Genomic DNA, 57,671 nt, shown 5'->3' with positions numbered 1-57,671 from the left:
CCCTGAACGGACAAGCGTTGTTCAGTCATGTTGCGGCTCCAGAACGTCACGTAAACCATCACCCAGTAGATTAAACGCCAGGCTGGCGATCAAAATCGCCGCACCAGGGGCCGCGGCAATCCACCACTGGTCAAATATCACCTGCATACCATCAGCGATCATGGCCCCCCACTCCGCCATTGGCGGACGAGCACCGAGCCCAAGGAACCCCAGTCCAGCGGCAGCCAGAATAATTCCTGCCAGATCCAGCGCTAAGCGCACGATGGCGGACGGCAGGCACAGCGGCAGAATATGGCCAACCAACAGCCGAAGCCCGCGAATGCCCATCATCTCGGCGGCGGCCAGATAGTCGCTGTGGCGCAAACGCTGAATTTCGCTGCGTGCCTGCCGCGCATAAGCAGGCCAGGTGGTCAGCGCCAGCGCCAGTGCGCCGTTGACCAGCCCTGGTCCCAGCATGGCGACAAAAGCAAACGCCAGAATCAACCGCGGCATCGACATCACCACGTCGGTAAAACGCATCAAAATGCGCTCGAGCCAGCCGCCGTAATAGCCGGAGAGAATCCCGACCAACAGCCCCACTGGCAGGGTAATGACCGTCACCAGCGCCACCAGCCCCAGCGCCGGACGAGTGCCATAGATCAGGCGGGAAAGCAGATCGCGCCCATAGCTATCGGTCCCCAGCCAATGCGTTGCACCCGGCATTTGCAGGCGCATTGCGGCGTCCTGCCAGTTCGGATCCATCGGCGCGAGCCAGGGCGCAAACAGCGCGGTCAGGAGCAATAAGGTGATGACAATCAGGCCGCTGCAGGCCGCCGGCGATCGGAGTAAACGACGAAAAAAGACAGACGTAGGCATCAGCTCACCCTCGGGTCGGTCAGCCGCACCAGCACGTCGGTGAGGTTATTAATCAATACAAAGCACACGCCGATAAGCAGCGTGCCTCCCATAATGGCTGACATATCGCCGGCAAATAGCGCCGTTGTCAGATAGCGGCCGATCCCCGGCCAGGAGAAGACCGTTTCGGTCAGCACCGCGCCCTCCAGCATGGAGGTGTAGGCTAGCGCGATAACCGTGAGCAGCGTACCGCGAATATTGGGCAGCACATGGCGCAGCAATATGCTCATCTCGCCAGCGCCTTTGGCACGCGCCAGCAGGATGTACTCTTTGTTCATCTCGCTCAGACAGGCGGATCTCGTCAGTCGCGTGATGCTGGCCATCGAATAATAGGCCAGCAGCAGCACGGGCAGCACCAGATGGCTGAATGCATTACGAAACGCCTCTTTATCGCCGGAAAGCCAGGTATCAATCAGCGCAAAGCCGGTTTTCGGCTCAATGGTGAACTGGTAGATATCGTCGAGCCGACCCGGCCCGGGACTCCATTGAAGCTTTGCGTAAAACAGCGCCAGCATCAGCAGCCCAAGCCAAAAAATTGGTACCGAGTTGCCCAGCAGCGTGAGAGTTCGTACGGCAAAATCCCACGGCGTCCCGGCGTAGCGAGCGCACAGCACACCGGCAATCACGCCAAGCACGGCGCCCACGATCAGCGCTAAAGTCGCCAGTTCTAAGGTAGCGGGAAATGCCGCCAGTAGATCGTGCAGTACAGGCTGTCCGGTAGCGCTGGCGGTGCCCAAATCACCGTGAGCCAGATTCAGCAGATAGTGCCAGAACTGTACCGGCAGCGAACGATCAAGGCCCAGTTGGTGACGAACCTGATCGTAGGTGGATTGGCTGGCGTGGTCGCCAACGATTTGCAGCACCCGATCAACGGGTGAGAAAGCTGAGAGCGCAAAGGTCACCAGCAGCAGCCCCAGGAGGGTTAGCGCCAGGGTGAGCAGCCCCTGAAACAGCGCGGACAGTAAACGCCGGGTTCGCTGAGCGGTTGGATTCGGTAAAGCGGCGGGCATGAGCATTCCGTATATCAACAATAAAAGAACAACAGCGGCCCGAAAGCTGACGCCTGCGGGCCGCTGCTGCGACGGCGATTACTTCGTGACGCGGTCGTACCAGACCATATCGGCGTTAAGCCCCTGCTGGTAGCCCTTCACGTTATCGCGGATAACGATTTGCGTTTTACCCTGATCAATAAATACGTACGGCGAGCTACGTTGAAGTTCTTCCTGCATTTTTTTGTACAGGTCGAGGCGCTTGGTGGCATCCGGCTCGGCAACTGCCGCCAGCGTGGCTTTATTCAGCTCGGGGATTTTCCAGCCGTTAAGGCCCGCAACGGTGCTCGATTTGCCGTCGTTAAAGGCAAAAGCGCTGGCGTTAGAGTGCGCATCGAAGTAGTCAGGGATCCACAGACGAATTGCCGCCTGATGCTGTTTAGCGCGCACGCGCGCGTACACCTGACTACCGGCTGCCGGCAGCAGATCCACCTTCACACCGCCCTGGGCAAAGCTCGCCTGCATCGACTGGGCGATAGTGATAAACGGCGGTTTGTTTTCCACGTCGAGGGTGAAGTGCGCATCTTTGATCCCGGCTTTAGCCAGAATCTCTTTCGCCTTCGCCGGATCAAATTTAAACGGCGTGTTGTCCAGCGCGCCCGGGAAACCCACCGGCAGGAAACTTTGGTGAACGAAATACTGCCCTTTTAGCAGATCTTTGGTGATGCCGTTATAGTCCACCAGCCAGCGGGCCGCTTCCCAGAATGCCGGGTTGGCCAGCAGCGGGTTAGCGCTATTGCCGGTATTGAATACCACGTAGTTTTGCTCGGCGGATGGAATGCTCAGCACCTGTAGCCCTGGTTTACCCTGCAGCGCATCAATTTGGTCGGCGCCAAGATCGCGGGCAACGTCAGCATCGCCCTGCTGGATCAGCAGGCGGCGGGAGGCCGGATCCGGCACGTTTTTGATGATCACGCTTTTCAGCTTCGGCGCGCCGGTTGGCGAGCTCTCGTTGGCTTCCAGTACGATGGCCTGGTGCGGCTGATAGACGCGCATTTTGAACGCGCCGCTGCCCGCCGAGTGCATTTTCAGCCACTCGTTGCCGAAATCGTTACCTTTGACGTTGGCCGCCACCAGTTTCTCATCGACGATAGAAGCAATTGGCGTCGAAAGAATATTCAGCGCCACCGCCGGGCTGACATCGGCAGTCCAACTCACCTGTAGCGTATGATCGTCGATTTTCTTCAACTGACTGGCTATGTTGTCAGGCTGCCAGCCAAGGACGTTAAGAATAAAGGCCGGGGATTTGTTGAGCGTGACGGCGCGGGTGTAGGAGAAAATCACATCTTCCGGACGCAGTGCGTTTCCGGAGGCGAACTTCGCGTCGCTTTTCAGTTTAATGGTCAGGGTTTTCGCTGCCGCATCGGCCTGCCAGCTCGCGGCCAGAATCGGCGTAATTTTAGCGGGATCGGTACGGTCTGGCTGCACCAGACGCTGGTAAAGGCTTGGCACCGTCTGAATGCTGGAGAGCTCGTTGGCCTCCGCAGGGTCAAGGCTGACAATGTCATCAAGGCCTTGGGCAACCACCAGCGTATTGGCCGGGGTTGCAGCATAAACGGAGGCTGACAGCGCACTCAGCACAAGTAAAGACAGCAGCTTTTTGGTCATCGGACTTCCTGAAAGTGATTATGTCGTTGAAGTTTTCGACTAAATTAGCGCTGCTAGTCACTTTCAGTAAAGTTAAGTATAGATATACGTTATGCCATTTTGGCATAACGTTATTTATTCACATTCATTTGTCCTGCGACGCTGCCGCTTTCCCCTTCTGTAACGTGGCCTTGAGTTGCCCAACCAGCTCACGGCGGAAATCGCCTAACCGCGGCTTATCGTTGTCCAGCCACGGCAGCGGACGGCAAAGCTCCATCGCTTTGATACCCAGACGCGCGGTCAGCAAACCGGCGCCAATTCCCTGCGCGGCACGCGTAGAAAGACGGGCGGCAAGATCCTGCGACATCCAGTCCATTCCGACCTCACGCACCAGCTCGCTGGCCCCGGCGAAAGCGATATTAATCAGCACCAGGCGGAACAGACGCAAACGGCTGTAATAGCCCAGTTCAATACCGTACAGATTAGCGATGCGATTAATCAACCGCAGGTTACGCCAGGCAATAAACGCCATATCCACCAGCGCCAACGGACTGACGGCGATCATCAGCGTTGACTCTGCGGCCGAGCGGCTGATTTCGCGACGAGCCTGGGCATCCAGCACTGGCTGCACCAGATGCGCATAAAGGCTCACCACTTCCCTGTCGCTTTGGGTTTCGTGGATCGCCGCATACCAGCGTTGAAGCGCCGGATGAGAGTGATCCAGCCCCGCCTGCCGCGCCAGCCCTTCACAAAACGCTCGCGCTTTGCCCACACCGTGGCTATGCATCAGCGTGCGCGCTTCATCGCGCTCCTGCGCGCGTTGGCGTAAACGCCACAGTCTGCGCCATTCGGTGGCCACAGAGCCCACGCCGGCACCGATAATCAGCGCACCGGCAACACAGCCACCCAGCGATACCCAATCCTGAGTCTGCCAGGCATTCGCCGTCCACTGCACGCCCTGGGCAACCACGCTAATACCAAACAGGCCAAGCCCCGCGCCGACCATTTTGCGCCACAGGCTGCGTTTTGGCCGCAGTGCAGCCTCAATGCTGGCCTCAGCCTGGCCTTCGTTTTCCGCCTCATCGTCCAATGCGACTGGCGCAAATTTCTGTGCAGTCTCACCGTCAAAGGCCTGAGAGGATTTAAACTGTTCGGTTTTTTCTTCCGTTAGCGGGCCAGTAAAATCAATCCGGGGTTTAAAGGAATCGCTCATCGCAGTTTATCTCCTATCAAAAACTCCAGCGCAGCATCGAGCCGAATGTGCGGCAGCGGCTGGTCAACATCCATCGTCTGCGGACGGAAATTCTCGAACTGAAAGCCCTGTTTATCCCAAAACGCCTGACCCGGTAAACGAGCCGGCACCTCGCCTGGATAGACGGTCAGCGGTTCGCCGTCGCTCAATCGATGACCGCGTAGCGCCGGGATTTTCTCACCGTTAACGTCAATTAATCCACTCTGCGTGGCCTGCACCGAGGCCAGCCCCAGGCAGTCCATGGTGATCCCTTCGAACGCGGCATTTTGCCAGGCATCCTGAATCAACTGCTGTAAGAGCGACACCATATTACCGTGCTGATCGACCGTCACGTGGTCCGCTTTGGTGGCAGCAAACAGCAGTTTGTCGATAACCGGGGAGAACAGACGGCGGAACAACGTGCGCTGGCCATAGTGGAAGCTGTGCATTAGCTGCGTCAACGCAAGGCGCATATCGTTAAACGCCTGCGGCCCGCTGTTAAGCGGCTGCAGGCAGTCCACCAGCACAATCTGGCGGTCGAAGCGCAAAAAGTGGTCTTTATAGAACCCTTTAACCACCTTTTCGCAGTAGTAGTTAAAACGCTCGCGCAGCATGCCGGCGTTGGTACTTTTGCCCGCCTGCGCCAGTTTGGCTTCACCCGCGGCGTCGACGTCAGGCCAGGGGAAAAACTGTAGCGCCGGCGCGCCGGCCAGCTCGCCCGGCAGCACAAAGCGGCCCGGCTGAATGAAATGCAGGCCCTGCTGTTTACACTGATGCAGATAATCGGTCCAGGCCTGGGCTATTTCAGCCAACCGATTTTCATCCGCAGGGGCGAGCGGATCCAGCCCTTCACAGAGCTGACGCCAGGTTGCCGACCACTCCGCCCGCTGACCGTTCAACAAGCCGGTCATTTGCCGCGACCAGCTTAAATAGTCCTGAGTCAGCATCGGTAAATCGAGCAGCCACTCGCCGGGATAATCGACGATTTCCAGGTACAGCGTGGAGGTCTCTTTAAAATGACGCAGCAGCGAATCGTGCGATTTGTAGCGCAGCGCGAGACGAATCTCGCTGACGCCGCGCGTTGGCGTAGGCCAGGTCGGAGGCTGACCGTAAAGCTGAGCCAGCCCTTCATCATAGGTAAAACGGGGAACACCGAGATCGCGCTGAGGGATGCGTTTCACCCCCAGCAGGCGTTCGTCGCGAACCGCGCCCAGCAGCGGCAGGCGTGCACCGGTGTGAATATTCAGCAGCTGATTGACCATACCGGTAATAAACGCAGTCTTGCCGCTACGGCTGAGGCCGGTTACGGCAATACGAAGATGCCGGTCAACACTTCGGTTGACCAGCGCATTGAGTTCAGTTTTGAGTCGCTTCATTGCTTAATAGACACTCCTGTCAACGCCGATAACGCTATTTTGCCATGGGGAAATACCGTTTGGCGAGGCGCGACAATAAAGGCTCCAGCGCCACCGCCAGCAGCATTTTCAATGGCCGACGGGCGACAGACTTCACCGCCCAGCCGGCAACACCCGCCGGGCCGTAGCGAAGTGCGGTCAGCAAGGCAAGCTTGCCGACAATTTTTAAACCGGGCTTCACTTTCTGACCGGCCCGCTGCCATTTACTGTTCATCATAGACCTCTTACTCAGAGCTGACGGAACCGACTACGCAAACTGAAGGTGTCGGAGGTAACGTAACGTTCCATCTCGCGCAGGCGCTGTTCGCCAGCGGAAAGCTCAGCATCCATCGCATCCAGGAGGTCGCGGCTGGTAGGCTGATGCTCGCCATAGTTTGCCCCTTCCGGCATCGGATCGAGGGCAAACGTCAAAATAATGTAGGCGACGACGACAAAGAAAAAGAGTCCAAATAACATCGCCAGTACGGTAATAATTCGCACCAGCTTCACCGGCACGTCGAGGAACTGCGCAATACCGGCGCACACCCCTTTCACCATGCCCTGCTGCGGAATGCGCCAGAGCTTTTTACTAAAATCCAGTGCGGCCATTAGCGATCTCTCCAGTTCGGATGCTCAGCATCAAGAATGGCTTCCAGCGCCTGAATACGCTCGCGCATCCGCTTAGCGTCATCGGTAAGCTGCATCAGCCGCTGCTGTTCACCCTGCGAAAGCTCGCCGGAACGAGAACGGTTGCTGTAGTGCAGCCACAGCCATATTGGCAGGACAAACAGCACAAACAGCGTCAGAGGGATGCCGAGGAAAAGCGCGCTCATAAAAACTCCTTATGATTTCTACCCTAACTCATTCAAGCTGCTGGATGTCGAGCTCGGCGGTCACTCGTTCCGCACCGGGTGAGCAAACGCCGCCAACGTATCTGCAGCTTGCAGCATGATGGGCATATGAGCAGCGGTACTGTACGTACCGCCAGATTTATTATTCGTTGTCCTGCTTCATTTTGGCTTTCAGCGCGGCCAACTGCTCGCTGATTTCATCATCCGCTTTCAGCTCAGCAAATTGCTGATCGAGAGACGGCTGTTTGCCAAAGCGATGGCTTTCGGCTTCCGCTTCCATATGGTCGATACGACGCTCAAAGGATTCGAAACGCGCCATTGCTTCATCCAGTTTACCGCTGTCAAGCTGGCGACGCACATCACGGGAGGAATTCGCCGCCTGATGGCGAAGCGCCAAAGACTGCTGGCGTGCACGGGTTTCGCTGAGTTTATTTTCCAGCTCACCGATCTCTTTTTTCATGCGCGCCAGAGTTTCATCCACCAGCGTCACTTCATGTTCCAGCGTAGCGATAACGTCGGTGAGTTTTTGTTTCTCAATCAGCGCAGCCCGCGCCAGATCCTCTTTCTCTTTGCGCAGCGCCAGTTCGGCTTTTTCCTGCCATTCATGCTGCTGTGCCAGCGCTTTCTCAACGCGACGGCTCAGCTCTTTCTTTTCCGCCAGTGCACGCGCTGAGGTGGAGCGAACTTCAACCAGCGTGTCTTCCATCTCCTGAATCATCAGACGCACCAGCTTTTGCGGGTCTTCCGCTTTCTCCAGCAGTGAGTTGATGTTGGCGTTCACGATGTCGGCAAAACGAGAAAAAATACCCATAATTCAATCCTCATAGTTCTGTGTTTCGGGCTTAGCCCTGCGCAAAGACTATTACAACTTCCGTGCCAACTTTTTATCTTATTGATTATAAACGAAGTGATTGAAATTTACACCGCAAACGCCTACAGTGAAATGGTGAATTACACTAACAAGTGGCGAATTTCATCATGGCAGAATACAAAGATAACCTTCTCGGCGAGGCCAATCGCTTTCTCGAAGTCCTGGAACAGGTGTCACGTCTGGCCCCGCTCAATAAGCCGGTACTGATTATTGGCGAACGCGGGACGGGCAAGGAACTTATCGCCAACCGTCTGCACTATCTCTCTTCCTGCTGGCAGGGGCCTTTTATCTCGCTAAACTGCGCGGCGTTAAACGAAAACCTGCTGGATTCTGAACTGTTCGGTCATGAAGCTGGGGCGTTCACCGGCGCACAGAAGCGCCATCCCGGGCGCTTTGAGCGCGCCGATGGCGGCACGCTATTCCTTGATGAATTGGCCACCGCGCCGATGTTAGTACAGGAGAAGCTGCTGCGAGTCATTGAATATGGCGAGCTTGAGCGCGTGGGCGGAAGCCAGCCGCTACAGGTTAACGTGCGGCTGGTGTGCGCGACCAATGCGGATTTACCGCAGTTGGTTGAGGAAGGCCACTTTCGCGCTGACCTGCTTGACCGGCTGGCCTTTGACGTGGTGCTGCTACCCTCCCTACGCGAACGGCGCAGCGACATTATGCTGATGGCCGATCATTTCGCCATCCAGATGTGCCGGGAACTCAAGCTACCGCTGTTCCCGGGCTTTACCGAACGCGCTCGCGATACGCTACTCAACTACCGCTGGCCGGGTAACATTCGCGAACTGAAAAACGTGGTTGAGCGTTCAGTGTATCGCCACGGCAGCAGTGAAATTCCGCTAGATGAAATTGTCATCGATCCATTCCACCGCCAGATGATTCATCAACCGCAGCCGGTCGCAGAGGGACCAACGCTCCCGCTCGATCTACGTCAGTATCAACTGACTCAAGAGAAAAACCTGTTGGAGCAAAGTCTTCAACAGGCCCGGTTTAATCAAAAACAGGCGGCTGAGCTGTTAGGCCTCACCTACCATCAGTTCAGAGCGCTATTGAAAAAGCACCAGCTTTAAATTTGCCATTGGTCTGGAATGCCCTCATTCTTTCAGTGAGGGCAACGTCAGGCAGAACGCATTCGATTCAATGAGTTGTATCCAAGTCCCCTTCTCTTATTCATTTTATAAATAAAATCTGAATTCTTACTTACCGCAATAAAGTCCACAAAGAGACAAAATCCCTGTCAATCCCCATTATCGAAGACACGAAATCAGTTAGGCCAGGGGATAACCTAAATTAATATATTAGTTGTCGTAAGACACGTATAAATATTTTCAAATATCCAATATTGCACTTATTTAAGGATTAAATGAATGACCATCAACAAACCACTCACATTTTGCGCACTGATGATTTGCGGAGTATTTGGCGCACAAGCTGCAGGGACTAATACCATTACTTTCACCGGTAAGGTAATTGAATCCGCTTGTACTATTACAGTCAATGATGGCAACGCAAGTCTGGATTTAGGTTCAACCCTGGCCACCGATATCGCCACGGCAGGTCAAACCGGCGCACCCAAAGAATTTAACATCAGCTTAACTGATTGCCCAAAAGCCGCGGTGGGAATTCCAACGAAAGCCTTCGTGAAATTTACCGGTGATACCGATGGCAACACCTCTTACTTTAAAAACAACGCAACCAGCGGCACGAAGGCCGCAAATACCGGGGTTATGCTGAAAGACAGCAAAGGTACCGCAATCGTAAATAACGACGGTAACGGTCAGATCGATCTGCCGACTGAAGGCGGCGATATCAGCCTGACCTATTCTGCCATGTTAGTCGCAACGGCAAATACCCCCACTCAGGGTGATGTATCCAGTACTCTGACATATACCGTTAGCTATGAATAATTAATCGACAAGTGCTAAACCCCCCATTTAGCACTTGTTTTTATAGGTAATTAAATGAATTTCTTTAAGCTCGGCATCATCTCTGCTGCAGTCAGTCTTTACGCTTGTAATGTTTTTGCCAGCGTGACCATCGGCGGTACGCGTATTATTTATGACGGCAACAAAAGTGAAGTCTCTTTTCCTATCGAAAATAAAGATAAGGTCACTAATCTGGTGCAATCATGGATAACGCCAGCCGACGCAACTACGCCGGGAAAAGAAGCCATTATCATTACCCCTCCGCTATTTCGTCTCGAGGTCGGTGATAAAAACGTGTTGCGTATTGTCCGTTCTGGCCTGCCGATGCCTGAAGATCATGAAAGCATGTACTGGTTAAATATTAAAGGTATCCCCGCTACCGGAGATGAACAACCCGGCAATTCGGTACAGATTGCCGTAAACTCGCGAATTAAATTAATATACCGACCAAAATCACTCTCTGGGACAACACCTGAACAATTTACGCAAAATATACGTTGGTCTATTTCTGGTGGAACGTTAACGGTAAATAACCCAACCAATTACTATATGAATTTCGCATCGGTAACAATCAATGACCATGTCATGGATACCGTTACCTGGGTATCGCCAAAATCAACCGCCAGCTTCAAAATAAGCCCAAGTGTAAAAAGTGGGAAAATATCATGGCGACTCTATAACGATTTTGGTATGGCAGGAGCCGAACATACCGCAGCAATCTAACATTTATAGTATCAAATGACCATGAATCGATTATTAGCATCAACCCCGCCAATTTTTATAATTATTATTTTATCATCGTGCGGTGATGCTTTCGCTCGTGAGCACTTTAATGCATCATTGCTAGAGACCGAACAAGGATTACCCTCCACCGTTGATCTTTCCGTTTTCGAAAAAGGGATGCAGGCACCAGGAAAATATCGCGTCGATATCTTCCTCAATAACAAAGAAGTTGATGTGCTAGAGGTTGATTTTGTTGAAGATACCGCATCAACTGATAAAACACACCTTATTCCCTGCCTGTCACCTGAACAACTATTAGAATGGGGCGTGAAAATTGATGATTATCCCGACGTCTATTCTGGTAAAGGAAACTGTGCCAATCTTTCCGCAATTCCGGCTTCATCGACTGATTTCAAATTTTCACGCCAACAATTAAACATCAGTATCCCGCAGGCCGCGATGTTATTCCGGCCACAGGACTATGTTTCACCCGATAAGTGGGATGAAGGGATCCCCGCTCTTTTGCTCAGCTATAATCTGAGCGGTATTACCACGCGTCAACGCAATAACAGCGGCCAGGATGGAAGCAGCCAATACGGTAGTTTTCAACCGGGGATAAATGTAGGTCCCTGGCGTTTTAGAAACTTTACCACCTGGAATCATGATAATGACGGAAACAATAATGTTGATTCCGTTTATACCTATGTTTCCCGCGACATTAAAGTCCTGAAAAGTCAGCTCACCATGGGCGACAACAACACAAAAAATGATGTTTTTGATAGCTTTGCTTTTCGCGGCGCAGAGCTGGCATCGGATGACGACATGACGCCCGACAGCATGAGAAATTATGCGCCGGTGATTCACGGTATTGCGAAAAGCAACGCCGTGGTGACCGTCATGCAAAATGGACACAACATTTACCAAACCGCCGTAGCGCCCGGCGCATTTGAAATCAACGATATTTACTCTACGGGCAGCGCCGGGGATCTGCAGGTCGAAATCAAAGAGTCAGATGGCAGCATCCAAACGCTTGTCGTGCCCTACGCTTCCCTGCCGGTGTTGCACCGAGAAGGTCACTATGACTACACCCTCGTGACCGGGAGAACGGATCTTGGCAGTGGCAAAGAGGCCAATTTCGCACAATCTACGCTGATTTACGGGCTACCCTTTGGTCTAACGCTTTACGGCGGCGTTCAGTATGCCGACATTGATTACAGCGCACTCTCCTCTGGGCTCGGTATTAATTTAGGTGATATCGGTGCATTTTCTCTGGACGTTACGCAAGCCTGGTCAAAACCTTATACGCAGGATGCAAGTTCGAATTCGATCCAATCGGGTGACCGCGATAGCGGCCAGTCAGTGCGCCTGCGTTACAGTAAGGATGTCCTGGCGACGGGAACAAACGTCAGTATCGCTGGCTATCGCTATTCAACGCAGAGCTATATGACGCTCCCTGATGTTCTGCAAAGCTATAACAGCGATGATCATATTGGACGCAGTAAAGACCGTACGGAATTTACCCTTTCGCAAGATATTGTCTATGGTTCAATTTCTGCAAGCTACATCAAAGAACACTATTGGGACCAAAGCGCACTATCTTCCATTAGCGTCGGCTATAACAATAGTTGGCAGGGGATCACCTACGGTTTGAACTATACCTACAGCCTGAACCAGGATGACGATGAAAGTGATAACAACAGCGGCCATAATGAAAGTCAGTTCTCGCTTAACGTTAGCATTCCCTTCGATAAGTTCTTACCGGGTAGCTACGTCAATTACAGTCTGAACAACACGCATCATGGTGCGACAACGCATAACGTTGGTATATCTGGCACGGCGCTCGAAGACAACCGATTGAATTGGGGGATACAGGAAGGGTATTCCAACGATGATAACCAAACCAACGGCAGCGTATACGGCAACTATAAAGGCCGTAACTCCGTGTTCAACGGTGGTTATTCCTATGACGCCAACAGCCATCAATTCAACTATGGCATTCAAGGCGGCATCGTTGCGCACAGCCATGGCATCACGCTGGCACAGAAGCTTAACGAGACCATTGTCCTGGTTAACGCGCAGGGCGCAGAGGGTGTTGCCGTCAGTAACCAGACAGGTGTGATGACTGATGGTCGTGGCTTTGCCGTCGTTCCTTACGCTAATCCCTATCATAAAAACAGCATCTCTTTGGATACTGAGACAATCTCCAACCATTCTGTTGATCTGCAAGAAACAACGAAGTACGTCTACCCTACCCGTGGAGCCGTCGTTGAAGCGGGATACCGCGCCACCATCGGCTATCGCGCTCTGTTAACCCTGGTTCAAGCCAATGGCAAACCCGTACCTTTCGGTGCCACGGTTAGCGTGAACGAAACACCAGAAAATGAAAATAACAGCAGTATTGTCGGTGATGACGGACAAGTTTATTTGTCTGGTTTAAAAGACGCGGGTTCAGTGCAGGTTAAATGGGGAATGAAGGGGGCGTCACAATGCACTGCCACCTACTCACTGCCTGAGAAAAAGAGCCTATCCGGCATCGAAATTCTACATGCGAATTGTCTTTAAATAATGGCTGACTCTCCGATGATGAAAAAATACGCGCTAGCGCTGGGCCTTATATTGTCGAATTCAGCGATGGCATACAACACCAGCGATACTATCCAGGTCCAGGTCACGGGACAAATTATCACTGCCGTTTGCGAAGTCGAATTAGATAACACGGTGTCCCTTGGTCAAATAGCCAGACAGGATCTTTCCGTGCCAGGCGGTAACAGCGCGCCTGTCACATTTGCCGTGAAGTTAACTAACTGTTCACCGGAATTATCAAAGGTGACGATCGCATTTAGCGGTACGCCTTATACCGCCGACCCTGATTTTTCGTCGGCGATTTACGCTAACGAACTCGCCGACGGCGCGCAAGACGTTGGGCTGCAGCTTCTTAATCTGGACGGTAATGCCCTTATCAATTTGGCCAACGGCGTCAATTACACGATGCCGCTGATTCCCGGAAGCGGTAGCAAGGTACTGTCTTTCATCGCGCGAATGTATACCCCGCACGGTACACCAACCGCCGGCGATTTTAAGAGTGCAGTGACGCTGAACTTTACCTACGAATAATACTCACGGTGCGATACAGCATATGAAAATTAACCAACTGTTCTTCTTTATTTTATTCATCCTCTTTAGCCAACCCAGTTTCGCTAACTGTGCTCGCGGCGGCGGGATCTTTGCAGACAAAAGTATCAGCACCTCGACTATTGCCCTCCCGGCAAATGTGGTTGTCGAAAGCCGTAGCTATAGTGCAGGTGACCCTCTTTATGATTCCGGTTGGAAATCTGGCTCAAATTCAGATCTCACGATCAGCGGCTGTGGTAGAAACTATGTTGTGGGGTTTTTCTATCTCAACGGCCCGCAGGTTGATAGCCCTGGCGGTACGCAGGTTATGCCCACTAATATCCCGGGGCTAGGCGTAAGAGTGACTGCCCAAAATCAGGCTGGGCCCTATGATGGTGCCATGCCTATTGATAATAACTGGCATGATGGCGATCGTGGTAGCGACCATGAACTCCGCAATTCACAGTATAAAGTTGAACTCGTGGCACTCGGCGGACCTATTTCATCTGGACAACTGAGCTTTGGTAGCCCGCTTGCCCAGGTGGAGTTTCGCGAAAGCAGCAGCCACACCGCTAGCGGTGACGTTGCCTCAAACGTGGCGCTCACCAACACCAACGTCACCATTAAAGCCATGGGCTGCAACGCCGATGTCTCATCCATCAACTTTGCATTCGGTTCAATAAAGATGGCTGAGTTTGATTCGACAACCAAAATCGCCGCTCCGGATACTCAAACCGTGACCCTGAGCTGTGAGTCTGGCACCAACGTCTCATTGTCCCTTAACGGCACACCGGCGGCAGGTAACAATGCCAATAATACCGTTATCGCGCTAACCGGTGAGGGAAACGCAGACGTTGCCAGCGGCATTGGGGTACAGCTTGGGCTACAATCCAGCGGCTATAATAGCGGTAGTAATGGTCTGCCACTGAACCAAAGCATCACCCTGTTCTCGTCCTCAAGAAACGGCAGCACATACTCCAGCGGCGGTACAGGCTCTCAGGAACAGCTAATTTTCAGTGCCAGCTATTTCAAAACAGGGGCGGTAGTGACCGCGGGTTCAGCAAACTCGTCGGCTTCAATTACGCTGACATATAATTAATATGAATAGATTCATAGCGTAATAGGAACTTAATCTGTGAATTCACTTTCGAGCAACAGCAATTATGAATTGATAGTTTAGCTAAACTAGATTCACAGAGAAGATGAAGCGCCATATCATTCATCACCTCGATTATGTTTAATTAATATATCAATCATGAGCAATTCATTAAAAACAGCAGCCTACCAGGTGTGGGGGAAGAAGCCGATCCAGCACCACCACATCATTATGGATGCTATTTTACCATTTGTTAAAGTTATTGATTGTCATAAAAATAAGAAGCTAAACCTGGTGTATTCAGGCCAGGACGTTTGCTATTTTTTATTTGAAGGCTACGGTGCGTTTTGCCGAAACTCTGACGGATTAATGTTAAGCAATATTCGCGCACCGCACATCGCAGGTCTGAATAACGTGATACTTCCTTACGGCGAAGAGTATTACATCCGCCCGGAAAAAGAGTGCGTCGTGATGATGGCCAGTACTGATAAAGTCAAAGATGTGATAGCAGACAACAACCTATGGCAAAGCCTGGCCATCATCCTTGCCTATCAGTCGTATGAATTCAGCGGCATGATTAACCGCCTGACCGGGCGGTCAAGTTATGAATTAATCTGCAACCAAATTCTCGCATTGATGGATGAACCTGAAGATATTCGTTTGAGCATCACGCCTGCGCAATACATCATGAATAAAACGCTGCTTTCACGTAGCTATGTGATGAAAATCCTTGCCAGGCTGAAAAGCAGCCAAAAAATCATCATTGAAAACAAAACATTGGTCTGCGCCAGCTCACTGATGAGTGAATTAGCGCAGCGTTAATCCGTGGGGAGATGACCCCCCTCCCATCATTTCTCCAGCCCAATATCCACCGTTATGCAGGCCAAATACGAAGCAAAATCGCGTTTTAAGTGATATGAACTGGCTTGACTGGTGACTTTTAAGCCAGTTGAATTCAGACATTTTCCCCTGACCGCCGTAAGTGCGATACACTTTGCAGATCAATCGAAAAAATAATGAAACTATGCGCCTGAATTTGTCACCTTTCCTGGCAGCACTGGGGTTAATCTGCGGCCAGGCGATTGCCGCACCGCAACCGCTCACCCCACCCCGTGCCGACATTCGCGACAGCGGCTTTGTCTACTGCGTTAGCGGGCAGGTCAACACCTTCAATCCCCAAAAAGCGGGCAGCGGGCTGATTGTTGATACCCTCGCGGCTCAGCTCTACGACCGCCTGCTGGATGTCGACCCTTATACCTATCGTCTGGTGCCGGAGCTGGCTGAAAGCTGGGAGGTGCTGGACAACGGCGCAACTTACCGTTTCCATTTGCGTAACGACGTGCAGTTCCAGACTACCCGCTGGTTTAGCCCAACGCGGGCGCTGAATGCTGACGATGTGGTCTTCACCTTTGAGCGCATTTTCGACCGCAAGCACCCATGGCATAACGTCAACGGTAGCGCATTCCCCTACTTTGATAGTCTCCAGTTCGCCGATAGCGTGCAGAGCGTCCGCAAGCTGGATAACCATACCGTAGAATTTCGTCTGACCCGCCCAGACGCATCATTCCTCTGGCACCTTGCAACCCATTACGCATCGGTCATGTCGGCTGAATATGCCGCGAAGTTGACGAAACAGGACCACCAGGAACTGCTGGATCGTCAGCCGGTAGGTACCGGGCCGTTCCAGCTCGATGAGTATCAGGCCGGGCAGTATATTCGCCTACAGCGCCACCCGAAATTCTGGCGCGGAACGCCGCTAATGCCGCAAGTGGTGGTTGATCTGGGCTCTGGTGGTACTGGTCGATTGTCAAAACTGTTAACCGGCGAGTGCGATGTGCTGGCGTGGCCAGCCGCCAGTCAGCTCACCATTTTACGCGATGACCCTCGTCTTCGCCTGACGCTGCGCCCGGGAATGAACATCGCCTATCTGGCGTTTAATACCGACAAGCCGCCGCTGAATAATCCTGAAGTACGCCATGCGTTGTCATTGGCTATTAACAATCAGCGCCTGATGCAGTCGATTTATTACGGCACGGCAGAAACAGCAGCCTCTATTTTGCCGCGCGCCTCCTGGGCCTACGATAACGAAGCTAAAATTACGGAATACAATCCGCAAGAGGGACGTCGCCGGCTGCAAGCGCTGGGCATCGATAAGCTCACGCTGCATCTGTGGGTGCCAACCAGTTCGCAAGCGTGGAACCCTAGCCCGCTGAAAACCGCCGAACTGATTCAGGCGGATATGGCGCAGATCGGGGTAAAAGTGGTGATTGTTCCGGTTGAAGGGCGTTTCCAGGAAGCGCGTCTGATGGATATGAATCATGATCTGACGCTTTCCGGTTGGGCCACCGACAGTAACGATCCGGACAGTTTTTTCCGTCCTCTGTTAAGCTGCGCGGCCATTACCTCACAGACCAACCTTGCGCACTGGTGTAATCGCGAGTTTGATAGCGTCCTGAGAAAAGCATTGGATTCCCAGCAGCTGGCGTCACGTATTGATGCCTATGACGAAGCCCAGCAGATTCTGGCACGCGAACTGCCCATCCTGCCGCTGGCGTCTTCGCTGCGTTTGCAGGCCTATCGTTACGATATGAAAGGGCTGGTATTGAGTCCGTTTGGTAACGCCTCATTCGCCGGCGTGTCGCGGGAAAAAGAAGAGAAGGTGCAGAAACCATGATCATTTTCACCCTTCGTCGCCTGCTGCTGCTGTTGGTCACGCTGTTTTTCCTGACCGTCGTCGGCTTTTGTCTAAGCTACTTTACGCCGCACGCGCCTTTACAGGGGGCGTCACTGTGGAACGCCTGGGCCTTCTGGTTCGATAGCGTGATGCACTGGGACTTCGGCGTTTCCAGCATCAACGGCCAACCGATTTCCGAACAGCTCCGTCAGGTATTCCCGGCGACGATGGAGTTGTGCATTATGGCCTTTGGCTTTGCGCTGCTGGTCGGTATTCCGGTCGGAATGCTGGCGGGGATCACCCGCAACAAATGGCAGGATAAAGTGATTAGCTTCTTTGCCCTGCTCGGCTTTTCCATCCCAGTATTCTGGCTGGCGCTGCTACTCACGCTGTTTTTCTCGTTAACGCTCGGCTGGTTGCCGGTTTCCGGTCGCTTCGACCTGCTGTATGAAGTGAAAAACGTCACCGGTTTTGCGCTGATCGATGCGTGGCTATCCGACTCGCCGTGGCGCCATGAGATGATCATCAGCGCCCTGCGTCATATGGTGCTGCCTGTGCTGACGCTGGCCGTCGCGCCAACCACCGAAGTGGTGCGGTTGATGCGTATTAGCACCATCGCCATCTACGATTCCAACTACGTTAAGGCCGCCGCCACCCGCGGGGTTTCTCGCCTGACGATTCTGCGTCGCCACGTGCTGCATAATGCGCTGCCGCCGGTGATCCCGCGTCTGGGCCTGCAGTTTTCTACCATGCTGACCCTGGCGATGATCACCGAGATGGTTTTCAGTTGGCCAGGGCTTGGACGCTGGATGATTAACGCCATTCGCCAACAGGACTACGCCGCGATCTCTGCGGGCGTAATGGTGATTGGCGCATTGGTGATCATCATTAACGTGATCTCCGATATTTTGGGTGCTATGGCTAACCCGCTGAAACATAAGGAATGGTATGCCCTACGATAGCGTCTACCTTGAAAAGCGGCCGCCGGGCGCACTGCGCACCGTGTGGCGTAAATTCTACGGTGATACCACTGCGATGATCGGCTTTTACGGCTGTATCGGGCTGATTTTGGTCTGCGTATTCGGCGGCTGGTTTGCACCATACGGCATCGATCAACAGTTCCTCGGTTATCAACTGCTCCCGCCATCATGGTCGCGCTATGGCGAAGTCTCCTTCTTCCTGGGCACCGATGATTTAGGCCGCGACGTGCTGAGCCGTTTGCTGAGCGGTGCCGCACCGACGGTTGGCGGGGCGTTTGTGGTGACGCTCGCCGCGACGGCGTTTGGCCTGGTGCTGGGCGCGTTTGCCGGATCTACCCATGGTTTACGCTCTGCGGTGCTCAACCATATTCTCGACACCCTGCTGTCGATTCCGTCGCTGCTGCTGGCGATTATCGTGGTGGCCTTTGCTGGCCCGCATCTCTCGCATGCGATGTTTGCCGTTTGGCTGGCTCTGCTGCCGCGTATGGTGCGTTCCATTTACAGCATGGTGCACGATGAGCTGGAGCGTGATTACGTTATTGCCGCGCGTCTGGATGGTGCCACCACGCTGAATATTTTGTGGTTCGCTATTTTGCCCAATATCGCCGCCGGACTGGTCACCGAGATCACCCGCGCCCTGTCAATGGCCATCCTCGACATCGCTGCGCTCGGTTTTCTCGACCTGGGTGCCCAACTGCCGTCGCCGGAATGGGGCGCGATGCTCGGCGATGCGCTAGAGCTTATTTATGTGGCGCCGTGGACCGTGATGCTGCCAGGGGCGGCTATCATGGTCAGCGTGCTGCTGGTTAACCTGCTGGGTGATGGCATTCGTCGCGCCATTAATGCGGGGGTGGAATAATGCCATTACTTGATATTCGCAATCTCACCATTGAATTTAAAACCAACGAAGGTTGGGTAAAAGCGGTCGATCGCGTCAGCATGACGCTGGCTGAAGGTGAAATCCGCGGGCTGGTTGGTGAGTCTGGTTCCGGCAAGAGCCTTATCGCCAAAGCCATTTGCGGAGTGAATAAGGATAACTGGCGCGTGACCGCCGACCGTATGCGTTTCGATGATATCGATCTGCTACGCCTTTCTAACCGTGAGCGTCGCCGGCTGGTTGGGCATAACGTGTCGATGATTTTCCAGGAGCCGCAGTCATGTCTCGACCCTTCTGAGCGGGTCGGCAAACAGCTTACGCAGAACATTCCCGGCTGGACCTTCAAGGGCCACTGGTGGCAACGTTTCGGCTGGCGTAAACGTCGGGCGATTGAGCTGCTCCACCGCGTAGGGATTAAAGATCACAAAGATGCGATGCGCAGTTTTCCCTATGAACTGACCGAAGGGGAATGTCAGAAGGTGATGATTGCTATCGCGCTGGCCAACCAGCCGCGCCTGCTGATCGCCGATGAGCCGACCAACGCCATGGAGCCCACCACCCAGGCGCAGATCTTCCGCCTGCTGACGGGGCTCAACCAGAATAACAACACCACCATTTTGCTCATTTCACATGATTTGCAGATGCTGACCCATTGGGCGGACAAAATTAACGTCATGTACTGCGGGCAGACGGTGGAAAGTGCACCGAGCGAAGAGCTGGTGACCATTCCCCATCATCCGTATACCCAGGCGCTGATTCGCGCGATCCCCGATTTTGGCCGCTCGATGCCGCATAAAAGCCGCTTAAATACACTTTCCGGCGCGATTCCGCTGCTGGAACAGCTGCCGATGGGATGCCGTTTGGGGCCACGTTGCCCTTACGCCCAGCGTAAATGCATTGAAACCCCGCGTCTGACGGGAGCGAAGAACCATCTGTTCGCCTGTCATTTCCCGCTCAATATGGAGAAAGAGTGACATGGTTGAAACATTGCTCGAAGTGCGCAATCTGAGTAAAACCTTTCGCTACCGCACCGGTTGGTTTCACCGGCAAACGCTGCAGGCGGTTAAACCGCTGAGCTTTACCCTGCGCGAAAAGCAGACGCTGGCGATTATTGGTGAAAACGGCTCGGGTAAATCGACGTTAGCCAAAATGCTGGCGGGAATGGTGGAACCAACCACCGGCGAATTGCTGATTGACGATCATCCGCTGGAGTACGGCGATTATTCTTTCCGTAGCCAGCGCATTCGCATGATCTTTCAGGATCCGAGCACCTCGCTGAACCCGCGTCAGCGTATTTCGCAGATCCTCGATTTCCCGCTGCGGTTAAACACCGACCTTGAGCCCGAGGCACGGCGTAAGCAAATTATCGACACCCTGCGCTTGGTCGGGCTGCTGCCGGACCATGTCAGCTACTACCCGCATATGCTGGCACCGGGGCAAAAACAGCGTTTGGGGCTGGCCCGCGCGCTAATTCTGCGGCCAAAAGTCATTATCTGCGATGAAGCGCTGGCTTCGCTGGATATGTCGATGCGTTCGCAACTTGTGAACCTGATGCTGGAATTACAGGAAAAACAAGGTATCTCTTATATCTACGTCACCCAGCATCTGGGGATGATGAAGCATATTAGCGATCAGGTGCTGGTGATGCATCAGGGCGAAGTGGTCGAGCGTGGAAGCACCGCTGACGTTCTGGCCTCCCCGCTGCATGATTTAACTAAACGGTTGATTGCCGGGCATTTTGGCGAGGCACTCACCGCCGATGCCTGGCGTAAAGATCGCTAGTCAGACCGCGCTGTAGTGGTCGGAGTAACGATTTCTGGCGACTCATGCTAGAATCGCCGCGATTTAACGGCCGCCTGCGTGTTTAACAGGCCGCCATAACAATGAATATAAGGATTAATAGCTATGGGTTTTCTTTCCGGTAAGCGCATTCTGATTACTGGCGTCGCCAGCAAACTGTCCATCGCCTACGGTATTGCACAGGCAATGCGTCGCGAAGGGGCTGAACTGGCGTTCACCTATCAGAACGACAAACTGAAAGGCCGTGTAGAAGAGTTCGCCGCCTCCCTGGACTCCAGCATTGTGCTGCCGTGCGATGTGGCTGAAGATGCGAGCATCGAATCCCTGTTCACTGAACTGGCAAAAGTATGGCCAAAATTTGACGGCTTCGTTCACTCCATCGGTTTTGCACCTGCTGACCAACTGGACGGCGACTACGTGAATGCGGTAACCCGTGAAGGCTTCAAAATCGCTCACGACATCAGCGCCTACAGCTTTGTCGCCATGGCGAAAGCGTGCCGCAGCATGCTGAACCCAGACTCCGCCCTGCTGACCCTGTCCTACCTGGGCGCAGAGCGTGCTATCCCTAACTACAACGTGATGGGTCTGGCAAAAGCGTCTCTGGAAGCAAACGTGCGCTACATGGCTAATGCCATGGGCCCAGAAGGTATCCGTGTAAACGCCATCTCTGCGGGTCCTATCCGTACTCTGGCCGCTTCCGGTATCAAAGATTTCCGTAAAATGCTGGCACATTGCGAAGCGGTGACCCCAATCCGTCGCACCGTGACCATCGAAGATGTGGGTAACTCCGCAGCCTTCCTGTGTTCTAACCTATCCGCTGGCGTATCCGGCGAAGTTCTGCACGTTGACGGCGGTTTCAGCATCGCTGCAATGAACGAGCTGGAACTGAAATAAGTTTAGCGCACTAAAAACCGGAGTTGGCGCCCGACGCTGACTCCGGGATTCCCCCACTTCCCGCCTTTGTTATTCCTGTAAGTTATTAATTAGCACCGAACAATATTTTCTCCCTCGTCACGCATGCGCCAGGATAATTAACCATAACGATCCGGCAACATCATTTATTGAAGCGGCTGGCTCGCCACTTTCAATTCAAGGAACACCCATGGAGCCACGCCACGTTTCCGGCAAAAACCACTGGTATCACGAAACCCAGTCGAGAACCCAGCACAGTGATGTCATGCCGTTGGTTCCCGAAGCCGCGCACGTTGACGACCGATTTTTACTCGATTTGGCGCTGCCCGATGCCCTGTTCAACGCTAGCCAGCAGTGGCTAAACGCCGCTCGTCAACTGGCCAACACCCTATTCCCCGATGCCGTTGCCACCAGCCGTCTGCGTACCTTCAGTGCCTATGACCGTTTAAGTACAGCGTTAACCGTCGCACAGGTATCCGGCGTGCAGCGTCTTTGTAACCACTATGCCGCCCGTCTGGCGCCGTTACCCGGCCCGGATTCGTCGCGTGAAAGTAATCGTCGGTTAGCGCAGATCACCCAGTACGCTCGTCAACTGGCGAGTTCGCCATCAATTATCACCCCGCGGGCCCGTCAGCAGTTGGACGATGTTGGACTCACGCAGCACGACATTATTCTGATTAATCAGGTCGTTGGTTTTGTCTGTTTTCAGGCCCGTGTTATCGCGCTGTTTCAGGCCTATATGGGCTTTCCGGTACGGTGGATCCCCGGAATGCCTGTGCAGGAAGATGCCGATGCCGGGCCGTTTTTGGATGAGCATTCACCATGGCATACGGATATGGACGGCCTGGAGGCGCATCAGGCCAATACACCGCAGGGCGAAGCGCTTGCGCGCTGGCAGCAGGTTCCTGAGCTAGCAACGCTCGCCCCGGTCCTCGCCCTGGAAGAGAGCGTGCTCAATCGCCTGGGAGAGCTTATTAATGCACTGTCGTTTACCCATCCGCTGCAGCCGCTCTTCGCCCTCATTCCCGCGCGCATCAACGGCAGCGTGAGCTGTTTTAATCACTACAGCACCCAATGGCAAGGCGCTAGCGGCCTGCCGGACGCGGTACGTAACGGTGAACGCGCCATTCAGGCCTGGTGTCACCACTATCCCTGTGAGCGTGCCGTCGCCCAGGCGACCCAATTGTTGACGCGAGCACCGGATCGATTTAGCGCCGCCCAGTTAAGTCCTCTCATTGAACAAGGGCTTTCCACACCGGATGCGATAACGTTGCTCGCCTGGAGCGCATTAAGTGGCTGGCTGAACCGCCTGCGTATTGCCCTTGGCAGCGCGCAACAAGTTACGTAAAAGGGTGAAACAGCGCTTGCTGCGACCCATGGATTCGCGTAAAAATGTCAGCCGCTCTTTTGGCCACGAAAATAGAACATTATGCTTCAGGATAACCCGCTGCTCGCGCAGCTAAAACAGCAACTTCATTCCCAGACGCCGCGTGCGGAAGGGGTCGTTAAAGCCACGGAAAAAGGTTTCGGTTTCCTCGAGGTTGACGCGCAAAAAAGCTACTTTATTTCACCGCCGCAGATGAAAAAAGTGATGCACGGCGACCGTATTATTGCCGTCATTCATGCCGATAAAGGCAAAGAGAGCGCTGAGCCGGAAGAACTGGTTGAACCGTTCCTGACTCGCTTTGTGGGTAAAGTCCATCGTAAAGACGATCGTCTGTCTATCGTGCCAGACCACCCGCTGCTGAAAGATGCCATCCCTTGCCGCGCCGATCGCAATGTGACACACGATTTCAAAGAGGGTGACTGGGCCGTTGCAGAAATGCGCCGTCATCCGCTGAAAGGCGACCGCACCTTCTACGCCGAACTGACCAAGTTTATTACCTTTGGTGATGACCACTTCGTACCGTGGTGGGTTACCCTTGCTCGCCATAATCTGGAAAAAGAAGCGCCAGACGGTGTGGCGACGGAGATGCAGGATGAAGGCCTGGAGCGCCGCGATCTGACGGCGCTGGACTTCGTGACTATCGACAGCGCCAGCACCGAAGATATGGATGATGCGCTGTACGTCGAAGAAGGCACTGAGGGCAAACTGCTGCTGACCGTCGCCATTGCCGATCCGACCGCATGGATTGTCGAAGGCAGCAAGCTGGATGATGCAGCGAAAATTCGCGCCTTCACCAACTACCTGCCAGGCTTCAACATCCCGATGCTGCCGCGCGAGCTGTCTGACGATCTGTGTTCGCTGCGCGCCAACCTGGTGCGCCCAGTACTGGCCTGCCGCATGACGCTGGCCGCTGACGGTACCATCGAAGACAACATTGAATTCTTTGCCGCCAACATCGAATCAAAAGCCAAACTGGCCTATGACGATGTTTCCGGTTGGCTGGAAAACAGCGGTAGCTGGCAGCCACCGAGCGAGGCGATTGCCCGCCAGATCACCCTACTCGCCCGCGTGTGCCAGGTGCGTAGCGAATGGCGTAAAACCCATGCGCTGGTGTTCAAAGACCGTCCGGACTACCGTTTCGTATTGGGTGAGAAAGGCGAAGTGCTGGATATCGTTGCCGAGCCGCGTCGCATCGCTAACCGTATCGTCGAAGAGTCGATGATTGCCGCCAACATTTGCGCCGCGCGCGTGCTGCGCGACAAACTCGGTTTTGGTATCTACAACGTCCATACCGGTTTTGCCCCTGATAACACCGAAGCGCTGGCCGCCCTGCTGAAAACGCACGACGTGCATGTCGATCCGGTTGAAGTACTGACGCTGGATGGATTCTGCAAACTGCGTCGCGAACTGGATGCTCAGCCTACCGGCTTCCTTGATAGCCGCATTCGTCGCTTCCAGTCGTTTGCGGAAATTAGCACTGAACCGGGCCCGCACTTTGGCTTAGGCCTTGAAGCCTACGCCACCTGGACATCACCGATTCGTAAGTACGGCGACATGGTGAACCATCGCCTGCTGAAAGCGATTATTAAAGGTGAATCCGTTGCTCGTCCACAGGATGACGTGACGGTACAGATGGCCGAGCGTCGTCGTTTGAACCGTATGGCGGAACGCGACGTTGCCGACTGGCTGTATGCGCGTTATCTCAATCCGCAGGCCGGAACCGAAACACGCTTTGCTGCAGAGATCATCGATGTGAGCCGCGGCGGTATGCGCGTGCGTCTGGTCGATAACGGCGCCGTTGCCTTTATCCCTGCGCCGTTCCTGCACGCCGTGCGTGATGAAATGGTATGCAGCCAGGAAAATGGCACCGTGCAAATCAAAGGCGAAGTGGCGTATAAGGTCACTGACGTCATTGATGTCACCATCGCGGAGGTCCGTATGGAGACCCGCAGCGTGATTGCCCGTCCGGTTGCCTAAACCGCACTAAACGGCCCCCTCGGGGCCGTTTTTTTTATCTCCCGCACATCTACCCTCTTTTTTCCCAGCGAAATCCCGAAAAGCGTTCACACTAAATACCAGGCATACGTTTCCGGGCGCACTTGAACGTGGGTGTAAATGGGAGAAATAATGACTCAGTCTTTGGCGCAGAACCTTCTGGACCCCAATTCGGGTGAAACCAGCCTCTACTGGCGCTTATCGCGCGATAGCCTCACGCTTCACATTAGCGTTGATCCGGACGCCAGCGCCGAGATGACCGTAACCCTGAGCGAAGAAAATATCCGCCGAATTCACGCCATGACCGTCACCACTTCCAGCGTCGCCGTTACTATCCCGCTTAATGGCTACGACGTTCCCGTTCATTTGATTGGCCGCAAAGTGAGCTGCACCGAATGGGCAGGCACCGCCTCGTCCTGGTTTGACACCTCCTCCGTTGCCCGCGACCTGCTTCAGGGATTGCTCTTTGCCGAACAGGTGGTATCGGAAGCCAACGCAGTGATCGTGATCCTCGATCGCGACGGCAAAATCCAGCGCTTCAATCGCTTGTGTGAAGAGTACACCGGGCTGAAAGAGCAGGATGTGATTGGCAAAACGGCATTTGAACTGTTTATGACCCAAACCGAGGCTGCCGCGGCAAGGGAAAACGTTAGCCAGTTTTTTTCCAATGGCGGCCCCTATGAAGTGGAGCGTTGGATAAAAACGCGCAAAGGGCCGCGTCTGTTTTTGTTTCGTAACCGCTTTGTGCACAGCGGCAGCGGTAAAAATGAAATCTACCTTATCTGTTCCGGCACCGATATCACCGAGGAGCGGCGGGCCCAGGAGCGCCTGCGGGTACTGGCGAACACGGACACCATTACCGGCCTTCCCAACCGCCATGCTATTAATGAGCTCATTGGTGAGGCTATCGACAAGCGCGGGCCCGAGGAACAAATCGGCCTGGTGTACTTTGATCTCGACAACTTCAAGAAGGTTAACGATGCCTACGGCCATGTTTTTGGCGATCAACTGCTGCAATCCGTAGCGCTGTCGATTTTAAGCTGCCTTGAAGAGGGGCAGACGCTCGCCAGATTGGGCGGCGATGAGTTTATCGTCTTAGCCACCGGAACCTCACAGAGCGCGCTGGAGGCGATGGCATCGCGGGTACTCACCCGCCTGCGCGACCCCTTCCGCATCGGGCTGATTGAAGTTTACAGCGGCTGTTCCCTCGGGATCTCCATTGCCCCACAGCACGGGCAGGATCGGGAAAGTCTCATTCGCAATGCGGATACCGCCATGTACACCGCCAAGGAAAACGGACGCGGTCGCTTTAGCGTCTTCACTCCCGAAATGAATAAGCGGGTATTCGAATATTTGTGGCTGGATACCAACCTGCGCAAAGCATTGCAAAGTAATCAGCTGGTGATTCATTATCAGCCGAAGGTGGCACTGGATGGCCAGGTACACAGTCTGGAAGCGCTGGTGCGCTGGAATTCGCCGGAACGCGGGCTCATCCCGCCGATGGACTTCATCTCTTATGCCGAAGAGTCTGGCCTGATCGTGCCACTAGGGCGATGGGTGATGCTGGATACCATCCGCCAGCTGGCGCTGTGGCGCGATAAGGGGATTCATCTGCGCGTTGCCGTGAATGTTTCTGCCAGACAGTTGGTCGATCAGTCGATTTTTAGCGAGCTGACGCAGGCTCTGAAAACGCAGCACTTTGACCGCTGCCCTATTGATATTGAGCTTACCGAAAGCTGTCTTATTGATAACGCCGAGCAGGCGCTGGAAGTCATCCAACAGTTCCGTTCGCTGGGCGCACAAATTCATCTCGATGATTTTGGTACCGGCTACTCCTCGCTGTCGCAGCTGGCGCGTTTTCCGATTGATACACTCAAGCTCGACCATACGTTTGTCCAGCGAGTGCACGATCGTTCGGTCTCGCAATCGCTGGTGCTCGCGATCATTGCGGTAGCCAGAGCGCTGAATTTACGCATTATTGCCGAAGGGGTGGAAGATACCGCCGACGATGCATTTCTGACGCAAAACGGTGTCGACGAACGCCAGGGGTACCTGTTCGCTCGGCCAATGCCCGCCGCCGAGCTTGAGCGCTGGCTGAAAGCACGATCGAGGGTTATAAGCTAAGCCATTTTTTCACTTCTCTTTTGTCAGTAAATTTAGCATCATTGATTTCAATCGAATTTATCAACAGGATCCCACTATGTCCGAGCTCGATGCGCGTCAGCTAGCCCAACGTATTGATACCGTCCTTGATATTCTGGTCGGCGGCGACACCCATTCCGCAATCAATAACCTGGAAATATTAAAATCGGAATTATTGGCGCACGCTGCAGACGAACGCGACAACCGATCAGGTCAGCCAAAATCCCCGTGGGAAATCTGACACCATTCGCCCTGCGTACAGCGGTCACCGTGTGAACGGCCGTTTACGCACAGAGATATTGATGCATTGATTATGAATTCCCGACAGCAAACCATTTTACAGCAGGTCATTGATAAAGGCCGGATGAGCGTGGCCGAACTGGCAAAACTAACCGGCGTCTCGGAAGTGACCATTCGCCAGGACTTGAACCTGCTGGAGAATCAGAGTTATCTGCGCCGGACGCACGGCTTCGCCGTGCCGCTGGATAGCGAAGACGTTGAAACCCGCATGATGAATAATTTTGCGCTCAAGCGCGAGCTGGCTGATTTCGCCGCTTCGCTGGTGCGCCCTGGGGAAACGGTATTTATCGAAAACGGTAGCAGCAACGCCCTTTTGGCGCGCGCGCTGGCCACTCAGCCCGACATTACGATTATTACCGTCAGCAGCTATATCGCGCATCTGCTCAAAGAGACGCCTGGGGAAGTGATTCTGCTGGGCGGCATCTATCAGAAGAAAAGCGAAAGCATGGTTGGCCCACTCACCCGGCAGTACATTCAGCAGGTGCATTTCAGCAAAGCGTTTATCGGTATTGACGGCTGGCAGCCTGAAACAGGCTTTACCGGACGCGACATGATGCGCGCGGATATCGTCAACGCGGTGCTGGAAAAAGGCAGTGAGGCCATTGTCCTTACCGATAGCTCTAAGTTTGGCGCCATTCATCCGTATCCGCTTGGGCCAATGAGTCATTTCAAACGGGTGATCACCGATGACCATCTGGCCACGGAAAAGCAGCTTCAGCTGGAGCAAGCTGGCCTGACGGTTAACATCGTCAAACGCCCATAACGATTATGCCCCGATGCCCCCAGCATCGGGCTTCCCACCCGGTTTTCACCGCTGAATAACCCGTCTCGCTATGAGAGTTTTCCGACCCCTGAATTAAGATTTTTTACCTGTCAGCAACATCACAAAATCGTAAAATTACTGTTAGCGATATAACAGGAAGTAACTATCACTTGCGTAACTTTTAGCAACCAATTTACAACCTGCGCAACAAGCTTCACGGACAATGCTCTGAGTACTTCTGGCAGCTGCTATAATGAAAGGGCTTCTTCCGTGAATAGAATATTCAGGAGAAATAAAATGAATTCAATGAGCAAGAAAATGACTGCTGCAGTTTTAGCCGTAACGCTGGTCATGTCGCTGAGCGCATGTTCTAACTGGTCCAAACGTGACCGTAACACCGCGCTGGGTGCCGGTGCTGGCGCCATCGGTGGCGCAGTATTAACAGATGGTAGCGCACTGGGTACGTTGGGTGGCGCTGCGGTCGGCGGGATTATCGGTCACCAGGTTGGCAAATAATCCGCAATAAGGTCGTGGATTCGACTCGAATATCAGGGCTCCGAACAAAGGAGCCCTTTTTATTTATCAGGAAAGCGGTAGCCGATGACGCGATGCGTACCCGGAACGCTGACGGCTTAGCCACCAGCCAGCTTCACCTTCATTCCTTTGGCTTCCAGCAGCGTTTTTATCAAGTCTCGCTTATCGCCCTGAATTTCAATCACGCCATCTTTTAACGATCCGCCGCAGCCGCATTTCTTTTTCAGCTCCGCCGCCAACTTGGCCAGCGCATCATCGTCGAGATCGATGCCGGTGATCAGGCATACGCCCTTGCCTTTACGCCCGCTGGTCTGGCGTTGAATCCGCACGATACCGTCGCCTTTAGGCCGTTCCGCTGCCACTTTAGGCTCATCAATCCGCCCGCTTTCGGTCGAGTAGACCAGACGGCTGTTGCTGTCGTTCATTACGCCCCCAAATTCAACGATGCGTTAATGCTGCGTAAAGTTTGTGCCGGATCGGCAGACTGAGTGACCGGACGGCCGATAACCATATAGTCAACGCCTGCCGTCTGCGCCTGCTCTGGCGTCATAATGCGACGCTGATCGCCCGCTTCGCTGCCAGCAGGACGGATACCCGGCGTTATCAGTTTGAACGCCTGGCCTAATTCCTGCTTGAAGCGCACCGCTTCCTGCGCGGAACACACCACGCCGTCCAGACCGCAATTTTTGGTCAGCTGCGCCAGCTTCGCCGCATAGTCTGCCGGCGACAGCGTGATGCCTAAATCCAGCAGATCGCTGGACTCCATGCTGGTCAATACGGTCACGGCAATCAGCAACGGCGCATCGTTACCGAAGGCGTTAAGCGCTTCGCGCACCGCCGTCATCATTCGTGCGCCACCGGACGCATGCACGTTCACCATCCACACGCCGAGATCCGCCGCGGCCGCCACCGCATGCGCCGTGGTGTTGGGAATATCGTGGAATTTCAGATCCAGAAAAATATCAAAACCGCGCTGCTGTAAATCACGCACCAGCTGTGGGCCAAACAGCGTGAACATCTCTTTCCCCACCTTCAGGCGGCAGTCGCGCGGGTCGATACGGTCAACGAAAGCCAGCGCCTTGTCGCGATTATCATAGTCGAGCGCGACAACAACAGGAGAGGAGGTAACAACACGGGAAGAAGATGAAGCAACGGACATGACTGGACCTTCTTATTGATGGGCACGCGGGGTGCGGAAAAGGTAAACGGGCAGCATTCTACCTGCACGACCCAGCAGGCACAATGCCGGAAGGCCGCGTCAGAGGAAATTAGGGAATGTTGTCTCTAAGAAGGGGGGGTTAACGCTTACTGGCCATCCAACCCACGAATCGGTTTAATGGTCGACCACGCCCGACAGGACGGGCAGTGCCAGTACATGGTGTAGGCGGTAAAGCCACATTTCTGGCAGCGGTAACGCGGCTTACTGCGCACCTGCTCACCCACCATATCACGCAGCACCATCAGGCTCTCTTTGGCGCGCCCTTCTTCTGCTTCGTTGAGGTGGTAATCCATCAACTTATGAAACACGCGCATGGTCGGGTGTCGCTGCAGCTGGCGGGTCACATACGTTTGCGCCGCTTCACTGCCCTTACCCTGTTCCATCACCTGAGCCAGCATCAGCTCAGCCGTCGCGCCGGTATTTTCTTCCACACAGCGCTGCAGGAAATGCTCCCACTCGCTGTTTTTTCCCAACTGGTGATAGCAGGTTTGCAGCATTTCCAGCGTTTCACTCACCAGCTCTTTATCCTGGTCGATCACGCGCAGCAGGCTGTCCATGGCTTTGGCGTAGTCGCCCTTGGCCATCCACGCGCGCCCCATCATGATGGACACACGGGCGCTTGACGGATCGGCCGCCGCACCGCGCTTAAGCAACGACATGGCTTTATCCAATTCGTCGTTACCCATTTGCTGCAGCGCCAGTTCACACCAGAAATGGGCAATTTCACCACGATGCTTATCTTTACCCAGCTTCACCAGGCGTTCGGCGGTATCAATGGCTTTTTGCCAGTCGCTGGTCGCCTGATAAATCTGCAGTAGTTGCTGTAACGCGCTTATGCGGAAGTCGGTCTCATCCACCAGCTGGTTGAACATATCTTCGGCGCGATCGTACATCCCCGCCGCCATGTAATCACGACCGAGTTGCTGCACCGCCAGCAGACGCTGGTCGTAGGTCAACGAGGCGCTTTCCATGAGGGTTTGGTGGATGCGAATAGCGCGATCAACCTCACCGCGCGAGCGGAACAGGTTGCCCAGCGTCAGGTGCGCTTCCACGGTGCCGGTGTCCTCTTTGAGCATATCGAGGAACAGGTCTACCGCTTTGTCCTGCTGGTTGCTTAAAAGAAAGTTTACCCCTGCCACGTAATCACGCGACAAGCGGTTCGCTTCGTCCTGTTTGGACTGTTGTGCACTTCTGCGGCCCATATACCAGCCATAAGCGGCGGCGACGGGTAAAAGCAGAAACAACAACTCCAGCATAGCTAATTATTCCTTCGCCATCGGGGCCGCCGGCGTTTCCGGTGCGACCGTATCTGGCGCAATCTGGTGCTCCAGTCTTTTAATCTTACGTTCTGCACGCAGCAAAGATACGCGAACGCGTAGCCAGAACAGGCCGCAGACCAGCCAGCCAATCGCAAAGCCAACGGCGAACAGCACCGCCAGTAAAGTCGAAATTCTGAATTCACCCTGCGCCAGCAAATAGTTGAAGGTCACAAGCTGATCGTTTTGCGCGCCCAGCGTCACTGAGATGACGAAAATCGCTAACACCAATAAAAAAATCAGTAGGTATTTCACATTACTTCCCGTTATGCGGCTTTTACAGTGGAGACACAAAATCAATCAATCTGTGCCCGAATGGCAGCAAGCGCTACCCGCGCAGACTCAGCTTGAAGGATGACGCGTACATACACAGCACCCAGCCTTATAAAATAACATCTTCACCGCGACGACGAAATGGAAAAGCGTGCCGTAAGCTAACGATCTGAGGGTAACCACGATGAAAATCAACCCTTTCCCTCTTTTCCTGCCGTCGCCCCCCTTTTTTATGTCTCTTTTTCCAGCAATCCGCACTGCCGCTGTAGCAGCCAGCACGCCAGCGTCGCCATGATCCAGGACATCACCGTTGCCACCATCAGATCCAGCGGCCAATGCATGCCCAACAGCAGACGGCTTCCCATCACCCCAATAGCCCACGCCATCGCCACGGCCAGCCCCAGCGCACGCCGACGCGACCACAGCAACCCAACCAGAAGGAGTGCCCAGGTTGCTGCAAACATGGTGTGTCCGGATGGAAAGGCAAATCCGGTTTCCTTTTGCCAATGATGGCGTAAAAAACCCGGTATATCATTTTGTTGCGCGAGCTGTTCCTTCACCAAAGCGCTCCGTTCGCTGCGCTTTAAAGTGTAGAACTGCTCTACCGGGATTTGCTGTGTTTTTTCAAGCCAAATGACAAACGGCCTGGGCTCCTGCACGCGCTCTTTCACCAACGATTTTGCCCCCTGCCCTAACACCACCGCCGCACTGAGGATGGCAACCAGAATCACCGATGCGCGCAGATTTGGCCGCAGTTGCCACAAAACCACGGCGCAGAGCAGCAGATGCGTGATGATACCCCAGGGTTGGGTCACCGTTTCCGTGATGGCATACAGTGCGTGAAGCCCCCATCCGCTCGGTTCTGGGATCCACTGCCAACCCGTCAGCCAGACGGCAAACGGCATGAGTAATAGTATGGCGGCGGCGAGTGTCGTTCGTCCGGCAATAGCGCGCATTTATCTTCCTTTTTCCATCAATGTCACAACGTTAGCGAAAATTATCATGTCAATTTTGTGCGCTTTACAGGCGGTTGCCCGCGCACCATTAGGTGAAGTAAAGCACGTTGTGGCAAAATAAGGAAAACAGAAGGCGCCGCTGGCGTCGAGATAATCTGGAGAATCACATGCAGCTTAAACGTGTGGCAGAAGCCAAACTGCCAACCCCATGGGGCGATTTCCTGATGGTGGGTTTTGAAGAACTGGCAACCGGTCACGATCACGTGGCGCTGGTTTTTGGTGATATTACTGGGCAAACGCCGGTGCTGTCGCGGGTTCACTCTGAATGTTTGACCGGTGACGCGCTCTTTAGCCTGCGTTGTGATTGCGGTTTTCAGCTCGAAGCCGCGCTGTCGCATATTGCGGAAGAAGGCCGCGGTATCCTGCTGTACCATCGCCAGGAAGGTCGCAATATTGGTCTGCTGAATAAAATTCGCGCCTATGCGCTGCAGGATCAGGGCTACGATACCGTTGAAGCCAACCACCAGTTGGGATTTGCCGCCGATGAGCGTGACTTCACGCTGTGTGCCGATATGTTCAAACTGCTGGGTGTTGACGCCGTGCGTCTGCTGACCAACAACCCGAAAAAGGTTGAGATCCTGACCGAGGCAGGCATCAATATCGTTGAACGCGTACCGCTTATCGTTGGACGTAACCCGAAAAACGCCCACTATCTCGATACCAAAGCGGCGAAAATGGGCCATCTGCTGAAACAGTAACGCGGCTGTCGCCGTTTATTTTGATAGACGGCGACGCTTTCTCCACGCCTGCTCGCGCAGAGTATGCCCTTCCATTTTCCCGACACTTACCGCCTCTCTCCCAGCACGTCTACGTTCCGTTTGGCCAACATGGCAACGCCTGCCGTGAGGTGGCCACTCGCCTGACAATACCGTGCGGCCCAAATAGTTAGGGGGCCAACATTCGGCCCCCACATGCTTAATGCAACATATTACGGATGACGTAATGCAGGATGCCGTCATTCTGGTAATAGGTCAGTTCGGTCGCCGTATCGATACGGCAGCGGCAAAGCAGCGTCTGCTGCTGACCGTCGGCGCGGGTGATGACCACCGGAATCATCACCCCCGGACTCAACTGCTGTAGGCCGGTAATGTCCAACCGCTCTTCGCCGGTCAGGTTCAGCGTTTTCCGCGTCTCCCCTTGCGGGAACTCCAGCGGCAGAATCCCCATCCCTATCAGGTTAGAACGGTGAATACGCTCGAAGGATTCGGCAATCACCACCCGGACTCCCAGTAGACGCGGTCCTTTCGCCGCCCAGTCGCGGCTCGAGCCGGAACCGTATTCTTTACCCGCAATCACCGCCAGCGGCGTCCCCTGCTTCTGGTACTGCATAGCCGCGTCATAGATCGACATCACGTCATTGCCAAGCAATAGACGCGTCATCCCGCCTTCAACACCGGGCACCATTTCGTTCCGGATACGAATGTTGGCAAACGTACCGCGCATCATCACCAGGTGGTTGCCGCGGCGTGAGCCATAGGAGTTGAAGTCGCGGCTGGCGACGCCATTTTCCTGCAGATAACGTCCAGCCGGGCTGTCCGCTTTAATGCTGCCCGCAGGCGAGATATGGTCGGTAGTGACTGAATCGCCGAGCATCGCCAGTACCCGGGCACCGTGAATATCCTGCACGGGATCGGGCGTCACACCCATCGTGTCAAAGAACGGTGACAGACGAATATAGGTCGAGTCCTCCTGCCAGCCGTAGGTATCTGAGGCGGGAACCTCAATGGCCTTCCACTCCGGCGTACCGGCAAACACCTCGGCATATTCTTTGTGGAACATCTCGGTGGAGACCTGCTGAACCGCCTGGGCTATCTCCTCGCTGCTTGGCCAGATATCTTTCAGATAAACCGGTTGGCCGCCGCCATCGTAGTCCAGCGGATCGAGATTGAGGTTAACCTTCATATTGCCCGCCAGCGCGTAGGCTACCACCAGCGGCGGTGAAGCCAGCCAGTTGGTTTTCACCAGCGGATGAATGCGCCCTTCAAAGTTACGGTTGCCGGAGAGCACTGCCCCTACCGTCAAATCACCCTGCTTAATCGCCGATTCAATGGGATCCGGCAGCGGACCTGAGTTACCGATACAGGTGGTACACCCATAGCCAACCAGGTTAAAGCCCAAGCGATCTAAATACGGCGTAAGCCCGGCATGCGCCAGATAGTCGGAAACCACTTTCGATCCCGGAGCCAAAGACGCTTTTACCCAAGGCTTCGGCATCAGTCCACGCGCAGCGGCCTTTTTCGCAAGCAGCCCGGCGGCCATCAGTACGCTGGGGTTTGAGGTGTTGGTACAAGAGGTAATTGCCGCGATAACCACGGCGCCTTCCGGCAGCGCATGCTGCTGCCCATCGAGCGTGAACTCAACGGCCGGTTTGTCGGTTCCTGCGGCGTTAACCTCAAGCTCGGTGGCCGCGTTAAATGCCTGCGGCACATTGCCCAGCGCCACGCGGTCCTGCGGACGTTTTGGCCCAGCAAGGCTGGCCTCAACATCGGCCATATCCAATGCCAGGCTTTGCGTAAACACCGGCTCATCGCCAGTATGGCGCCACATGCCCTGCGCTTTAGCATAGGCTTCCACCAGCGCCACCTGCTCGTCGCTACGTCCACTAAGGCGCATGTACGAAAGCGTCACATCATCCAGCGGGAAGAAACCGCAGGTTGCACCGTATTCCGGTGCCATATTGGCGATGGTGGCCCTGTCCGCCAATGGCAGAGAATCGAGCCCATCGCCATAGAATTCCACAAACTTACCCACCACGCCGAGCTTACGCAGCATTTGCGTGACCGTCAGCACCAGGTCGGTGGCGGTGATCCCTTCACGAAGCTTGCCGGTCAGTTTGAATCCGACCACGTCAGGAATCAGCATTGAGACCGGCTGTCCTAGCATCGCCGCTTCCGCTTCAATCCCACCCACGCCCCAGCCTAGTACGCCGAGTCCGTTAATCATAGTGGTGTGCGAGTCGGTCCCTACCAGCGTGTCGGGGTAGGCAACCCACTGGTCGCCCTGCTGTTCGCTCCACACCGCCTTACCCAAATACTCAAGGTTGACCTGGTGGCAAATCCCGGTACCCGGCGGCACCACGCGAAACTGGCTAAAGGCTTGCTGACCCCAGCGTAAAAACGTGTAGCGTTCATGGTTACGTGACATTTCAAGGCGCACGTTCTCTTCGAAAGCGTCATCGTCGCCAAAATGGTCCACGGTTACCGAGTGGTCAATCACCAGGTCCACCGGCGATAGCGGGTTCACCTTACGAGTATCCCCTCCCAGACGCTTCACCGCCTCACGCATGGCGGCAAGATCCACCACTGCCGGCACACCGGTGAAGTCCTGCATCAGAACCCGCGCCGGGCGATAGGCTATTTCACGATCGGCATGGGCATGTTTCAGCCAGCCGGCCAGGGCCTGAATATCGTCGGCCGTGACCGAATCGCCATCTTGCCAACGCAGCAGGTTTTCAAGCAGAACTTTAAGGGATTTTGGCAGGCGGGAGAGATTTCCCAGGGTGTTGGCGGCAAGCGCCAGGCTGTAGTAATGGTAGGTTTTATTCTCGACCTGGAGCGTATCCTTGCAGGCCTCTCTTAGTGTTAACGACATAGCTCCTCCTTAAATAGCGGGTATCACGACTCTCCTTAGGGGATATATAAAAGATAACACACCCAGCGAATATCGCCGGGAAAAGGCTCAGATTGATAAATGCGATCAACAGGTTAATAAAACTCACTACCGTTTGGAATTAATAGCAGGGAAAGGAATGGCGTCGAATTCGAGCGAGTAATGAAAGGCGGATAATAGCCATGAGATTATTGTTTCTTATTCTCATTTTGCGTGAACAAATCGATAAAATCCTTTTGTTCAGGAGTCAATTTCCATTCTTCAGGAATATCGACTTTATTATTGTTCTCAACGGGCGGTTTCTTTGCCGCAGGGCTGCGCGGCTTCACAGGTTTGACACGTTCAGACGTCAGCATACTCAGCCCCAAAACTTCCAGACAAGGAAAGCAATAGCCAGCCAAAACAGCGCAGAACCCATAAACACGCCAAGCCATGCCTTACGTTTCACGCCGGAGCCTTTATTTTCTGCTGCCATGACGCCTCTCTCACAATCGATATTACTTATCATTTTCACACCAATTAATTGTTACAACTAATCATCGCTGAGATAAATCCTAAGTAAATTCTAAGCAAAAAGCCAGTGGTTTTGCGAATTGCGCGCAGAGATTTATTTATTCTTTTGACGACAAATAGATATTTGCGTAGAGAAGTTTGCCTAACGTTAAATTTATTTCTACTTTTGCTGCATTGTTGCCAATAGAAACAATTCTTAATCAAGAAATTAGCGCAATTGCGGGGATTGATGGAGAGAAAAACTGTTGAGGATATATGGCGATCCGCCTCCGTCAGCAGAGGCGGATAAACATCAGGGTTATTTTTCTGGCAGTTTAATATCGTTAAACATCGCTTCAATGTCTTCATTGGAGCGCAGCGCAACGGCGGTATCGACCACGTCGCGGGTCAAATGCGGCGCAAAACGCTGAATAAAATCATACATGTAACTGCGCAGGAAGGTGCTGCGGCGGAAGCCGATTTTGGTGGTGCTGTGGCTGAAAATGCCTTCTGCATCGAGCTTAACCAAATCAGGGTCGGAGATAGGATCTACCGCCATGCTGGCAATCACCCCAACGCCAAGCCCCAGACGCACGTAGGTTTTAATGACGTCAGCATCGGTGGCGGTAAAGACAATTCGCGGCGTCAGCCCGGCTCGGTTAAATGCGGTATCCAGCTCGGAACGCCCGGTAAAGCCGAAGGTATACGTCACCAGCGGATACTGGGCCAATTCTTCAATAGTCACCGACGTTTTTGACGCCAGTGGATGCTCCGGCGTCACCACAATAGAACGGTTCCAGTGATAGCAAGGCAGCATCACCAAATCGTCATACAGATGCAGCGCTTCGGTGGCGATAGCAAAGTCAGCGTTCCCTTTCGAAACCGCTTCAGCAATTTGCGTCGGAGAACCCTGATGCATATGCAATGAAACGCGCGGGTAGCGCTCGATAAATCCTTTAATCACTCCCGGTAATGCATAACGCGCCTGGGTGTGGGTGGTCGCCACGTACAACGAGCCCTTATCCGGCCACGTATGCTCGCCGGCCACCGATTTAATGGCATCAACTTTCGACAAGACTTCGCGGGCAATGCGGATGATTTCCTGGCCTGCGGGGGTCACCTGCGTCAGGTGTTTACCGCTACGAGCAAAAATCTGGATACCCAGCTCGTCCTCCAGCATGCGCACCTGCTTACTGATGCCCGGCTGCGAGGTATACAGCCCTTCAGCGGTGGAGGAGACGTTAAGGTTATGATTGACCACCTCGACGATATAGCGAAGCTGCTGTAATTTCATGCGCTTGTATCCAGTCTGCACTCGGGAAAAGTTATAAAGACGATTTAATCATAAGAAATGCATCTTCTATAACCACTATATCATTTATAGCAAGTGTGTATAGATGGAAACAAAAAATAATAACGGGGTTATAAAAAAGGGCCGCAATGCGGCCCTTTGTCAACATCATGATCAGAACGTTACTTTTTCGCTTCAACCCATTTACCGTCAACAAAGAATGCTGACCAGCCCGTCGCTTTGCCGTCTTTCTCGGAAGCAACGTATTGCTGTTTAGTTTTACGGCTAAAGCGCACCATCGTTTTATTGCCAGCAGGATCCTGCTGTGGCGCATCGGCCAGGTAGCGCAGTTTCTCCGGCAGGCGATCGCGGAAGCGGTACAGTTCCTCGACCAGCGGCGCGCGCGTTTCGCGCGATTTCGGGAAGGTGTTGGCGGCGAGGAATACCCCAGCAGCACCGTCACGCAGCACGAAGTACGCATCTGATTTCTCGCACGGCAGCTCCGGCAACGGCACCGGATCTTCTTTCGGTGGAGCAACTTCACCGCTACGCAGGATCTTACGAGTGTTCTTACATTCGTCGTTGGTACAAGCCATGTATTTACCAAAACGCCCCATTTTCAGGTGCATTTCGGAACCACATTTCTCGCACTCAACGATCGGGCCGTCATAGCCTTTAATGCGGAACTCGCCCTCTTCAATCTCGTAGCCGTCGCAGGTCGGGTTATTACCACAGACATGCAGCTTACGTTTCGGATCGATAAGGTAGCTGTCCATCGCCGTGCCGCATTTCTGACAGCGGCGTTTGGCACGTAACGCATTGGTTTCCGCGTCGTCGCCTTCCAGCACGTTCAGCACTTCGTTTTCCGGCACCAGGTTAATGGTGGTTTTGCAGCGTTCTTTCGGCGTCAGCGCGTAGCCAGAGCAGCCAAGGAATACGCCGGTGCTGGCGGTACGAATACCCATTTTGCGGCCGCAGGTTGGGCAGTCGATGCTGGTCAGCACCATCTGGTTTGGCTGCATGCCGCCGTCTTCAGGTGCTTTTTCCGCGGTTTCGAGCTGCTTGGTGAAATCACCAAAGAACAGATCGAGAACCTGTTTCCATTCGGCTTCGTGGTTGGCCACGCGGTCGAGGTGATCTTCCATCTGCGCGGTAAAATCGTAGTTCATCAGTTCGCGGAAGTTTTCTTCCAGGCGATCGGTGACGATTTCGCCCATTTTTTCTGCGTAGAAGCGACGGTTTTCGGTACGAACGTAGCCGCGATCCTGAATGGTCGAGATGATCGACGCATAGGTCGACGGGCGACCAATACCGCGTTTTTCCAGCTCTTTAACCAAAGACGCTTCGCTAAAGCGCGCAGGCGGCTTAGTAAAGTGCTGTGCCGGCGTCAGTTCTACCAGGCTCAGGCTATCGCCCTGTTGAACCACCGGCAGAACGCGGTCTTCATCGCCTTTACGCAGCGCTGGCATCACTTTGGTCCAACCGTCAAAGCGCAGGGTACGACCGCGCGCTTTCAGTTTGAAATCACCCGCTTTCACGGTCAGCGTAGTGGAGTCGTACTGGGCTGGCGTCATCTGACAGGCAACAAACTGACGCCAGATCAGCTGATACAGCTTCTGGGCGTCGGCTTCCATATCTTTAAGTGCTTCAGCAACGACATTCACGTCAGAAGGACGAATCGCTTCGTGCGCTTCCTGTGAGTTTTCTTTGCTGGCGTACTGATTGGCATTCTCCGGCAGGTACTTCTTGCCAAAATTATCACCAATGTAGTCACGCACCATGTTGACGGCATCCTGACTCAGGTTGGTGGAGTCGGTACGCATATAGGTGATGTAACCCGCTTCGTACAGACGCTGCGCCATCATCATGGTTTTCTTCACGCCGAAGCCAAGGCGAGTACTCGCCGCCTGCTGGAGCGTGGAGGTAATAAATGGTGCGCCAGGCTTGCTGCTGGTTGGTTTATCTTCGCGCTCAAGCACGCTGTAACCGGCTTTTTCAAGCAGGCTAACGGCCGCCATCGTTTCGTCACGGTTGACCGGACGGAACGGTTTATCGGCCTTATGCGTAACCTGCAGCGCCAGCGTATCGCCGCCAGGCGTGGTGGTGGTCGCGTCAACTTCCCAGAATTCTTCCGGAACGAACGCTTTAATTTCACGTTCACGCTCGACCACCAGACGCACGGCAACGGATTGAACACGACCGGCGGATAAACCACGGGCGATCTTTTTCCACAGCAGCGGCGAGACCATGTAACCCACAACGCGGTCCATAAAGCGGCGCGCCTGTTGGGCATTAACACGGTCGATATTCAGCTCGCCCGGCTTTTCAAAGGCCTGACGAATCGCATTTTTTGTAATTTCGTTAAACACCACGCGGCTATAGCGTGACTCATCTCCACCGATAACTTCCCGCAGGTGCCATGCTATGGCCTCCCCTTCGCGGTCAAGGTCAGTTGCGAGATAGATGTGGTCAGCTTTTTCAGCCAACTGTTTGAGTTCCGAAACAACCTTTTCCTTACCCGGCAGCACTTCATAATGTGCAGCCCAGTCATGCCATGGGTCCACGCCCATGCGATTAACCAGCGCGCCTCGTTCATCCTTTTTAGGCTTTTTGGCCGTTTTGGTGGAGGTAGAGTCAGCGCTCTTTTTGGCTGCTGAGCCACTCGTCGGCAAATCGCGGATATGACCGACGCTGGACTTAACCACGTAGTCATTACCCAGATACTTATTGATCGTTTTGGCTTTTGCCGGGGACTCAACGATAACGAGAGCTTTACCCATAATCACCTTACCTAATTTGATTCTTCCAGGAATACATCGCACATGTTCCACATTCCACTGGCGACAAGCCTTGTATGTTGCGGCAACGCCAAAGGATATCAACCCTTTACTGACCGGTATTTGATACAAGTAGCCAGGTGGCTGAGTTTACAGACTTTTTCTCGTCAGACGTTATAGCACGAAGAATATTTGGTCGAATGTCAAGCAAATCTGTTGCCAGATCGCCGAAAGCGTCACACTGTACCTGATAAAATTCGTTACGCAACTTTATTAGCATGCAAACACCATTCATGCCAACTCTGAGGTAAAATCATTGCCCCTGGTAAATGTCGGGAAAATTTGCCCGAAATCAACACCCGGCGTAAACTAGGGCCGCAAATTTGAGGAGTTGAATATGTCAAATACTAGCCAACCAATCGATCGTCAGACTTTGCTTATTGAAGCAAACCGACTCATTCGTGAGCATGAAGCTACTTTAGCGGGAATTGAAGCCACTGGCGTAGAACAGCGCAACGGCGTGCTGGTATTCAGCGGTGAATATTACCTCGATGAACAGGGACTGCCGACGCCGAAAAGCACGGCGGTATTTAATATGTTCAAGTATCTTGCCCACCAGTTGTCTGAAAAATATCACCTGGTTGACTGACCGTTAGGCGCCATCTGAGCGCGGTCAAAATAGCCCGGCAAACGCACGTTTACCGGGCTTTCTTTTTATAACAAAAGATGAATTACAGCAGTGGCTTTTGCCCACGCTGCCACCAGCGCATCATCAGATTATCGGCGCTTTCCGCAGCGCTGCCGGTAAAGCGGTCCATCATTTTCTTGCGCTGCATAAAGCGCACGCTGATCACATCGCGGCCGTCCATCAGCCCCAGCAGCAGTTCATCACTGGTGCCCACTTCGTCAACCAGCCCCTTCTCCTGCGCCTGAGAGCCATACCAGTGTTCACCGGTTGCCACCTGGTCAATATCCAGCGATGGGCGCATCTCTTTAACGAAATCTTTAAATAAATGATGCGTTTCGTTCAGCTCTTCGCGAAACTTCTGCCGCCCCTCATCGGTGTTTTCACCCAGCAGCGTTAGGGTACGTTTGTACTGCCCGGCGGTATGCAGTTCGATATCAATATCTTTATTTTTCAGAAAACGGTTCAGGTTCGGGATCTGCGCAACCACGCCAATCGATCCGAGGATTGCAAACGGTGCAGCGACAATTTTATTCGCCACGCAGGCCATCATGTAACCGCCGCTGGCAGCCACTTTATCGACGGCAACCGTTAATGGTATTTGCTTGTCGCGAATACGCTGAAGCTGCGACGCCGCCAGTCCGTATCCGTGCACCACGCCGCCGGGACTTTCCAGACGCACGACCACCTGATCCTGCGGAGTAGCGACGGTCAGCACTGCGGTGATCTCTTCGCGCAACGAGGAGACCTCATGCGCATCCATACTGCCTTTAAAATCAATCACCCACACGCGCGGTTTGTGACTCGCATCGATCTCGCCCTGCTTCGCTTTGGCTTTTGCGGCTTTCGCTTCCAGCTTCAGCTTCTTCTTTTGCGCTTTATGCCACAGCTTCTGCTGCGGCCCATCAAGCAAGGCTACCGCTAAATCTTCCTGCATCTCCTTGTGTTGTTCGCTGAGATTGGTAATTCTCAGCTCACCGCGCTGACGCTTACGCTGGGTCAGATTGATAATCAGCACCGCAATCACGGCAATGGCGACGACAACCGTAACGATTTTCGCCAGAAACAGACCATATTGAAAAAGTAATTCCACACATCCACCTTGTACAAAAATCACAGAATCTGCCGCTAAGTGTACAACACCGCGTCCAGCACGTCTCGACTGCAGTATCCGTCTTCGTGACGGCTTCCAGCTTACTTTTTTGCTGATGAAATCATTGCAAATTGTTAATTCCGCGCGGTCTCTCCTGCTCGCCGATTGAAATGGCGCGGATATTCAGGCATAAAGCCCAAAAGCCATGAAAAGTACATAGAATATGGCTGCCAGAGGCCATGAGGAGTCACCGTGCATTATCAACCCCAGCTTGACCTGTTGCAGAATCGTATCATCCTGGTGACCGGCGCCAGCGATGGCATCGGTCAGGAAGCCGCCTTAACCTACGCGCGCCACGGCGCCAGCGTCATTCTACTGGGCCGCAGCGACGAAAAACTTCGCGCTGTTGCCGATGAAATCAATCAGGCCGGTGCGATTCCCGCCCGCTGGTACACGCTCGACCTCCTGACCTGCACAGCGCAGGAGTGCCAGAAGCTGGCGCAACAGCTCGCTCTCCATTACCCGCGCCTCGACGGCGTGCTGCACAACGCCGGGCTGCTCGGCGACGTGGTGCCGATGGCGGAACAGGATCCTGATGTCTGGCAAAAGGTCATGCAGGTGAACGTCAATGGCACCTTTATGCTGACTCAGGCCCTGCTGCCGCTGCTGCTGAAATCTGAATCCGGTTCGCTGGTGTTTACCTCCTCCAGCGTGGGCCGCGAAGGACGGGCAAATTGGGGCGCCTATGCGGTGTCGAAATTTGCCACTGAAGGCATGATGCAGGTTTTAGCAGAAGAGTATAAAAACCGTCATTTGCGAGTGAACTGCATCAATCCTGGCGGTACACGCACCAAAATGCGCGCCAGCGCGTTCCCAACGGAAGATGCGCTAAAGCTAAAAACCCCCGCCGATATTATGCCGCTCTATCTGTGGTTAATGGGCGATGATAGCCGCCGGAAAACCGGTATGACTTTTGATGCCCAACCCGGGCGTAAACCAGGAATTGCAGAATGAGTGATGAACGTTATCGTGAGCGCCAGCAGCGCGTGAAAGAGCGCGTCGAAGCTCGCGTCGCCGCAGCTCAGGACACCCGTGGGATCGTGATTGTGTTTACCGGCAACGGTAAAGGAAAAACCACCGCCGCGTTTGGTACCGCGACTCGCGCCGTCGGCCATGGCCACAACGTCGGCGTGATTCAGTTTATCAAGGGGACCTGGCCTAACGGCGAACGGAATTTACTTGAGCCCCTCGTTGTCGAATTTCAGGTGATGGCCACCGGTTTTACCTGGGACACGCAAAACCGGGAGAGCGACACCGAAGCCTGTCTGGCGGTCTGGGAACACGCCAAAAGAATGCTCGCTGATGAGACGCTCGATATGGTAGTGCTCGACGAGTTGACCTATATGGTGGCCTATGACTATCTGCCCTTAGACGCGGTACTCACGGCGCTGAAAAACCGTCCGCAGCATCAAACGGTGATTATCACCGGGCGCGGCTGCCATCGGGATATTCTTGAGTATGCCGATACGGTAAGCGAACTTCGCCCCGTCAAGCACGCCTTTGAAGCCGGCATTAAGGCGCAGATTGGGATTGATTACTAAGCGCTAGCCGCTCGAGCAGCGCATGGTTGAGCGGCAGGCACAGACAGTCCTCCCCCAGCGCCAGCTCGCTCTCAATCACGTTTTGCCGCGAAATAAAGCGCTTACGGTATTCGGTCGGCGTCAGTCCACAATATTTGTTAAAGGCGGCAATCAGGGCTTTATGCTCCTGAAAGCCGCAGCTATGGCTAATCTCGGTGATGGGCGTGCGGGTATCGCGCAGCAGGGTGCGGGCTTTATTGAGCCGCACCAGCGTCAGGTACTCTTTAAAATTATGCCGGCTGACCTTTTTAAATAACCGTGAAAACCACGAATAGCTCATGCCGGTATGGCTGGCGACATCACTTAAGGTTAGCGGTTGGTCAAAATGCTGATTAATAAAGTCGATGCCTTCTTTGATCATTGCCTCTTCGCGCAGCGAGCTTTCCGCACGCTGCGTCGGTGTACCGGCAGTGACTAAAGCATCCAACAGCATGTATATCGCCGCAATCCGCTGAAACGGCGCACGGTTGTCGATAAGCTGTTCCAGGAGTGATGTCAGCCGCTGCCGGACATGGCGGTCGCCATCGGCTGGAAGTTGAGCGTGAGTTCGCCACTGCAAAGACGGTGCCGGATGCAGTTCATCAAAAAGCCCCGGTGAGAACTGCACGGTCAGCAGTTGGCTTCCCGGCGCTTCCGCATTGAGAGAATGCACTTCTTCAGCGTTGATATAAAGCATCTCACCCGCCGCTAGCTCCACGCTTTGCTGGCCCACGGCAATAGAGAAACGCCCGCTCAGCACCGTGATCAGCTCCGGCGCCGGGTGCCAGTGAGGCTCACAATAGCGCACCTCAGCGGCAAACACGTTCAGCTTCTCGGCATCAAACGCGATCAGCTCGTAACCGCTGCCAAAGCTAACCGTATGCGCTCCGGTTTGCGCCGAAGGGCGCGAGTGAGTCACTGAAAAAGGAAACACGTGCGTTCTCCTGTAATTAACCGTTATTGCCGACCGGACAGTACCGCGTTAAGTTCATCCTTTTCAATATCCAGCGCCAGAAACTCCGTCAACGCAATGAAAAGACCGCAGAACATATCAGGTGCCAGACGGATCAGCTTCTCACGGATCTGCTCCGGCGCCAGCGGGCTTTTCTGCGCAATCATCGCCACCACGCGGGCGAAAGCTTCCGGTTGCTGAATCAGCTGCTGAAGTGAATTGTCATCGCGTAGCGGCACATAGCGCACCGGACAATCAACGTAAACTTCAGCATGCAGCGGCAGGTCGCGGGAAGAGCGCCCAACATGAATCTGCCACTGGCCCGGCGTGACCACCCAATCAGCAAGCCCAGGATGGTAGCACGCAAGATCGGCTACCGGCAGCGTCAGGTTCACCTGACGGGTTTCGCCGGCCGCTAGCGCGACTTTGGTAAAGGCTTTCAGCGCCTGCACTTCACGGATCAGTTCGCCATCGGGCGCGCTCACGTAAAGCTGAACGATCTCTTTGCCATCGCGCGGGCCGCTGTTGGTCAAATCAAACGTCACCGTCAGAGCGTCGTTTTCACCGATTCGCGCAGCCGATGTTTGCAGATTGGCATAGCTAAACTGGGTATAGCTGAGACCAAAACCAAACGGGAACTGCGGCGTCAGGCGGCGTTTATCGTAGTAACGATAGCCGACAAACAGTCCCTCACCGTAATAATGACGCAGGTTTTCGCCCGGATAGTTTAACCAGGCCGGAGTTTCTTCCAGCGAATTCGGCACCGTCACCGTTAGCTTGCCGCACGGGTTGCGGTGGCCAAACAGAATTTCCGCTACCGCCCGGCCCATGCCCTGCCCGGCAAAGAAAGTCTCCAGCAGCGCTTTACATTCGCCCAGCCACGGCATCACCACCGCATCGCTATTCGCCAGCACCACCACTACGTTGGGCTGAACGGCGGCGACTTCGCGGATCAAGCGCTCGTGCACCGGCAGAATATTCAGGTCCTGACGATCGCCATTTTCGCCATCTTCCCCCACTGCGGTGCTGACAAAAATCACCGCCACATCGGCATCTTCAGCCACCGCGCGGGCATGCGCCAGCGCCTGCTCATCACAGTGGAAATCGTCCGGGGTGCCTTCCGCCCAGCTGACGGTGAAATCATCACCAGCAAGATCAAAGATTTCATCCAGCGGACGGTCCAGCAGGTACGGCACCGTGGTCGCACAGCCCGAACCCTGAATAACCGGTTCCTGCGCCGGTTTTCCAAGTACCGCGATCCGGCGTGTTTTTTCCGGGCGCAGCGGCAACAGGTCATCGTCATTTTTGAGTAATACAATGGATTCTGCCGCCAACTGCTGTGAAAGCGTGTGGTGCGCCGGGAAGTCCGCCTGCGTATTTGGCCGCCGATGGCGCTGCACTTTATCCAGCAGCGTCAGCATACGCTGACAGGCGCGGTCAACCACCGCCATCGGTACCTCACCGCTCTCAATGGCGGCCAGCAACGTCTGTTTATCGCGACGCGTTTCCGGCATTGCCAGGTCATTTCCCGCCATTAACGAAGCCGGACGATCTTTAATCCCGTACCAGTCGGACATCACCAGACCGTCGTAGCCCCATTCATCGCGCAGCACCTGAGTGAGCAGGAACGGATCCTGCGAGGTTTGCACGCCGTTCAGTCGGTTGTATGAAGACATTACCGTCCACGGCTGGGATTTGACGATCGCCCGCTGGAAACCGGCCAGATAGATTTCGCGCAGCGCGCGTTCTTCAATAATGGAGTCCATCTCAGTACGGCGATATTCCGAGTTATTCGCTGCAAAATGCTTCAGGCTGGCGCCAACGCCCTCGTCCTGTAATCCATTAATCAGCGCGGCGGCGATGTCACCGCTCACCACCGGATCTTCGGCATAGTATTCATAGCCGCGACCGGCGAGCGGCGTACGGCGAATGTTAATCCCCGGCCCCAGCAGAATGCCAACCCCCATATGCTGGCATTCGCGCCCCAGCGCCTGCCCCATCTGATAGACCAACTCCACGTCCCAGCTACACGCAAGACTTGAGCCATTCGGGAAACAGGTTGCCGGCAGCGAGGCGCTAAACAGCGCTTCGGTTCCGCCTTTCTCCGCAGACTCCTCGGCATTTGCCCGATCCGCAGTCTGGGTTATCACCGAAATGAAGTCATCCATACTCCACTTTTCGCGGCCGTCAATTTGCGCACTGCTGTAGCGCACGCCGTAGGTGCCATCGGTCATCACGATATCGCTAATGCCGTGCTGCGGCAGATTCGCGGTACGCCATAGGCCGCTGCCGGTGAGCAGTTCGACTTTTTCTTGCGCGCTCATCGCGGCGATAAGGTGGTTAACATCACGATTCATATCTCGACTCCCTGAGGTTAAAGCGCGTTTTGTTTACGCAGGCTGATTTTTTGCACAATGTCGCGGTAGGTTTTTTCATCCAGCGTATAGGCGGCGACAAAGATAGCGCCAAGGGCAAACATCGCGCCGGGGAACAGCGTCATTAAAATATTGATACCACCGAGCGCGCTGGCGCTGACATTGCCGGCATCATAGTGATAGTAATCGAGCATCCATCCGGCGCAGCCGCCACCGATGGCCATCGCTATTTTAGTGATGAAGTTAAAGAATCCGTAGATGGCTCCTTCTGAACGCACGCCGTGATGCCACTCCGCATATTCCACGGTATCCGCAATCATTGACCACATCGCGACAAATCCCATCCCTAAGGTAATACTGAACAGGCACACGCCGCTCATTATCAGCCAGATATTATCGCCAGCCACAAAATACTGCATTAATACGCCGAGCACGCCAATGAGCAGCGCCACCAGGGTCATTTTTTTCTTGCCCATAATGGCAATAACTTTTTCGGAGATAACGGTTCCGAAAATATAGGCAGCCGATTGAATCATAAAGAACGTGGCGGTAAAGCCTTCATCACCAATAATATATTTAATAAAGTAGATGGCAATTGCCATCCACACGGTATAGGCGATGTAGAAAAAGACGGTGAACAGCGACAAATTAATCAGCGGCCCATTACCCGTCACCGCGCGCAGCATTTCTCGCAGCGTCGGAGCCGGGACATCCTCCTCCGCCCCAACGCGCTCTTTGGTCATGCCAAAACAGGCGAGGAATAGGAAAGTGGCTAGCATCGCGAAGCAGGAGACGGCAAAGACGTAGCCCAACTGTTTATCGTTAAACGGCGAGATCAGTAAATCTGCGCTGGTCGATACGATGAGATAGCCGACGATTGCCAGCACAAAGCGATAGACCGACAGCGATGAACGCGAGGCTTCATGCTGCGTCAGGCGGTTAGTTAACGCCGAATATGGCGTGTTTACCGCCGTATAGGCGAGGCAGTAAATCGTGTAGGACACCAGGGCAAAGATGAACTTTGCCTCGCCGCCGAATGGCACAAAGCACAGCACCGTCAGGAAACCCAGTGGAATCGAACCGTATAATAACCATGGGCGCAGCTTACCGTGTCGGCTGTGGGTTTTATCAATCGCAAAACCAATCAGAATATTGAATATGGCATCAATCACGCGAGCGATAACAAATATCAGGCTGGCCTGCACCGCACTGATGCCATAAATATTGGTATAGAAGAATAAGAGAAATAATGAAACAAATCCGAAGGACAAGTTAGAGGCTAAATCACCAAAACCATAACCTATTTTTTCTTTGACACCGATAACCACATAGCTTGCCGAGAGTTTTTTTGTTGTGTCCATTTCGGGCTACCTTTTGCGTAATCTGTGGCAACAGTATATGGCGTGGGTTAATTTATCACTTTGCGTTATTTGTCCGGGGAATTCCCGTTTTTTGTCTTTATACGGAAGTGTGAATTAAATCACAGGAGAAAGGCGTTGTTATTCGAAATCAGCTTCCGGCGGGAGCCCGCCGGAAGCCACGTCATTACGCTTTACCGCTGTTGCGGGTGCTGGAACGACGATTGCTGTTATTACCCGCACCGGTCCCGGTGGTGGTATGGCGTTTTACCGCACGACGGATCTGGTTCGCCTTCATACGACGACGATCTTTTTCCACCGCCACTTTCGAGGTGGTTTCTGCCGGCAGCTCGACCAACTTACGCAGGTAGTTGGTTTGCGCCAGATCCAGCTCAGTCCAGCCACCGCGTGGCAGGCCTTTTGGCAGCTGAATATCGCCATAGCGAACGCGGATCAGACGGCTCACCTGCACGCCAACCGCTTCCCACAGACGACGCACTTCACGGTTACGGCCTTCGGTCAGGGTCACGTTGTACCACTGGTTAATGCCTTCGCCGCCGCTAAATTTGATGGTTTTAAATGCCGCAGGGCCATCTTCGAGCTGTACGCCGCGCGACAGTTGACGCACTTTATTGTCGTCCACTTCGCCAAATACGCGCACCGCGTATTCACGTTCCACTTCACGGCTTGGGTGCATCAGGCGGTTTGCCAGCTCACCGTCGGTGGTGAACAGCAGCAGGCCACAGGTATTGACGTCCAGACGACCGACGGCAATCCAACGCGCGCCGCGCAGTTTCGGCAGACGATCGAACACGGTTGGGCGCCCTTCCGGGTCGTTACGCGTACAGAGTTCACCTTCCGGCTTGTAGTACGCCAGAACGCGGCAGATTTGTTCTACGGATTCTTTAACGGAGATCAGATGTCCGTCGATACGAATTTTGAGACCGGGGATCACTTCAACACGATCGCCCAGCTTGGCGATTTTGCCGTCGACGCTCACGCGGCCCGCTTCAATAATCGTTTCAATTTCACGACGGGAGCCGTGGCCGGCGCGCGCCAGCACTTTTTGCAGTTTTTCGCTTTTATCGCTCATTGAGCTTCCTTCAGGTGTCGCCTTCACAGGCGTCTGGTATACTTTCTAAAACAACGAGTTAGCTAAAACATTAACTTAACTCACTGATCTGTAACTATTTCATGGTACACAGCATGGCAAACAACACGTCACACAAGCTGTCACACGCAATGATTCGTGGGCGGACATACTACACTAACTTTAGACTAAATGATTCAACAAGTTTTGTGCGTCTGAGTCTCGGTACTGATAGCCGAAAGCAAGCTGAAGTGATCATGAATCAGATCCGTCCTTTCATTCCCCTAGTGCAGAATGGAACGATGAGCCTTGAAGAGTTCAAACACAAAATGCAAGGTTACCGCGCCGCCACTAAACAGGACTTTGATGAATATCTTTTGAATTGGCTCAGAGGTGGTCTCGAAGAAGCTAAACGATTGCCAGAGTTAGGACGGTATCACAAAGAAATCACTGGTGAGCCTTTATCACCTCTAGACACTGCAAACGAGGCGCAAGGCTATGCCAACTCGTACATGGGGCATATGTATAATGGTAACGATATTTCCGCTAGGATGATGACTGCTGCACTCAAAAAGCAGATGTTAACAATCAATGAATCCGACCTTGATCAGGTTCATCATATCGCCAGCCAGATAGATATGAATCAGGCCCTTATGTCACAGGCTTATGAAGCATTCTATTCAGGTGATTTGACACGATACCAGCAGATCATTGATTCGATGGGGTCAGCTTTACAAAATGCAACTCCGGCAGTTCCCCAAGCACCAGTGGAGCAAAATACAGCGAAAATTGTCGAGGCAGAGCAATCACACGCCCCAAGATTGTTGGAAGCGTGGAATGACTATATAAAAGATAAGGGACAAAAGTGGCGCAAGCAGACAGCAAATGAAAATCATCGCTTCTTTGATGTCCTCCACCATGTTGTGGGTGACCGCCATGTTAATAACGTTACAAAACAGGACATAAGGGATTCTCTCAAAGTTGCTGAGAATCTGCCTACTCGAACTAGACTCCCTTACTCAAGAATGAGTCTTACCGAATGTATTGATTATGATGTTCCCGAAGATGACCTGATCGCCAGTGAGCACGTCCACAAACATTTAAAGCTCTGGCGCTCATTGTTCAAAACGTATCTAGTCAATCAGAAAGATATTCTTACCAAATCCCCTACTGATGGGATTAGTTACGAGGTGAAATCAAACCGGGGTGGAAACTATACATCCAGCGAATTGAGCCGGATAAAAGAATATCTTTTCGCCCTACCAGACAGTGATTATCGGAAATGGTATTTCCTCACATTGGTTTATACTGGTGCCCGTCGAGGCGAAATAGCAGAAATTTGTAAGCACCATATAAGAAAAGATGAAGAGACCGAGCGCTGGTATATATTTATTGAGGGGGGTAAAACTGAACATGCCCAGCGGCAGGTTCCAATTCATAGGGCTATAGAGACTGGACTCTTAACCTATGTGGCAAACCATAAGGATCCTGATCCAGTGTTTGGCAATCTTCCAAACGATACGACCACCACGGTGGGCTGGATAGAATTGATGAAAAAACTTGATATCCCTGATTATAACGAGTTTGGTCTCAAACGCCGGGTCCACTCATTGCGGCATACATTCATAAGCAACGCTATAGCTACAGTTGGGAATGCCACCCTAGTCCAGTTTGTTGTTGGTCATAGCAGGACACAGTCCCTAGGAATCACAGCTAGGTATACACATCGCCCCGCACTGATTACATTACTAGATGTTGTTGATAAAATAAATTAACCAAGGCTATCAAGCCTTGGCCTTATTAATAATCATTTTATGTGTTTATTTAAAAATTTATCAAACTGACTAGTAGAACCTAAATAGTTCGGATAAGCTTTTTTCAGCGATTTGATGTTGTCGGTAGCCAATAATACAGCAATTAAGACTTCTGGATCTGCATCATCTCGCCTCAAAGCATCCAGAGCTTCATCAGCCTCTTTGATCCTAAAGGCCTCGAGTGCTACAGCAAATCTTACCTTATCTTTATTTTCAGGATCTACGAGTTCCCGTTTCATAGTGATAAGAAAATGTCCACGGTAGTTTTTCGGCAGTTTCTTAATTAATTTATCATCAGACGTGACAGATAACGAAAATACGTAGCTCGCTAATTTCTTTCGTACAGCCAACTCTAACTCAAGGGTTGAAAGTTCTTTTTGATACTCTTCTACTTTCTCCTTAGTAAGGACGCAGGCCTTTTCATCATGTGCAACTAGACATCCTGCAATGTAGAAAAAACGCCTCCATTCAGCATGCCCTTCATTGGAAGTCTTTAGCTTAATATTTTCAAGAGTGTCAATTATTTCTAAACTAGTTGCCCAAGCGTGTTGAAGTTCAGTACGTAATTGAACTTCTATCTTAGTTTTTTTCCACGGGAACTTATCCTCACTTTCATCAAAGCAACTATAAATTAAATGAATACCTCCATACCCACTTTCTTTAGGGGTAAGGTAATTCGACTCTCTTATGACTTTATGTACAGACCGACTCTTAATTAACTTGTCTCGCAATAATTTTAATTGTTCGAGATTCTTTACTATTGCACGACAGCCACCGATGTCCTGCATTCTAGTCATCTTAATAGAATTAGTCGTTTTTCCGCCATCTAATGATGTACGTTCAAGTTTATCAATAATGGTCGATAACCTTTTTAATCTACGGGCTACGATTATTTTCCTATCAACCTTTACAGAAGTTCTTGCCAAATGATTTTTTATAAGCATCAGAGGATATAAATGCAATTCGCGAAAGTTTTGAACCATAGCAATAGCTTCTTCGCGCTCTGCGCCGTTACAACCATGCCGCACTAATTGTGCGGCTTTATCTATTTGTGACTTTGAGTATTTCAAAGTGCACTTTTGACTCTCGTAAACTTCATTCCCCATTTCCGACACCCCATTAAAATTTTTGCCGTGTGTATAAATATGAGAATGCAAACAGGTCAAAAACTCAAGTCATTTATGCAACCTACTTCTATTTTTCTTCATGAATTTTAAGAGCTTTCGCTAACTCAAATTGGAATGCAAAGGACAGACGGGAGCGGCTGATCTTGATACCGTCAATAATGATGAATGTGGGATAAATAGTGACCATACGCCCCATGTATTGGAAGTGTTTAGGGTGGTTTGACTTATCGTTATTCATTGTATGCCTTCCGTCTGGGTGGGGATCATCCCGGCAACGGATGATTGATCTAAAATCGATCAAAATCAACAACTTAACAGATCACCAAATCCAGGGGGGGTACAATAGACAACCTCCATCAGCCTAACCTATACACGAACACAAAATAGGGGCGGATTCCTTCCAGTTGGGTGGAAAAATATCTGGGAGTTTAGATATTGCAGCCTGGCACCACTAACAGGGGCGGGGGTGGGTCTTGATCATGTTTATCAAATATCACTGGCTTGATTCATGGTGCAAATCACTTGGTATCAACAATCGAACGTTTTACGATACCAATCTATCCCCCTCAAAACTGGTATCAACAATATAGGGTATTGACATCAAGATACCAATGATTAATTATGATACCGTTAATTGATACCACTTGAGAGGATGTTATGAGCCGCACTTTTGCATATTGCCGTGTGTCCACCAGCGAGCAGACAACCGAAAACCAAATCATGGCGATACGTCAGGCTGGCTATGATGTGCTAGATAACCGCGTAGTGTCGGAAGTTGTCTCCGGTGGAGTGCAGGCGATGAAGCGTAAGGCTTTCTCCGACCTCGTTAACCATAAACTGGAAGCCGGAGATAAGTTAGTTGTGCTCAAGTTGGATCGTTTGGGACGTGACAACATCGATGTGCAGCAAACAATCTCGATGCTTGTAAACAAAGGAATTGATGTTGTTTCTATGGATCTACCTGCGAGCAATCTTGCCAGTGCTGAAGGGAAGTTGATGCTGCAAATGTTCTCAGCGTTTGCAGAGTTTGAAAAATCCCGGATTACAGAGCGCACTAAAGAAGGGCTTGAGAGAGCGAAGAAAGAAGGCAAGACGTTAGGCCGTCCTGCGGCAACAGACACGTATAAGCGTGTACAAGAGGCTAAAGCTAATGGTCTGAGCCAGGCTAAAGCCGCCGCTGCCTTAGGGTTAGGGATTGCCACAGTAAAACGGCACTGGAACAGTTGTGTATAAACTTCGAACATCACCAACCGTGGCGGCAGTATCCATTCTAAGAATATCTTAACATAGGTGGGTTAATCAACATATCTGTGCTGAACTTAACCCACCTTTTATTTTTTACAGATAACCTGTATTAATCAATTGTTGCGCTTTCTCAAGTAACATTTCATTACGAAGCCTAATGAAATCATTAAACGGTAGCGTACCATCTTTCGCTTCATCCGGTATTAATGCTGCTGTAAAAATTTCTTCCTTGTGCTCAACCGGAATATCTTTAAAGTAGTTACTTGGGGCTTTATCACTAATGGCATTATTCTCAGAAGCAGAAAGAAAGCATATGTTGGATATGATATTTGCTTCATGAAATTGCACATTACTTAAAGCCAGATACCCTTTAGGATAAATGTGATGGAATTGTCTTGCATTGTAGGCTGATAAAACCGTACCTAAGTCCACTTCCGAACCAGTCAAGAAGGATCTTGGTCTTAACTGAGCCATCAAGCACAATGCTGTTTTGGCTGCTGTTGAATTAATTCGCCAAGAGCTACTGAATAAATCAGATTTTACAACTGGGTTGTTTTCATCAAATGGATTTTCACCTTCAGCAACCCTTCTAATTTTACCTAAATCCTCAAGAACCAAACGATTAGTACCTGCCTTATATCGTAAGGTCAGGGAGCATTGCCAAAACCATTTTCTGAGTTGTTTTATCTGATTCGCATTCGGCCTACGAATCAAAGCATAGAAGTTGACAATAGGTATCATCATAATTGGAAAAGGTAAAAATATTATATTTTTAACCTTTAATTGCCCTTCCAAAAAGTCAACTGCTGAAGTTATTGCACCATTGAGAATACTCATCCCATTGACCAGCGCATCTGGTTCAACATCTACTAAATCATCTGAATCAATTGAGTTGCAGACTAATGAAGATAGCATTCTCATTAACATGGTCTGATCTATATCTTCATAGCCCTTGTCTTTAAGGCTATCTAATAACGAATCAATTTCTCTTCTTAAATCAAATTGATCAGACCAAGTCCATGCAGTCAGTAATTCCAAATTGCTAAGAGGAGTTCCCGAGGAGTTTATCCTTTGGAATATACTACATACTTCTTTATTGCTCCGTTCTCGAATAGTAACTACTGGAAACTCATAATCTTTAAATGATTCAGTTAACTTTGCTATATTGTTTTTCTGTGCATCATTAAATGCTGGCAATTCGACTAAGAGCTTAGTTGTATCTAATATTTTATTTAACTGTATTTTGTTTTTACCCTTCGCAGCACTATAATGAACAAAAACATCTTCGTCGGGTAAGAAACAAATATTAAACCTATCAGCAAGCTCCGCATCAGAAGTATTTTCATCAGAATGAAAAACCCCATATAACGTTGTAAGCCTTTGCTGTCCATCCAATATATAATTTACAGGGTAGTCTTCCGGAGTATTTGGTAAAGAGAAACCACCAACATTACGTTCATGTTTTAGCTCTTCTCTTGTCGACCACATTAAAAGCGAACCAACTGGATACCCTCTATATATAGAATCCAAAAGGCTGATAATTTGATCATCAGTCCAAATATATTCACGCTGAAAAACTGGGATTTTTATATTTCCGCGCTCTACATCAGATAACAATGAAGCAAGCCGTGGACTAGAAGGAGTGATCTTACTCAATGATGCCATAATCGAGCCTTTTGTGTGATGTGAGTCTAATTTTTTCCAATTTAAACACGTTGCCCATGTCACAAACAGTGATAACGCCCCTGCACATTTCTCTTCGTCTCGAGCCATGAATCGTAATGCGTTGATGTAAAGTGGGCAAACATGCATATGGCTATACATTCTTACCATTTGTCTGGATATTACAACAATAAATCTGGGAAAACAAAAAAGGACTACCGCATTCAAAGCAGTAGCCCCTTAGTTGATTTTCAAGAAAAAATGAGAATCACAGCCAATAAATTAAATCTGAACGAGATAGAGAACAAAGCCCCCTATTAGACAGCCTGTGTGACTCTATGCGAGGACTTTATGAGATAGGTAATGCGATAGTACTGCTAGTGATTTAAAATTGAATACAGGGCTTCCTGTGAAGGTTTTTTAATGCAGCGTAATAGCCGCCTTAAATTTTACCCTCGACGCAGAGAATGTTTGCTGCCCTTTACCATTAGAATACTTCCCGCGATTCTTGGCAAGATATGAAATCCGTTTGACCATCTTAGCAAGTGAATCGTGATCACCTCTTTTGATTCTATATCCATCCTCGGGAAGATGGACACGGGAAATGATGTAGCCCCCTGAAACACCAGACAGTAGCTGTATCTCCAGATAAGAGATAGGCTTGAATATATGTCTAACACTAACACCAATTTTGAGATGACCGGGATCCTGTTAGGGCAAGAAGTCCGTAAACGTAAAACTCCTCAGGAGAAGATCGCCATTATCCAGCAGACGATGGAGCCGGGTATGAATGTCTCCCATGTCGCCCGCCTGCATGGTATCCAGCCCAGCCTGCTGTTTAAGTGGAAGAAGCAATATCAGGAAGGCAGCCTCACCGCCGTTGCGGCTGGAGAGGAAGTCGTTCCTGCTTCTGAGCTTACTGCTGCTCTGAAGCAGGTCCGGGAGCTTCAGCGCCTTCTGGGCAAGAAGACGATGGAAGTTGAGATCCTGAAAGAAGCCGTGGAGTACGGTCAGTCGCGAAAATGGATAGCGCACGCGCCCTTGTTGCCAAAGGACGGGGAATAGCCATGGTCAGCCGGACCATGGGCGTGTCGCGTGCGCAACTGTCACTGCGGATTAACCGTTCTGCCGACTGGCAGGACAGGCGCTGTAACCGGCGTAATGAAGAAGCAGACGCAGAAATACTGTCGGCTATCCTCAACATTATCAGCGATATGCCGAGTTATGGTTATCGACGCGTGTGGGGCATCCTGCGCAAGCAACGTCGCACAGAGGGACAGCCACCTGTGAATGCCAAACGGCTTTACAGGATAATGAGCGAGCATATGACCTGCCCCCACGATTAGATACAACACTCAGTTAGTAACGTCGGAATCTTCATTCTCAGAATGACCCTTTCTCCAGCCCGCTGCAAATTCAGACGGTGTCTGATAATTCAGCGTGGAGTGCGGGCGGCATTCGTTATAATCCTGCCGCCAGTCATTAATAATTTTCCTGGCATGAACGATATCGCTGAACCAGTGCTCATTCAAACATTCATCGCGAAATCGTCCGTT

At 52.5% G+C, this 57,671-nt stretch carries 54 protein-coding genes and 1 pseudogene (1 of these 55 running past the window's edge); 26 read left to right on the top strand and 29 right to left on the bottom strand.

The window, feature by feature from the left end; translation table 11 throughout:
* The 10 genes from KCR01S_RS02150 to pspA form a co-directional block, all read right to left on the bottom strand.
* Positions 1 to 29, bottom strand: partial view of an ABC transporter ATP-binding protein gene (locus tag KCR01S_RS02150; RefSeq protein ID WP_061279515.1) — the beginning only. Its footprint begins 808 nt before the window's first position; the window shows 29 of its 837 coding nt (coding positions 1-29); it begins with the start codon at positions 27 to 29; the stop codon falls past the left edge of the window.
* Positions 22 to 855 carry an ABC transporter permease gene (locus tag KCR01S_RS02145; RefSeq protein WP_061279514.1) on the bottom strand — a complete coding sequence of 278 codons (834 nt, stop codon included), beginning with the start codon at positions 853 to 855 and terminating at the stop codon, positions 22 to 24. Before KCR01S_RS02145 ends, KCR01S_RS02150 begins: the two co-directional genes overlap by 8 nt.
* Positions 855 to 1,904, bottom strand: a complete 1,050-nt coding sequence (locus KCR01S_RS02140; RefSeq protein ID WP_061279513.1) for an ABC transporter permease — start codon at positions 1,902 to 1,904, stop codon at positions 855 to 857. The genes KCR01S_RS02145 and KCR01S_RS02140 overlap by 1 nt, the downstream gene beginning before the upstream one ends.
* 78 nt (positions 1,905 to 1,982) lie before the next feature.
* Positions 1,983 to 3,551 (bottom strand): ABC transporter substrate-binding protein, encoded by a 1,569-nt coding sequence (locus tag KCR01S_RS02135; RefSeq protein ID WP_061279512.1) that lies wholly within the window; start codon positions 3,549 to 3,551, stop codon positions 1,983 to 1,985.
* Positions 3,552 to 3,675: 124 nt separating this feature from the next.
* Positions 3,676 to 4,743 (bottom strand): YcjF family protein, encoded by a 1,068-nt coding sequence (locus tag KCR01S_RS02130; RefSeq protein WP_061279511.1) that lies wholly within the window; start codon positions 4,741 to 4,743, stop codon positions 3,676 to 3,678.
* Positions 4,740 to 6,137 carry a YcjX family GTP-binding protein gene (locus KCR01S_RS02125; RefSeq protein WP_061279510.1) on the bottom strand — a complete coding sequence of 466 codons (1,398 nt, stop codon included), beginning with the start codon at positions 6,135 to 6,137 and terminating at the stop codon, positions 4,740 to 4,742. Before KCR01S_RS02125 ends, KCR01S_RS02130 begins: the two co-directional genes overlap by 4 nt.
* A 34-nt stretch (positions 6,138 to 6,171) precedes the next feature.
* Complete coding sequence (pspD, locus tag KCR01S_RS02120) at positions 6,172 to 6,390, bottom strand: phage shock protein PspD (RefSeq protein WP_052281616.1); 219 nt, start codon at positions 6,388 to 6,390, stop codon at positions 6,172 to 6,174.
* A gap of 14 nt (positions 6,391 to 6,404) precedes the next feature.
* Complete coding sequence (gene pspC / locus KCR01S_RS02115) at positions 6,405 to 6,764, bottom strand: envelope stress response membrane protein PspC (RefSeq protein WP_061279509.1); 360 nt, start codon at positions 6,762 to 6,764, stop codon at positions 6,405 to 6,407.
* On the bottom strand, positions 6,764 to 6,988 hold the full coding sequence (gene pspB / locus KCR01S_RS02110; RefSeq protein ID WP_061279508.1) for an envelope stress response membrane protein PspB: 225 nt from the start codon (positions 6,986 to 6,988) through the stop codon (positions 6,764 to 6,766). The genes pspC and pspB overlap by 1 nt, the downstream gene beginning before the upstream one ends.
* A gap of 160 nt (positions 6,989 to 7,148) precedes the next feature.
* Complete coding sequence (gene pspA, locus KCR01S_RS02105) at positions 7,149 to 7,817, bottom strand: phage shock protein PspA (protein WP_052281619.1); 669 nt, start codon at positions 7,815 to 7,817, stop codon at positions 7,149 to 7,151.
* Between the two features lie 167 nt (positions 7,818 to 7,984).
* Here pspA and pspF point away from each other — a divergent pair, with 167 nt between their 5' ends.
* From pspF to osmB, 19 genes are all read left to right on the top strand, one after another.
* Positions 7,985 to 8,953 carry a phage shock protein operon transcriptional activator gene (gene pspF / locus KCR01S_RS02100; protein WP_061279507.1) on the top strand — a complete coding sequence of 323 codons (969 nt, stop codon included), beginning with the start codon at positions 7,985 to 7,987 and terminating at the stop codon, positions 8,951 to 8,953.
* Positions 8,954 to 9,250: 297 nt separating this feature from the next.
* Positions 9,251 to 9,790 carry a fimbrial protein gene (locus KCR01S_RS02095; RefSeq protein WP_061279506.1) on the top strand — a complete coding sequence of 180 codons (540 nt, stop codon included), beginning with the start codon at positions 9,251 to 9,253 and terminating at the stop codon, positions 9,788 to 9,790.
* A 54-nt stretch (positions 9,791 to 9,844) separates the two neighbouring features.
* On the top strand, positions 9,845 to 10,531 hold the full coding sequence (locus tag KCR01S_RS02090) for a fimbria/pilus periplasmic chaperone (RefSeq protein WP_072277065.1): 687 nt from the start codon (positions 9,845 to 9,847) through the stop codon (positions 10,529 to 10,531).
* 15 nt (positions 10,532 to 10,546) lie between these two features.
* Positions 10,547 to 13,093, top strand: coding sequence for a fimbria/pilus outer membrane usher protein (locus KCR01S_RS02085; protein WP_061279505.1), 2,547 nt, complete (start codon positions 10,547 to 10,549; stop codon positions 13,091 to 13,093).
* 18 nt (positions 13,094 to 13,111) lie between these two features.
* Positions 13,112 to 13,645 (top strand): fimbrial protein, encoded by a 534-nt coding sequence (locus KCR01S_RS02080; protein WP_244886185.1) that lies wholly within the window; start codon positions 13,112 to 13,114, stop codon positions 13,643 to 13,645.
* Positions 13,646 to 13,667: 22 nt separating this feature from the next.
* The gene (locus KCR01S_RS02075; RefSeq protein ID WP_061279504.1) at positions 13,668 to 14,741 is read left to right on the top strand and encodes a type 1 fimbrial protein; all 1,074 of its coding nucleotides are present in this window, start codon (positions 13,668 to 13,670) and stop codon (positions 14,739 to 14,741) included.
* 156 nt (positions 14,742 to 14,897) lie between these two features.
* Positions 14,898 to 15,560, top strand: coding sequence for a helix-turn-helix domain-containing protein (locus tag KCR01S_RS02070; protein ID WP_082767917.1), 663 nt, complete (start codon positions 14,898 to 14,900; stop codon positions 15,558 to 15,560).
* A gap of 202 nt (positions 15,561 to 15,762) precedes the next feature.
* A complete protein-coding gene (sapA, locus tag KCR01S_RS02065) occupies positions 15,763 to 17,412 on the top strand; it encodes an ABC transporter substrate-binding protein SapA (protein ID WP_061279502.1) in 1,650 nt (549 codons plus the stop codon).
* Complete coding sequence (gene sapB / locus KCR01S_RS02060; protein ID WP_061279501.1) at positions 17,409 to 18,374, top strand: putrescine export ABC transporter permease SapB; 966 nt, start codon at positions 17,409 to 17,411, stop codon at positions 18,372 to 18,374. Before sapA ends, sapB begins: the two co-directional genes overlap by 4 nt.
* The gene (gene sapC / locus KCR01S_RS02055; RefSeq protein ID WP_061279500.1) at positions 18,361 to 19,251 is read left to right on the top strand and encodes a putrescine export ABC transporter permease SapC; all 891 of its coding nucleotides are present in this window, start codon (positions 18,361 to 18,363) and stop codon (positions 19,249 to 19,251) included. The genes sapB and sapC overlap by 14 nt, the downstream gene beginning before the upstream one ends.
* Positions 19,251 to 20,243 carry a putrescine export ABC transporter ATP-binding protein SapD gene (sapD, locus tag KCR01S_RS02050; protein ID WP_061279499.1) on the top strand — a complete coding sequence of 331 codons (993 nt, stop codon included), beginning with the start codon at positions 19,251 to 19,253 and terminating at the stop codon, positions 20,241 to 20,243. Before sapC ends, sapD begins: the two co-directional genes overlap by 1 nt.
* Position 20,244: 1 nt before the next feature.
* On the top strand, positions 20,245 to 21,051 hold the full coding sequence (sapF, locus tag KCR01S_RS02045) for a putrescine export ABC transporter ATP-binding protein SapF (protein WP_061279498.1): 807 nt from the start codon (positions 20,245 to 20,247) through the stop codon (positions 21,049 to 21,051).
* 123 nt (positions 21,052 to 21,174) lie between these two features.
* On the top strand, positions 21,175 to 21,963 hold the full coding sequence (gene fabI, locus KCR01S_RS02040) for an enoyl-ACP reductase FabI (RefSeq protein ID WP_052281631.1): 789 nt from the start codon (positions 21,175 to 21,177) through the stop codon (positions 21,961 to 21,963).
* Positions 21,964 to 22,171: 208 nt separating this feature from the next.
* Positions 22,172 to 23,329, top strand: a complete 1,158-nt coding sequence (locus tag KCR01S_RS02035) for a CMD domain-containing protein (protein WP_061279497.1) — start codon at positions 22,172 to 22,174, stop codon at positions 23,327 to 23,329.
* Positions 23,330 to 23,410: 81 nt separating this feature from the next.
* Positions 23,411 to 25,345, top strand: coding sequence for an exoribonuclease II (locus KCR01S_RS02030; RefSeq protein WP_061279496.1), 1,935 nt, complete (start codon positions 23,411 to 23,413; stop codon positions 25,343 to 25,345).
* Positions 25,346 to 25,495: 150 nt separating this feature from the next.
* Positions 25,496 to 27,487, top strand: a complete 1,992-nt coding sequence (gene pdeR / locus KCR01S_RS02025) for a cyclic di-GMP phosphodiesterase (RefSeq protein WP_061279495.1) — start codon at positions 25,496 to 25,498, stop codon at positions 27,485 to 27,487.
* A gap of 76 nt (positions 27,488 to 27,563) precedes the next feature.
* On the top strand, positions 27,564 to 27,746 hold the full coding sequence (locus KCR01S_RS02020; RefSeq protein WP_061279494.1) for a YciZ family protein: 183 nt from the start codon (positions 27,564 to 27,566) through the stop codon (positions 27,744 to 27,746).
* Between the two features lie 72 nt (positions 27,747 to 27,818).
* A complete protein-coding gene (gene yciT, locus KCR01S_RS02015; protein ID WP_061279493.1) occupies positions 27,819 to 28,568 on the top strand; it encodes a DNA-binding transcriptional regulator YciT in 750 nt (249 codons plus the stop codon).
* Positions 28,569 to 28,865: 297 nt separating this feature from the next.
* Positions 28,866 to 29,084, top strand: coding sequence for an osmotically-inducible lipoprotein OsmB (gene osmB / locus KCR01S_RS02010; protein WP_052281637.1), 219 nt, complete (start codon positions 28,866 to 28,868; stop codon positions 29,082 to 29,084).
* 116 nt (positions 29,085 to 29,200) lie between these two features.
* Here the strand turns inward: osmB and yciH are convergent, their stop codons facing one another.
* The 5 genes from yciH to pgpB all read right to left on the bottom strand — a co-directional run bounded on the left by yciH (position 29,201) and on the right by pgpB (position 32,866).
* Entirely contained in the window at positions 29,201 to 29,527 is a 327-nt protein-coding gene (gene yciH / locus KCR01S_RS02005; protein WP_061279492.1) for a stress response translation initiation inhibitor YciH, read from the bottom strand.
* On the bottom strand, positions 29,527 to 30,261 hold the full coding sequence (gene pyrF, locus KCR01S_RS02000) for an orotidine-5'-phosphate decarboxylase (protein WP_061279491.1): 735 nt from the start codon (positions 30,259 to 30,261) through the stop codon (positions 29,527 to 29,529). Before pyrF ends, yciH begins: the two co-directional genes overlap by 1 nt.
* 146 nt (positions 30,262 to 30,407) lie before the next feature.
* Positions 30,408 to 31,577 (bottom strand): lipopolysaccharide assembly protein LapB, encoded by a 1,170-nt coding sequence (gene lapB, locus KCR01S_RS01995; RefSeq protein ID WP_061279490.1) that lies wholly within the window; start codon positions 31,575 to 31,577, stop codon positions 30,408 to 30,410.
* A 6-nt stretch (positions 31,578 to 31,583) separates the two neighbouring features.
* Positions 31,584 to 31,892, bottom strand: a complete 309-nt coding sequence (locus KCR01S_RS01990; RefSeq protein WP_061279489.1) for a LapA family protein — start codon at positions 31,890 to 31,892, stop codon at positions 31,584 to 31,586.
* 248 nt (positions 31,893 to 32,140) lie between these two features.
* Positions 32,141 to 32,866: a phosphatidylglycerophosphatase B gene (gene pgpB, locus KCR01S_RS01985; protein WP_061279488.1), complete on the bottom strand. Its 726-nt coding sequence runs from the start codon at positions 32,864 to 32,866 to the stop codon at positions 32,141 to 32,143.
* Between the two features lie 167 nt (positions 32,867 to 33,033).
* Between pgpB and ribA the strand changes: the two genes are divergently transcribed.
* Positions 33,034 to 33,624, top strand: a complete 591-nt coding sequence (gene ribA, locus KCR01S_RS01980) for a GTP cyclohydrolase II (RefSeq protein WP_052281643.1) — start codon at positions 33,034 to 33,036, stop codon at positions 33,622 to 33,624.
* Positions 33,625 to 33,841: 217 nt separating this feature from the next.
* Here ribA and acnA read toward each other — a convergent pair whose 3' ends face one another.
* The 5 genes from acnA to topA form a co-directional block, all read right to left on the bottom strand.
* On the bottom strand, positions 33,842 to 36,517 hold the full coding sequence (gene acnA, locus KCR01S_RS01975; protein ID WP_061279487.1) for an aconitate hydratase AcnA: 2,676 nt from the start codon (positions 36,515 to 36,517) through the stop codon (positions 33,842 to 33,844).
* 206 nt (positions 36,518 to 36,723) lie between these two features.
* Positions 36,724 to 36,891, bottom strand: a complete 168-nt coding sequence (locus KCR01S_RS25030; protein ID WP_156478732.1) for a hypothetical protein — start codon at positions 36,889 to 36,891, stop codon at positions 36,724 to 36,726.
* A gap of 2 nt (positions 36,892 to 36,893) precedes the next feature.
* Positions 36,894 to 37,043, bottom strand: a complete 150-nt coding sequence (locus KCR01S_RS23780; protein ID WP_072277063.1) for a YmiA family putative membrane protein — start codon at positions 37,041 to 37,043, stop codon at positions 36,894 to 36,896.
* Between the two features lie 303 nt (positions 37,044 to 37,346).
* Complete coding sequence (gene cysB, locus KCR01S_RS01970) at positions 37,347 to 38,321, bottom strand: HTH-type transcriptional regulator CysB (RefSeq protein ID WP_052281645.1); 975 nt, start codon at positions 38,319 to 38,321, stop codon at positions 37,347 to 37,349.
* Positions 38,322 to 38,500: 179 nt separating this feature from the next.
* Complete coding sequence (gene topA, locus KCR01S_RS01965; RefSeq protein ID WP_061279486.1) at positions 38,501 to 41,098, bottom strand: type I DNA topoisomerase; 2,598 nt, start codon at positions 41,096 to 41,098, stop codon at positions 38,501 to 38,503.
* Positions 41,099 to 41,492: 394 nt separating this feature from the next.
* On the opposite strand from topA, the gene KCR01S_RS01960 reads away from it, so the two are divergent.
* The gene (locus KCR01S_RS01960) at positions 41,493 to 41,744 is read left to right on the top strand and encodes a YciN family protein (protein WP_061279485.1); all 252 of its coding nucleotides are present in this window, start codon (positions 41,493 to 41,495) and stop codon (positions 41,742 to 41,744) included.
* A gap of 82 nt (positions 41,745 to 41,826) precedes the next feature.
* Here KCR01S_RS01960 and sohB read toward each other — a convergent pair whose 3' ends face one another.
* Positions 41,827 to 42,873 (bottom strand): protease SohB, encoded by a 1,047-nt coding sequence (gene sohB / locus KCR01S_RS01955; protein ID WP_061279484.1) that lies wholly within the window; start codon positions 42,871 to 42,873, stop codon positions 41,827 to 41,829.
* Between the two features lie 252 nt (positions 42,874 to 43,125).
* Here sohB and KCR01S_RS01950 point away from each other — a divergent pair, with 252 nt between their 5' ends.
* Positions 43,126 to 43,887: a YciK family oxidoreductase gene (locus KCR01S_RS01950; protein ID WP_061279483.1), complete on the top strand. Its 762-nt coding sequence runs from the start codon at positions 43,126 to 43,128 to the stop codon at positions 43,885 to 43,887.
* Positions 43,884 to 44,474 carry a cob(I)yrinic acid a,c-diamide adenosyltransferase gene (cobO, locus tag KCR01S_RS01945; RefSeq protein ID WP_061279482.1) on the top strand — a complete coding sequence of 197 codons (591 nt, stop codon included), beginning with the start codon at positions 43,884 to 43,886 and terminating at the stop codon, positions 44,472 to 44,474. The genes KCR01S_RS01950 and cobO overlap by 4 nt, the downstream gene beginning before the upstream one ends.
* Here the strand turns inward: cobO and KCR01S_RS01940 are convergent.
* From KCR01S_RS01940 to rluB, 4 genes are all read right to left on the bottom strand, one after another.
* Entirely contained in the window at positions 44,446 to 45,426 is a 981-nt protein-coding gene (locus KCR01S_RS01940; protein WP_061279481.1) for a helix-turn-helix transcriptional regulator, read from the bottom strand. The genes cobO and KCR01S_RS01940 overlap by 29 nt on opposite strands.
* Before the next feature lie 23 nt (positions 45,427 to 45,449).
* Complete coding sequence (locus tag KCR01S_RS01935) at positions 45,450 to 47,801, bottom strand: beta-glucosidase family protein (protein ID WP_061279480.1); 2,352 nt, start codon at positions 47,799 to 47,801, stop codon at positions 45,450 to 45,452.
* Positions 47,802 to 47,818: 17 nt separating this feature from the next.
* Positions 47,819 to 49,180 (bottom strand): MFS transporter, encoded by a 1,362-nt coding sequence (locus tag KCR01S_RS01930; RefSeq protein ID WP_061279479.1) that lies wholly within the window; start codon positions 49,178 to 49,180, stop codon positions 47,819 to 47,821.
* Between the two features lie 184 nt (positions 49,181 to 49,364).
* Complete coding sequence (gene rluB, locus KCR01S_RS01925; protein WP_061279478.1) at positions 49,365 to 50,270, bottom strand: 23S rRNA pseudouridine(2605) synthase RluB; 906 nt, start codon at positions 50,268 to 50,270, stop codon at positions 49,365 to 49,367.
* A 113-nt stretch (positions 50,271 to 50,383) separates the two neighbouring features.
* Here rluB and KCR01S_RS01920 point away from each other — a divergent pair, with 113 nt between their 5' ends.
* The gene (locus KCR01S_RS01920) at positions 50,384 to 52,042 is read left to right on the top strand and encodes a tyrosine-type recombinase/integrase (protein ID WP_244886184.1); all 1,659 of its coding nucleotides are present in this window, start codon (positions 50,384 to 50,386) and stop codon (positions 52,040 to 52,042) included.
* Positions 52,043 to 52,074: 32 nt separating this feature from the next.
* Here the strand turns inward: KCR01S_RS01920 and KCR01S_RS01915 are convergent, their stop codons facing one another.
* Both KCR01S_RS01915 and KCR01S_RS25315 read right to left on the bottom strand, forming a co-directional pair.
* The gene (locus tag KCR01S_RS01915) at positions 52,075 to 53,187 is read right to left on the bottom strand and encodes a RelA/SpoT domain-containing protein (RefSeq protein ID WP_061279476.1); all 1,113 of its coding nucleotides are present in this window, start codon (positions 53,185 to 53,187) and stop codon (positions 52,075 to 52,077) included.
* An 88-nt stretch (positions 53,188 to 53,275) separates the two neighbouring features.
* The gene (locus tag KCR01S_RS25315; RefSeq protein ID WP_167348799.1) at positions 53,276 to 53,446 is read right to left on the bottom strand and encodes a hypothetical protein; all 171 of its coding nucleotides are present in this window, start codon (positions 53,444 to 53,446) and stop codon (positions 53,276 to 53,278) included.
* Positions 53,447 to 53,865: 419 nt separating this feature from the next.
* Between KCR01S_RS25315 and KCR01S_RS01910 the strand changes: the two genes are divergently transcribed.
* Positions 53,866 to 54,441 (top strand): recombinase family protein, encoded by a 576-nt coding sequence (locus KCR01S_RS01910; RefSeq protein ID WP_061279475.1) that lies wholly within the window; start codon positions 53,866 to 53,868, stop codon positions 54,439 to 54,441.
* Between the two features lie 105 nt (positions 54,442 to 54,546).
* Here the strand turns inward: KCR01S_RS01910 and KCR01S_RS01905 are convergent, their stop codons facing one another.
* Positions 54,547 to 56,226 carry a GmrSD restriction endonuclease domain-containing protein gene (locus KCR01S_RS01905; protein WP_244886183.1) on the bottom strand — a complete coding sequence of 560 codons (1,680 nt, stop codon included), beginning with the start codon at positions 56,224 to 56,226 and terminating at the stop codon, positions 54,547 to 54,549.
* Positions 56,227 to 56,811: 585 nt separating this feature from the next.
* Between KCR01S_RS01905 and KCR01S_RS24830 the strand changes: the two are divergent.
* Positions 56,812 to 57,440 (top strand): annotated as a pseudogene (locus KCR01S_RS24830) (transposase); the annotation flags it as partial.
* A gap of 30 nt (positions 57,441 to 57,470) precedes the next feature.
* On the opposite strand, the gene KCR01S_RS01890 reads toward KCR01S_RS24830, so the two are convergent.
* Positions 57,471 to 57,671 (bottom strand): integrase core domain-containing protein (locus KCR01S_RS01890; protein ID WP_142515243.1); only part of this gene is annotated, 201 nt, incomplete at its 5' end.

It is taken from the genome of Kluyvera cryocrescens NBRC 102467 (assembly GCF_001571285.1).
GTDB classification, from domain to species: domain Bacteria; phylum Pseudomonadota; class Gammaproteobacteria; order Enterobacterales; family Enterobacteriaceae; genus Kluyvera; species Kluyvera cryocrescens.
Note: the sequence above shows the minus strand (reverse complement) of the source record. Positions and strands in the feature narration are given on the sequence as shown.

Excerpts from the sequence above, each read along its gene's own strand:
- KCR01S_RS02145 (WP_061279514.1), bottom strand. The coding sequence starts at position 855 with ATGCCTACGTCTGTCTTTTTTCGTCGTTTACTCCGATCGCCGGCGGCC.
- KCR01S_RS02140 (WP_061279513.1), bottom strand. The coding sequence starts at position 1,904 with ATGCCCGCCGCTTTACCGAATCCAACCGCTCAGCGAACCCGGCGTTTA.
- KCR01S_RS02135 (WP_061279512.1), bottom strand. The coding sequence starts at position 3,551 with ATGACCAAAAAGCTGCTGTCTTTACTTGTGCTGAGTGCGCTGTCAGCC.
- KCR01S_RS02130 (WP_061279511.1), bottom strand. The coding sequence starts at position 4,743 with ATGAGCGATTCCTTTAAACCCCGGATTGATTTTACTGGCCCGCTAACG.
- KCR01S_RS02125 (WP_061279510.1), bottom strand. The coding sequence starts at position 6,137 with ATGAAGCGACTCAAAACTGAACTCAATGCGCTGGTCAACCGAAGTGTT.
- pspD (WP_052281616.1), bottom strand. The coding sequence starts at position 6,390 with ATGAACAGTAAATGGCAGCGGGCCGGTCAGAAAGTGAAGCCCGGTTTA.
- pspC (WP_061279509.1), bottom strand. The coding sequence starts at position 6,764 with ATGGCCGCACTGGATTTTAGTAAAAAGCTCTGGCGCATTCCGCAGCAG.
- pspB (WP_061279508.1), bottom strand. The coding sequence starts at position 6,988 with ATGAGCGCGCTTTTCCTCGGCATCCCTCTGACGCTGTTTGTGCTGTTT.
- pspA (WP_052281619.1), bottom strand. The coding sequence starts at position 7,817 with ATGGGTATTTTTTCTCGTTTTGCCGACATCGTGAACGCCAACATCAAC.
- pspF (WP_061279507.1), top strand. The coding sequence starts at position 7,985 with ATGGCAGAATACAAAGATAACCTTCTCGGCGAGGCCAATCGCTTTCTC.
- KCR01S_RS02095 (WP_061279506.1), top strand. The coding sequence starts at position 9,251 with ATGACCATCAACAAACCACTCACATTTTGCGCACTGATGATTTGCGGA.
- KCR01S_RS02090 (WP_072277065.1), top strand. The coding sequence starts at position 9,845 with ATGAATTTCTTTAAGCTCGGCATCATCTCTGCTGCAGTCAGTCTTTAC.
- KCR01S_RS02085 (WP_061279505.1), top strand. The coding sequence starts at position 10,547 with ATGACCATGAATCGATTATTAGCATCAACCCCGCCAATTTTTATAATT.
- KCR01S_RS02080 (WP_244886185.1), top strand. The coding sequence starts at position 13,112 with ATGATGAAAAAATACGCGCTAGCGCTGGGCCTTATATTGTCGAATTCA.
- KCR01S_RS02075 (WP_061279504.1), top strand. The coding sequence starts at position 13,668 with ATGAAAATTAACCAACTGTTCTTCTTTATTTTATTCATCCTCTTTAGC.
- KCR01S_RS02070 (WP_082767917.1), top strand. The coding sequence starts at position 14,898 with ATGAGCAATTCATTAAAAACAGCAGCCTACCAGGTGTGGGGGAAGAAG.
- sapA (WP_061279502.1), top strand. The coding sequence starts at position 15,763 with ATGCGCCTGAATTTGTCACCTTTCCTGGCAGCACTGGGGTTAATCTGC.
- sapB (WP_061279501.1), top strand. The coding sequence starts at position 17,409 with ATGATCATTTTCACCCTTCGTCGCCTGCTGCTGCTGTTGGTCACGCTG.
- sapC (WP_061279500.1), top strand. The coding sequence starts at position 18,361 with ATGCCCTACGATAGCGTCTACCTTGAAAAGCGGCCGCCGGGCGCACTG.
- sapD (WP_061279499.1), top strand. The coding sequence starts at position 19,251 with ATGCCATTACTTGATATTCGCAATCTCACCATTGAATTTAAAACCAAC.
- sapF (WP_061279498.1), top strand. The coding sequence starts at position 20,245 with ATGGTTGAAACATTGCTCGAAGTGCGCAATCTGAGTAAAACCTTTCGC.
- fabI (WP_052281631.1), top strand. The coding sequence starts at position 21,175 with ATGGGTTTTCTTTCCGGTAAGCGCATTCTGATTACTGGCGTCGCCAGC.
- KCR01S_RS02035 (WP_061279497.1), top strand. The coding sequence starts at position 22,172 with ATGGAGCCACGCCACGTTTCCGGCAAAAACCACTGGTATCACGAAACC.
- KCR01S_RS02030 (WP_061279496.1), top strand. The coding sequence starts at position 23,411 with ATGCTTCAGGATAACCCGCTGCTCGCGCAGCTAAAACAGCAACTTCAT.
- pdeR (WP_061279495.1), top strand. The coding sequence starts at position 25,496 with ATGACTCAGTCTTTGGCGCAGAACCTTCTGGACCCCAATTCGGGTGAA.
- KCR01S_RS02020 (WP_061279494.1), top strand. The coding sequence starts at position 27,564 with ATGTCCGAGCTCGATGCGCGTCAGCTAGCCCAACGTATTGATACCGTC.
- yciT (WP_061279493.1), top strand. The coding sequence starts at position 27,819 with ATGAATTCCCGACAGCAAACCATTTTACAGCAGGTCATTGATAAAGGC.
- osmB (WP_052281637.1), top strand. The coding sequence starts at position 28,866 with ATGAATTCAATGAGCAAGAAAATGACTGCTGCAGTTTTAGCCGTAACG.
- yciH (WP_061279492.1), bottom strand. The coding sequence starts at position 29,527 with ATGAACGACAGCAACAGCCGTCTGGTCTACTCGACCGAAAGCGGGCGG.
- pyrF (WP_061279491.1), bottom strand. The coding sequence starts at position 30,261 with ATGTCCGTTGCTTCATCTTCTTCCCGTGTTGTTACCTCCTCTCCTGTT.
- lapB (WP_061279490.1), bottom strand. The coding sequence starts at position 31,577 with ATGCTGGAGTTGTTGTTTCTGCTTTTACCCGTCGCCGCCGCTTATGGC.
- pgpB (WP_061279488.1), bottom strand. The coding sequence starts at position 32,866 with ATGCGCGCTATTGCCGGACGAACGACACTCGCCGCCGCCATACTATTA.
- ribA (WP_052281643.1), top strand. The coding sequence starts at position 33,034 with ATGCAGCTTAAACGTGTGGCAGAAGCCAAACTGCCAACCCCATGGGGC.
- acnA (WP_061279487.1), bottom strand. The coding sequence starts at position 36,517 with ATGTCGTTAACACTAAGAGAGGCCTGCAAGGATACGCTCCAGGTCGAG.
- KCR01S_RS25030 (WP_156478732.1), bottom strand. The coding sequence starts at position 36,891 with ATGCTGACGTCTGAACGTGTCAAACCTGTGAAGCCGCGCAGCCCTGCG.
- KCR01S_RS23780 (WP_072277063.1), bottom strand. The coding sequence starts at position 37,043 with ATGATAAGTAATATCGATTGTGAGAGAGGCGTCATGGCAGCAGAAAAT.
- cysB (WP_052281645.1), bottom strand. The coding sequence starts at position 38,321 with ATGAAATTACAGCAGCTTCGCTATATCGTCGAGGTGGTCAATCATAAC.
- topA (WP_061279486.1), bottom strand. The coding sequence starts at position 41,098 with ATGGGTAAAGCTCTCGTTATCGTTGAGTCCCCGGCAAAAGCCAAAACG.
- KCR01S_RS01960 (WP_061279485.1), top strand. The coding sequence starts at position 41,493 with ATGTCAAATACTAGCCAACCAATCGATCGTCAGACTTTGCTTATTGAA.
- cobO (WP_061279482.1), top strand. The coding sequence starts at position 43,884 with ATGAGTGATGAACGTTATCGTGAGCGCCAGCAGCGCGTGAAAGAGCGC.
- KCR01S_RS01935 (WP_061279480.1), bottom strand. The coding sequence starts at position 47,801 with ATGAATCGTGATGTTAACCACCTTATCGCCGCGATGAGCGCGCAAGAA.
- KCR01S_RS01930 (WP_061279479.1), bottom strand. The coding sequence starts at position 49,180 with ATGGACACAACAAAAAAACTCTCGGCAAGCTATGTGGTTATCGGTGTC.
- rluB (WP_061279478.1), bottom strand. The coding sequence starts at position 50,270 with ATGAGCGATAAAAGCGAAAAACTGCAAAAAGTGCTGGCGCGCGCCGGC.
- KCR01S_RS01920 (WP_244886184.1), top strand. The coding sequence starts at position 50,384 with ATGGCAAACAACACGTCACACAAGCTGTCACACGCAATGATTCGTGGG.
- KCR01S_RS01915 (WP_061279476.1), bottom strand. The coding sequence starts at position 53,187 with ATGGGGAATGAAGTTTACGAGAGTCAAAAGTGCACTTTGAAATACTCA.
- KCR01S_RS25315 (WP_167348799.1), bottom strand. The coding sequence starts at position 53,446 with ATGAATAACGATAAGTCAAACCACCCTAAACACTTCCAATACATGGGG.
- KCR01S_RS01910 (WP_061279475.1), top strand. The coding sequence starts at position 53,866 with ATGAGCCGCACTTTTGCATATTGCCGTGTGTCCACCAGCGAGCAGACA.
- KCR01S_RS01905 (WP_244886183.1), bottom strand. The coding sequence starts at position 56,226 with ATGGCTCGAGACGAAGAGAAATGTGCAGGGGCGTTATCACTGTTTGTG.